We start from the raw sequence: 57671 nt of genomic DNA, 5'->3' as shown, positions 1-57671 counted from the left end.
CAGCCACCTTAGCGACCTGCGCGGTTTCGACAATAAACCGCGTAAGATGCCCCTGCTCACCACCGAATACCGCGCCGACCGATTTACCGCGCCGGTGCAGCGACAGATCACACTGCCGGTTTACGATTATTCAGAACTGGCCCCGGCCCTGCGCGGTGGGCTGGAGAGCGAAGCCGTGGCCGAACGCCGCCGCCGCAACCGCGACATCCGGTTAAGCGTGGATGCGGGCCTGCAGGTGGAGTTGCAGAAAGCCCTGGCCGAATCGAAGTACAACGAACACCGGATCTCGGTAGTGGTGATGGACGCCAAATCGGGCGAGGTACTCACGTCGGCCATGCACCCGCTGCCCAACCTGAACCGCCCCGAAGAGATGCTGCTGGGCGACCGCGAACGGCTGCAGCTCCCCTACCTCGTTACCGAGCGCGATCTGGCCATGACCTACCCTACCGCCCCCGGTTCGACCGCCAAAATCATTACGGCCACGGCGGGCATGAACCGGCTGGGCATCGACGGGGTAAAGACAAAATACGCCATCAGCTGCGGTGAGATCATCCGGCGTGGCGTGGCCGAAAGCGAACCCTGCGGTGGCTATGTAGACATGCGCACGGCCATTGTACGGTCCAGCAACGTGTATTTTATTCGCCTCGCCAACGAACTGGGGCTGGATAACGAACTGGCTGCCCTGTACTTAGCCACCGGCATGAACGTCGACTACGTAGGTGGCTACTCGTTCACCGACCCCCACACCCCCGCCGACCGCAAGGCCATTGTGCAACACTGGCGCGACTCGTCGTTTGTGGTACGGCGAAAACTCTACAAAGATCTGCGCTACCCCCGCCGCTACCGAAGCGAGTTTTCGGGGCTGGCCTGGGGACAGGGGCAGCTATCAGCCACGCCCATGTCGATGGCCCGGATGGCGGGTTCAGTGGCTAACGCCGGGCTGATGCAGCCCTCACGCTACGTGGTGCGGCGGGCGGGCAAACCCGTGCCGCTGGAAAAAGGCGTAGCCGTGGCGAATGATTCGGCCTATGCCAACAAGCTTCGCGATTTCATGATCGAGCAGTCTAACGCAAACGGCCGGTCGAAGATCAGCATCAGCAGGGTGGCGGGCAAAACGGGTACGCCGGAGCGGATTTTGCTGGGCGAAAAAATCAACGACGGCTGGTACGTCTTCTTCGCCCCCACCCCGGATGGTAAATCGAATACGGTCACGTGCGTACGCATCGAAATCACAAAATCGTCGGCCAACGCCGTTGAGCTTGCCAACACCGTCATTGCCCCCATTCTGAAGGCAAGAGGCTACCTGGGAAGTTTTTGATGAACAAACTCAACCTTAACTATGCCCTTCGTTCGTTGTCGCTTGGCTCCAGCCGAGTGACAACGACCAATAACTACCGAAATCAAACCTCATTATGCCCTTCTCTGATAACCTGAAGCGCCTGTTTGGCATGGGTACGCCACCGGCCGAAACACCAACCGAACGGGCGGCGGTACCTGAAAAACCCGTGCCCGTTCCGAGCCAGACAGCTGCGCCTAAACCTCCGCCCGCACCCCGGAAACGGGACGAGCTATTCCGTTTTCTGGTGGAAAAGCTCACGCCCTACGCCAACGAAAAGGAAAATGCACCGCTGGGCCTGCGCCTCTGGGTACGCTGCCCCACACCCGACGATGAGCAACTGATGGGCGTAGTGTTATATGCCCACCAGCCCGGTCAGTTTCAGGCCGAACTGAATCGTCACCTGGCTAATCATTACATTGCCTTGCCGCCCAATTGGCCCTTTGAGTGGCAATTGGTGCCCGATGCCCTCCCCGTAGAATGCACCTACCACCAGGGCGACTACGGTCTTAGCCTGATTTTCAAGCCCGTTGTTGCCACCATGAATCCCGCCCAAATTCAACTGCGGGTGCTGGTGGGGCAAACCGTGCTGGATAGCTATTTCCTCGATTCGACCCAAAAAACAGAGTTTACCATTGGGCGCGGACAAACCGTAGAGACCGCCTCTGGCCGGATCCGTACCAACGACATTGTCTTTCTGGATGGTGACGACGCGGGGTTCGACGAGAAACGGGGCGAAGCAAATCTGGTAGTGAGCCGGCAACATGCCACCATCAAGTACGACAGTGTAAACCGCCGGTTCCGTCTCTACGCCGACCCCGGTGGCCTGCCCGCCAGCGGCAACAAAACCAAGATTCTCCATGCCGACGACACCATCGAACGCGCCGACATGCCCGGCATGGGCTACGCCCTTTCCCCCGGCGATCAGATCGAGTTCGGCGGCGAAGCGAAGCTACTGGTAGAGGGCGTGGCCTAGTGATGCCATCGCTCCAAACGATGGCATCACCAGGATTTTTCAGTGCTGTTAATGGCTGACGTCTAGCTCTGCGCTTGTTGAAGGGCTGGCCGTCAGCCATCTTTGCTTTATACTCTCTATGCACTTCGCCCATGACACGATTCATTACCGCCCTCTTTCTCATTGTCACCGCCGCCGCTTTTGGCCAGTCGAGCCCGGTGAAAGACCTGTACCAGAAATACGAGTACAAAATCCCGATGCGTGACGGGACAAAGCTGCACACCACCGTCTACGTACCCCGCGATGCTTCGGCGACAACAAAATACCCGTTTCTGATGCAGCGCACCTGCTACAGCGTGGCCCCCTATGGCCCCGACGCCTACCCCCGGCAGGTAGGACCGTCGGCTACGGCCATGCGCGACAAATACATTATGGTGTATCAGGACGTGCGGGGCCGGTGGATGAGCGAAGGTACCTGGACCAACATGACACCCACCGTGACAGACGGGGCACCGGTGGTGCCGGCCAAAAGGGGAAAGCGCAGAGCCGTAACGGCCCCGGCCAGTTCTACCCTTGTTGATGAGAGTTCGGATACCTACGACACCATCGAGTGGCTGCTGAAGAACGTACCCAACCACAACGGGCGCGTGGGTATGTGGGGCATCAGCTACCCCGGTTTCTACACGGCCGCCGCCCTGCCCAACGCCCACCCGGCCCTGAAAGCCTCGTCGCCGCAGGCCCCCGTCAGCGATTTCTTCTTCGACGATTTCCACCACAATGGTGCCTTCATTCAGGCGTACATATTCACATTCCCCGTCTTCGGCATTCAGCACCCCGGTCCGGTTTCCACGGCCCGCGAGTGGTATGAAAACAAACTCATCCAGACAGGCACACAGGACGGGTTTCAGTGGCAGTTAGACCTTGGCCCGTTGAAGAATGCGGACAAATACTACAAAGACAATTTCTACTGGCAGGAAACCGTAGCCCACCCCAACTACGACGCCTTTTGGCAGAAGCGAAGCATCCTGCCTCACCTCAAAGGCGTGAAACATGCGGTGATGACCGTGGGTGGCTGGTTCGACGCCGAAGACCTCTACGGCCCGCTCAACATTTACAAAACGCTCGAAAAAAACAACCCCGACATGGCCGCCAATACGCTGGTGATGGGTCCTTTTGGCCACGGACGCTGGTCGCAGGAGACGGGTCATGCGCTGCACAGCAACATCTATTTCGGCGACAGCATTGCCACGTTCTACCAGCGGAATATCGAAGCCAAATTCTTTACTGCCCACCTCAAGGGCGACGGCAAGTCAGGCCTGCCTGAAGCGTATTTGTTCGATACGGGCAAAAAAGCGTGGCGCGAATTTGCCAAATGGCCCGCCGCCGAAGCCCAGACGCAGACCTATTACCTGAACGCCAACGGTAGCCTGAGCCAACAGGCAGGGACAGGCATGTCAGCCTTTGTGAGCGACCCTGCCAAGCCCGTTCCCTACACCGAAGACAACACGACCACGACGGGGTTCACACCGTTTAACTATATGTCAGAAGACCAGCGCTTTGCCGGTCGCCGACCCGACGTGCTGGTGTTCCAGACAGAACCCCTGACCGAAGACCTGACTCTGGGCGGCGAAATCACGGCTAAACTCAATGTAAGTACCACCGGCACCGACGCCGACTGGGTAGTAAAACTCATTGACGTGTACCCACCCAACGAGCCGAATCACCCGTATATGCCCAACAAAAACATTGAACTTGGGGGCTATCAGCAAATGGTACGGTCGGAGGTGATGCGCGGGCGGTTCCGCAACTCATTTGAAAAACCGGAGCCGTTCAAGCCTGGCGAGATCACGCCCGTCACGTTTCGGTTACAGGATGTGCTCCATACGCTCAAAAAAGGCCACCGGCTCATGATTCAGGTGCAGAGCACATGGTTCCCCCTCATCGACCGTAACCCGCAGACGTTCGTACCCAACATCTTCGAGGCTAACCCAGCCGATTTTCAGAAAGCTACGCACAACGTGTATGGCAATTCGGCCATCGAGGTGCAGGTGATGAAGTAAAGTGGCAATGAGTTTGTGGTTTGTCGCTGCACGGTTAACTTGCTGACCAGCCGATTCGTCAAACCACAAACGCACACCCATGCTTTCGCCTGCTCAACTCCGTGCCCTGATTGCGGCCATTTACGCCCTGGTCGCCACCGTTTCGCTCATGTTGGTACTGGTGTTTGCCGTGGCCTGGCTCATGCCGCAGGAAAACAACACGGTAGCGATGGCCTCGTCAGCGGGTCCATCATCGACAGCAGGTGGTAGCGATGTTGTGTCATCGGGCCCAAAACCTATGTCGGCTGATGCGCTGGCGGGGAAGGCAACGTTTACGAGTTTGTGTACCGCCTGCCACAATGCCAACGAAGACCGGCTGGTGGGTCCGGGGCTGAAAGGCGTCCGGCAGCGCACACCGGGCGATGCCTGGTTGGTGAAATGGATTCGTAATTCGTCGGCGGTGGTGGCCAGCGGCGACCCCTACGCTACGAAGATTTTCAACGACTACGGCAAAATCCAGATGTCGTCGTTCACCAACCTCACCGATCTGCAAATCAAGCAGGTACTTGACTACATCGACGCGGCAAACTAGGCGTATCTATCACTTACCCATCTGCGTCTCGTAGCGCCAAAGTCGCTGATCAACGGGCAAGATCATTTGATCGACCACCGCGATCTGATCAAAAGCAGGATGGTCCGGATGTAGTAGCACGTTATACGACAGATCCATGATTACGGATGGCACGGCTAATGCCAGTGAGAACGGGTCGATTAACCAGTCGGCGAAGATCGACTGCGTTTCGTCAGAAGTGCCGGTGCGCCAGTACGGGGGTAGGCGGCTGTGTTCGGTATAGAAAATAAGACCCGGCTCGTCGGGGATCGCAAGGGTGAACAGGTGGAATGTAGGCAATGCTGCGTAGGCCATCATTGGCAGGTGTACCATCACCTCCAGCTTTGTATTCGGCTATAGTACGGCCATCCTGTCGTTTATACACAAGCGGCTGACCGATAGAGAATAGGTAGTCCCGCACTTCCTGAGCGCACTGGCGTTGCTATAGGGCCCGCTCATCATCAGTCATTTGGCAGGGATCTTTAACCATACGACCTCCCTTGTAGCTAATCTCCTGTGTCATAATGCTTTCGATAACCTACGAATTTACAAAAAGTGCTATGTCAATACAGTACCCACGTATCCTTGCCGCCACCACCTTGCGACGAGTTGACGACTAGTGAACCTTTGCGCATGGCGACGCGGGTGAGGCCGCCGGGGATTACGTTGATCTGTTCGCCGTAGAGGATATAGGGGCGCAGGTCTACGTGGCGACCTTCAGCGTGGCCGTCGATGAGGCAGGGTACGCGAGAGAGTGAGATGGTGGGTTGGGCAATGTAGTTGCGGGGGTTCTCCTGAATCTTCTGCCGAAACAGGTCGTGGTCTTTTTTGGTGGCTTTTGGGCCAATCAGCATCCCGTAGCCGCCCGCCTCGTTGGCTTCTTTCACCACCAGGTCACCAATGTTGTCGAGCACGTATTGGCGGTCGTCGGCCTCGCCGCAGATGTAGGTGCGTACGTTCTGGATCAGGGGCTTTTCGTGCAGATAGTACTCGATGATGCGCGGCACATAGGCATACACCACCTTATCGTCGGCCACGCCGGTGCCGGGGGCGTTGGCCAGGGCTACGCGGCCTTTTTTGAACACTTCGAAGATGCCCGGCACCCCAATGAGCGAGTCGGGGTTGAACGTTTTGGGATCAAGAAACGAATCGTCGATCCGGCGGTAGATCACGTCGACAATACGGAAGCCTTTGGTCGTACGCATTTTCACATACCCACCCGACACCACCAGATCCCGCGCGTCGACCAGGTCCACACCCATTTGCTGGGCCAGATAGGAATGCTCAAAATAGGCTGAATTGTAGATGCCCGGCGTGAGCACCACCACCGTGGGGTCGGGGCGGTCGGCAATGTGCTGGAGCATTTGCAGCAGCCGCGTGGGGTAGTCCGAAACAGGCCGCACGCCGGTACTGGCCAGCACTTCGGGGAACGTCTGTTTTGTCAACTCCCTGTTTTCCAGCATATACGATACCCCCGACGGACAGCGCAGGTTATCTTCCAGCACCATGTATTGCCCGTCGTCGCCCCGGATCAGGTCGGTACCGGTGATGTGGCACCAGATGTCTTTGGGCGGATGCACACCCAGGCAAGGCTCCAGAAAACACTTGCTCGACTCGATCAGGTCGCGGGGAACGACGTCGTCTTTGAGGATTTTCTGCTCGTTATAGACATCGTCGATAAACAGGTTCAGCGCCTTGATCCGTTGCACCAGGCCCTGCTCCATCTGATTCCATTCGGCGGCTTCGATAATGCGCGGGATAATGTCGATGGGCATAATCCGCTCGGTCCCCTCCCCTTCCGAATACACGTTGAAGGTGATGCCCATGCTCATGAGCGTACGTTCGGCGGCCTGTTGGCGGCTGAGCATCTCGTCGCGGGTGAGCTGTTCCACGCGCTGCCGAAACGGCGCATACCCCGCCCGCACCTCTCCGTCGGCCCCAAACATCTCATCAAAGAAATTGTCGGACTTGTAGTGGGCAAACGAAAATTTGCGGGAATGCTGGCTTTGAGACTGCTTTTGGCCGTTCTGAGACTGCGACTGCTTCATGCTAACAAGATAGGGGAAGGCGGGTTTAAAGTCTAAAGTCCAGGGTCTAAAGTTGCTTCACATGCGGTGTGTCCGAACGCGAAGCAACTTTAGACCCTGGACTTTAGACTTTGGACTTAATTAAGCCTACCTCGGCCCGCGGTTACCACCGGCGGGTGCAGCCGGGGCGGCGGGTTGCTGACCGCCACCGTTGCCACCACCTTCACCTTCTTTTACGTCGTCATTATTCACCGATTTCTTACGCCGGCCAAAGCCACCGCCGTCGAAGCTCATCTTGCCAAAACGATAGCTAAACGTAGCCCGAACGCCCGCGTTATACAGGTTTTGCACCTGCACCTGCGAGAATACCGGCGAACTTGACTCTGACCGAACCGTAAACGGATGGTTGAAGAAGTTCTCGGCGGCAACACCGAAGCTGCCCCGTTTCTCGGCGAACTCTTTGCGGATACCCAGGCTGTAGAAGGCAAAGCTGCCCTGATAGCCCTGCAACTGAATCTGCTTACCCCGCGCAAAACCGAAACCCTGGATGCCCCAGCCTTTCTTCATCTGGTATGAGGCAAACAGGCGACCCGTTACCACCACACCCGTGTTCCGGGCCTGCAGGGCCGGGTTAGGGCTGTTGTTGCTCAGCACCGCGTAGTACACGTCGCCGCCACCACCAAGTTGCAGTTTCGAAAACAGCGTGGCATTACCAAAGATGTTGACACCGTAGGCGTTCTCCTGCCCAATGTTGGCGTATGATGTCTGAAGCACCCGCTGCAGTACCGGATTGGTTGGATCAAGCGCCAATTGAACCGTGTCGCGCACGGTCGAGATCGAGTTGTTCGTGAGCCGGGCAAACACCGATCCATTGATGTATACCTGTTTGATGTACGTGCTGGTGCTGAACTCAAAGTTGTCGGTCAGTTCGGCGCGGAGCAGCGGGTTACCCACCGTGATGTTTTGCGGATTGGCGGCATTCACGTTCGGGTTTAAGAACTGAATACCTGGACGCTGCAAACGGCGGTTATACGCCAGCTTGATGGTTTTTCCACCCTTCAGGCTCTTCGACACGTTGATGCTGGGCACCAGATTACCATAGCTGGGGATACTAGCCACGTTTGAGGTCAGGGCATCGCCGGTGGCATTCAGAAAACGAGCATCAATGAAGGTATACTCGTAGCGGGCACCGGCTTTCACCGTAAACTTGTTTTTGGTCGAATAGGTATACGACAGGTAGCCCGCCGCCACGTTCTGGTTGTAGTCGAGGCCGTTAGGCTTGCGTGCCGGGTTTGTTGTAAAGGCGGCTGTCTCGCCTGAGGCAATCAGGTACGAGTAATCACTGTTTACCTGCCGGAAAATACCTTTGGCACCCGTCTCCAGCATCTGATTGGTCTTGATCGGCGTCTGGTAGTCTACCTGAAACGTGGTTTCCTGGTTGCGGCTGTTGTTGTCGTTACGTTCGCGGCTCAGAATACTTAGCGCCGACGGGCTGTCGTAGATGCTGGCAATGAAGTTATTAGTCCGGTTATTCTGGCTGAACAGGGTCAGGATGCTTAACTCCTGCTGCGGTTTGTAGGTCTTTGTGAAATCGACGTTGGCGTCGAACGTACCCGACAGGTCTTTCACATCCACATCGCGCACCCCAATCTGGGTAGTAGTGGGCAAAAACGAGGTGGTTGTCAGCTTGTCCTGGTAGTTGTACTGGTTGCGGGCACCATAGCGAATGCTGGTAGTCAGTGACGTGGTCTTGTTGATGTCATAATCCCAGCCTAACTGATACTGACCAAACAACCCATTGTTGCGGGTGTTGGCCCGTTGGGTGGTGAGTACGGTACCGGCCGTCTGGCGATTTTCATAATCACCAACCACGTTATAGTTGGCCCGGCCAAAGCCATTGAGCGAGAAGCCCATTTTGCCGGTCCTGAGGTTACCCTGTACGCCCAGGTTTGCCCCCCGGTTACCCACCCCCGAATCGAGGTTCAGCGTAAGGCCCTGCAGCGTGTTTTTCTTGGTCACAATGTTGATAATCCCCGCTGATCCTTCGGCATCATACTTGGCGGAAGGGCTGGTAATTACTTCTACCGTCTTAATCATGTCGGCGGGAATCTGCTTGAGGGCGTCGGCTACGCTACTGGCCACAATGGTACTTGGCTTATTGTTGATCAGCACGCGCACGTTGCTGCTACCGCGCAGACTTACGTTGCCGTCGAGGTCAACAGAAAGCATAGGCACTTTACGCATTACGTCGGTGGCATCGCCGCCCTTGGCTGTCAGGTCTTTTTCAGCATTGTAAACCAGCCGATCCACTTTTTCTTCCACCATAGCCTGTTGCCCCACCACGGTTACTTCTTTCAGGTTGCGCACTTCGGGGGCCAGCAGAATGGTACCCAGGTTCACGTTACTGCCCCTGGCTTCGACCGTTACGCGGGGCACAATCTGGTTGCGATACCCCACAAAAGAAACCAGCAGCCGGAAAGTGCCGGTCAGCACCCGGTTCATGCTAAACTTACCCTGCGCATCGCAAACGGCCCCGTCTACCGGCCGGCCAGTCTGCGTATTGATGAGGGCTACAGACGCAAACTCAACAGGTTTGTTGGTGAGTGAGTCGAGAATGACGCCGGATATCTTTCCATTGCCCCGCGGAATATCTTCTGCGCCACCAGTAGTCTGATTGGCTGGGGCCGGCTGGCCCTGCCCACTGTTCAGGCCAGGGTTTGCTGGCGAAGCGGGTTGCACACCCGTAGCCGATGCAGCCGGAGTTGGCATCCCAACGGCGGGGGTGGCATTAGCTGGCGATTCGGTTGTGCTGGTCGGGGTGGCTGCCGTTGGCGCTTGTCGGGTGCTGTCTACAACGGTAGTGTCGGCGGCGGGCGGCGGTACCGTTGTGCTGGCTGGTGTTGACGGAACGGGAAGTTGGCTACTGCCCGGAAGAGCTGGCGTTTGTGCCTGTGCGTTCTGGCGTTGGCTGGCAAAAAGACAAATGCCAAGCAGGGCAGCTAGTAATCGCTTTTTCATGAATGTAGGTTGTATCGCTGAGTATGTGCAACAAGCTATTAATCACACAACTACAGAGACGAAGAATCGTCTTAACCGTTGCGTGTAATCTAGCCTAAGTCACAAATGTAAGCAGGACTATTTCAGATAGACAACTAAGTTGACGAACGGGCTTTATTTCCCGATGGAATGGTCACAGCACCCGATAAACGGCTTAAACAGTCAGAAATAGCCAAAACCCGCCGCCGGTTCGATGCCTATGTCTTTAGGAATACGAAATGTTTTCAGCCACGCCCTCATAACGGCGGGGTTAGCCAGCGTTTTCAGGTCGTTTTTCAACGTTTTGATATCCGCCTTCACCGCTTTAATGTCGCCATTAATGGCGTAGTCCAGTCCTACAGCTGTGCTAGAGCCAAACAAGCTACCGCCGCCCGTCATGGCGCGCAATTCATGCTGAATCTGCGCCAACTGCCCGTCTAGTTCGTCGGCCTGCTGCCTGAGGATTTTGTTGTAATAAATCAACTGGCTGTCGGCCAGCTTTTCCAGATGTGCCTGATCGATACGTTCAAACTCCAGTTGCAGCCGGAACAGACCCATGAGGTCGCTTTTTTCATAAGCCTCCGTCACCCGCTGCATAATGCCTGTTTTGCGGGCTTTTTCGGCCTCATCGGGTTCACGATCGGGGTGAAACGCCTTTACCAGATCCATATACAACGCCCGCACGGCCTTGGTCACGTTGAGTGCCTGGGCTTGTTTTTTAGCCTCGCGGGCCTGCTGTTTCTCTGACTTAGGTTTACTGGCCTGTTTTGCCTCGGCCTCCTGCCGTCGTTGCGCGTCGGCTTCGGCTCGCTGGTGCAGTTGTTGGCTAATGTATTCCCTCAGTTTGTCCGGATCGCTGACATCAACCGACGGGTCAAAGTCAATACCGAACATCATTTCGGCCATCATCCGCATCGACGCTACACTTTCTCCCTCTGCTTCGGCCATGGCCGCCTCAAAACCGCCCTCATCGTAGCGGTCGTGGATTTCGGTGAGGTCTTCGTGGCCCTTCTGGATCAGTTCGTACGAGATATCGGTGATCAGATAAGCCAGTTTTTTGCGTTCAGGCTTAGTGAAGGTATGGTGGGTGTTCATGCGGTCGAATAGCCGCACCATGTCAGCCCGCAGGGCATCGAATTGGTTGCGCAACGGCAACAGCTCAACCTGAATTCGCTGGCGGCCTTTGTCAATGGCAGTCCTGAGTTCAGCAATCAGTTTCTCCTGATCGGCAATACGTTTGGTATAGCGGTTGAAGGCTTTCTGCTGTTTCGACAACGGGACGGCCGTGTCCGTGGCAATCCGCACGACCTGTTGCTGGGGCTGTTTGCTCATGTACAAATTTATAAGGAGCAGGAATGGAGGATTTACGATTGACGATGTACGACTTACGATTGGTTGCTTTCGCCAGCGTGTAAGTGTTCTGGCGAAAGCAACCAATCGTAAGTCGTACATCGTCAATCGTAAATCCTCCATCACCTGTGTTTTTCCACCCCTACCTGGGCGCAGTATTGCAACACGGGGCAGGTGGAGCAATGGGGTAATGTACCGGTGCAGATGTGTTTGCCGAAGGGCATCAGCAACCGGTTTATGTTGATCCACTGCGCCACGGGCACTTGTTTTTCCAGCACGGTCAGTGTTTGCTCGGGTGTTTTGGTTTGCACGTAGCCCCAGCGGTTCACCACCCGGTGCACATGAACGTCGACACTGATAGCCGCCTGCCCGGTGGCTACACCCAGCGCCAGGTTGGCACATTTTGGGCCCACCCCTTTCAGTGACGTCAGCACGGTATAGTCTGCCGGTAGCTCACCACCGAAATCGTTCATCACGCGTTGGGCAATGCCGATCATGGTATAGGCTTTCTGATCGGGGTAGGTGGTGCCATAGAGCAGCGGGATCAGTTCATCGGGCGAAAGCGCGGCAAGTTCGGCGGGGGTACGGGCCACATCAAACAGCCGCAGTGAGACCGGAATGGTCGTTTCGTCGAGGGTTCGGATAGAAACGATGCACGAAATAAGCTGTTCAAACAAACTGTTATATCCCCGCTCAGACAAGTCAAACATAGCCGCTTTAGGGTATTGGGCAATAGCCGGTTCAATAGCGGCCAGGACGGTATCGAGGAGGAAGGAGGTCATGAGTCTAAAGTTCAATGTCTAAGGTCTAACGTTGCTCCGCGTACTGAGTACCGTATGTGCGCGGAGCAACGTTAGACCTTAGACATTGAACTTTAGACTTTTGTTATCACCATTTCCACCCGCCGGTTCTCTGGGTGGGGTGTGCCGCGGGTGCTGTTGATGGGGCGCGAGTGACCATAGCCAACGGCTTCCACGCGCGATTCGGCAATGCCTTTACTCATCAGGTAGCGTTTTACGGCAAAAACACGATTGCGCGACAGTTCCAGGTTAGCGTCGAAATCGCCGATAATGTCGGTATGCCCTTCCAGCTTGATGGTCATGGTCGGGTTTTGCCGCATCACCGTCACCAGCCGGTCCAGTTCAGGAAACGACTCCGCCTGCAACTCATATTTTGACTGGGCGAAGTAGATATTTTTTAGCGTGATCTTCGCGCCTGCGACAATGGGCATCAGATCAAAATTGACCGTTTTCTCGGCACGGCTAATGGCAATGGTGTCGCGCTGCCCAAAATAGCCCCGCGCCGTTACTGTTACATCCCAAACGGTAAGCGCCGCACCTGGAATACGGTAGGCACCATCTGCGGCCTGTGCCCGGATAGAATCTGCCGCCTCGCTGCCACCCGATTCGGGGCCTGACAGCAACCGGTAAGTAAGTGTAGCAGGCACCGGTTTGCCGGTTTTGGCATCACGCACGGTGCCTTTGATAGCCAGCACGTCGGCGGGGGGTGTGGGCTTATACTCAGGCTCTGGCGTAGGTTTGGGGGCAGGTGGGGGCGTGGGGCGTGGTTTCACCGGCGGGGTGGTCGGTGGTGGGAATCGCTGTTTCAGCGGGTTGATCACGTGTACGCCCCAGAAGTTGAAACAGGTTTCGCCCGGGCGATTACGGTCTGAACATTCAAACAGATCAAAAACCTCAATGCCGGGGTCGAGGCGTTCAAAGTAAGCGACAAAGTCAACCTGTTCGCCGGGTTGCACTGACCGCCGTTTTTGGGTTGGAATATTGTCGGCTTTGATAAATTTGAACGAGCGCGCCCCACCGTTGGCATAGAGCCGGGCGGTGGGCACAAAGTGAATCGTGCGCCCGCCACCACCAACGCGGTCGGGAATGGGGTAGGGAATGCCCGGAATACGCAACCGACGCGATGGGGCGGGTTGCTCGTCCTGGCCATCCCGAAACCGCATATAGATGATGGTGTATTTGGCAGTCAGGTCGATGCGATTAATCACCACGTCGGGGTCGTTGATGTCATCAATGCGTGGCCTGGGCGTCGAATAGTCGACCGACTGCGCTGCCGCCGAAAGGGCAACGAGCCAACCGAAAAGCAGAGCAATAAAGCGGGTTTGCATATGAACGGAGCCTACGTGAACACCGTAGTCAAAACGTTAGATTGTCCGGCGTAGTTTACGTTTAATCACGATTCATCGCTCCGTTTTATGCGCACCATTGTTCTGCTTTTTTTCTCGAACTTATTCATGACCACGGCCTGGTACTGGCATCTGAAGGCTCGGGAAGAGGCACTCTGGAAGGTTATTCTTATCAGTTGGCTTATTGCTTCGGTGGAGTATTGTCTGGCTGTACCCGCTAACCGCTATGGTTCTTACGTGTTCAGTGCGTTTCAACTCAAGATCATTCAGGAAGTTATCAGCCTACTGGTATTTGTAGGGTTCGCCATTTTGTACCTCAAAGAGCCTCTACGCTGGAACTACCTTGTTGGTTTTGCGCTCATCGTGATGGCGGTTTGGGTTGTTTTCAAGAAATAAAAACGCCCGGCTGGTGGGCCGGGCGTTTTTGACGGGTAAAGAAAGCTGTATTATTTCGGATTCTTGATGGGCGCGCTGCCTGTCACGGCTGGGTTATAAGCCAGTTCATTGTCCGGTACATCCCAGTAGTCCAGGAAGTTATAGGTGATGGTTGCTTTGGTGTTCAGCTTGCCTGCTTTGTCGATAACAACGGCATTGGTACGTCCGTTATTAATGAACTCATAACGGCGGGCGTCATAAAAAGCCAACCCACGGAAAGCCAGCGCCACACGGCGTTCTTTGCGTAACTCTTCCTGCGCCTGCGCCTGCGTAAGACCTGTTCCGGCAACGGCGGTGAGGCCAGCCCCCTGCGATAGACGTACGGCATCAATCGATTTCAGACCGTCTTCTACCTTGCCCGTGTTGATCAGCGCCTCGGCTTTCATCAGCTCGTTTTCTTCGTAAGTACTGGCCAGATACAATTCATGGGCGCCTACGTCCTGGTTGCTGTAAACAATCACGCCGGCCAGTCCTTTGCCTTTGTTTACCAGCTGCCAGCGCGTGTTGAATGAGTTGCCCCGGTCGGTGTTGAACAGCGCGGGGGCGGCTAGTTGCGTAAAGTTATTAGCCAACCGCTTGTCACCCACTGGAAAATCCTGAATCAACCGTTCGCTGATTTTGTAGGTGATTGACGCTGGCGGTCCGGTTGACTTCAAGGCGATGGTACCGTTCAGACGGTTAATAAAATCGCCGTTGTCATTCGACCGGCCTGTAAACACGTTATCAGCCGCACCAACTCCATCGGTTGTCAACGTGAGAATTTGACCCCATTGCGCTGCCGACATGGCCTTCAACGTGGTGTTAGCCAGGATATTCCGCGCTTTCATCGTATTGATATTGCGCTTCCACATAGCCGGCGTCAGAATAACGCCCTTGCCTACCCGGTTAAATTCAGGGATCAGCCCTTTCATTACCTCTGTATAGCTGGCATCGCCAGCACCCAAGGCGGTCAACGCAGTTGTTGCCAGATCAAAGTTTTTGGCAGCCTCTTCAATCAGCTTCTCCTTCGAAACGTAGTTACCATTGGTCACACCCACCTGATCGTTGATCAGCCCGGCGTAATAGATAGACCCCAGCCGCGAATAGGCATACCCTTTCCACCAGTAGGCCCAGGCCTTCAGCGTGTTTAACTTTGCAGCTTGTGCGGTGGCGTCGCCTGAGAACTTAGTAGCTCCTGCAATTTCCAGCACCGAATTCATGCCGTTGTTGAGGTTATACATGTACGCCCACTCGTAATACAGTGGGTTTGATGCACCCTGGGCGTTTACGTTCACGGTACGCAGCAACGCCTTCTGGGTGGGGATCGAACTGGGGTTAGTCACCTTGGTACCATCATCGAGGGTTACCAGGTCTGGCATACCAATCTGGTTGCCAAACTGGTTGGCTGCTTCTTCACCGATTTCGTCACCCATGAGGGCGTGGAAGCCGGTAGCTCCAGTCCAGAAACCACCCGGAACGCCATCGTTGTATTTGATGCCGTTGGTTGAATTGCCCATCCCGTTGATGTAGACGGTACCCTGCGCTAGTGAAATAACCCCAATTTCAGTAGCCGCGCTGGAAGGCGTCGGCTGGTTTGGGTTTTTAACGTCCAGCTGATCTTTGCAGGCAAACAGCATACCCGCTGCCGCCAGAACCAGACCCGATTTTATAAGAAATGTCTTCATTGATTTGATTCGGTAGGTTAATTAAAAACCAAGGTTTAAGCCAATCTGGTATGAACGCAGGTTGGGCATGGTGTTGTGGTCGGTGCCGCGGTCCCAGGCTGAGCTTTCGTTACCCGTGGTCTGACCTGAGCTAACTTCAGGATCCATGCCTGTGTATTTAGTCCAGGTCAGCAGGTTACGACCACTCAATTGCAGTTGCAGGTTACGCACAGGCAGACGGCTGAAAATTTTGTCGAGGTTAACGCTCAGGGCTACGTTACGCAAACGCACAAACGAGGCATCTTCGTAGAAGTAATCTTTTGTACCGTTGTTGGCACCTGCCTGATACACGCCGCGGTAGAAGGCCGTCCAGGCACCCGTTTGACCATTGATGGTGATAGGGTTTGTGTAGTCTGAACTGATGCCATCGCGATACATCCACGACTTGGTTTGGTTGTAGATGTGACTACCCTGCGTCCAGTCGAACTGGAAGTTCAACGACACCATGTTACGGAACGAAACATTGTTGATGAACGACGAGGTAAACGTAGGGTTGGGGTCACCCATGCTGTATTGCTTCGAGCTAAACAGAGGCTGCTTGGTGGTTTTGTTCACCACGTAGCCATTGCTGGCCACTTCATACAGCCCTTTGTTGGCTTCAGCAATGGCCGGTGTGCCGTCGGGCAAAATCTGGTTCAGGTCGCGGATGGCTATGAAACCAAACAACTGACCAATTTTCTCACCAGCACGCAGTACATAGTTGGTGCTACCCGCCGATGAGGTAACGGTGATCTGTGCATTGCCTTTCACCGCCGTAATCTCTGAGGTCTGCCGACCGAAGTTGGTGGTGAAATCCCAGGTGAAGTCACGACCACGGTACAGGGTTGTGTTCAACGAGAATTGTAATCCGCGTGAGGCCAGTGAGAATGAATTGTCTTTCAGCTTACCTATGCCCGATGAGGGTGCCACGTCAACGTTGTAGATGGCGTTGTCGGTGCTACGTTTCCAGTAGCTGAACGAAAAATTAAGTTTGCGCAGCCAGTCGCCGTTCCCCCCCTTTATCGAGAAGTCAGTGCCGATCTCAGTTTCTTTTGACACTTCTACGTTCAGGTCGGGGTTGTTCAGCGTTGAGCCGTAGTAGAATACGTTGTTGGTGCCCAGTGTCTGAGTGCTCAATACAGGGTAGCGGTCAAACGGTTGTGGCTGGATACCCGCTTCGCCATAGGCGGCCCGGAGCTTAAATTCAGGCATGATCTGGCCCAGTGGGCTGTTTTGCCAGAAATTAAACGATGATGGACGGATGTAGGTATTCACTGCAGGGAAGCCAAACGGCGTTGACCCCCGACCAAAAGCCGATGAATAATCACTCCGGTACGAGGCCGTTACGCCACCGAAATCACCATATTCGATGTTTTGGCTTACCAGATACCCGTAGGTCACGAAAGGCGTAACGTTGTCGCGGGTGATGCGGTAGGTACCTGCCTGTGCCGCTGTTACCGGGCTATAAAGGGGTAAACCGGCACCATACGAGAAATATTCGCTAAACACGTTTTTGCGGTAGTCGAAGCCAACCAGGGTAGAGGTACGGATGGGCAGGTTGATCTTGAAATCTTCCTGAAAATCCGTTTTGAAGGTGGCGCTTGCAAACGCATTTTGGAATACCGTCTTATAGTCGTAATTGCTGATTTCGCCTTTTTCGTCCGGTGCGTTGATACCCGTATAGTAGCGGGGGTCAACCTTGATGTTGCGGTTCTGCGACTGGTTACGGAAATAATAGTTATCGTTTTCAGTCTGATAGTTTAAACCGTAACGGGCGTTAAGGTCCAAGAACTTAACGGGCTTATAGTTCAGCGTTAAGCTCTGCAACAGGTCTATTTTGTTGTCGTCGTGCGTCCGGTTCTGCTGGTAGTAGTTAGGATTATAGCCGTTCACACCTGACGCGCTACCATAGTAGGCACCGTAGTTGCCATCGGGATCGATGTAATCGTAATCAGCGAAAGGCCGGGTATTATTCAGCGAGTAAATCAGCGTCCGGTCTGACACTTTCAGCGTGTTTCTGGTATAGGCCAGTTGTGTAACGCTCCGCAACGTCAGGTTCTTAGCCAGCGTTATACCCAGATTGCTTACCAGGTTGGTCCGGTTAAAATCGCCGTTATTCCGGACGTTGCTGCCTTGGAAGTTGTTCGATAGCGTGAAACTGAAGTCTGATTTAGCATTACCACCCGACACGTTTACCGAGTTGTTTATCGTCTGTGATGGGACGAAAAACCTCGAATAATTGTCGTAAAACTTCAGGTTCTGGTCATACGGCTTGTTGGCGTTGCTGTTTACATCCAGCGCATTATACTGCACGTTTTCCGTCCAGTAAGTTGTGGCGGGGTCTAGTGTAATAGGCTTACCCGATGCACCGATGACATTGTTGCTGGCGTCGGTCACGAAGGCATGCTTATCGGCCTGACGAACGTTACCTATATTCAGGTATTCGTTGGTGGCATAGCTGTTGTTGATGTTCACGTGAACAGGACCGTCCTGTCCTTTTTTGGTGAACAACTGGATAACACCATTAGCCCCCTGCGCACCATAGAGCGTTGAAGCCGCTGCGCCCTGCACCACTTCCACCCGGTCAATACTGCTCAGGTCAAGCGTATTCAGGTCGGTAGCACCCACCTGAATACCGTCCATAAGTACAATGGGAGCTGTACCCCGGTTCACGGTGTTGATACCCCGCAGCAGGATGTTGGCTTTGGCACCTGGCGTACCGTTGGCGCTCACGATTTGGGCTCCGGCAATTTTACCCGCCAATGCCTGATCGATAGACGCAGAAGGTGTTGCGGGCAGTTCTTTTGCCGATACCGACTCAACGGCAATACCGAGTTTGGCTTTCGTAGTGGCAATACCCACACCCGTTACTACTACTTCTGTTAGCTGACGGGCATCAGTGGTCATGCTAACGTCAATAACTGAACGGTTACCTACCAATACTTCCTGCGTAACGGTACCTACAAAACTGATTACCAGTTTGTCGGTGGTAGCAGCCTCAATAGCATAACGCCCTTCAGCGTCAGTGGTGGCACCACGGGTAGTTCCTTTCACAACCACCGACACGCCGGGCATGGCGCTTTTGTCGTCGGCAGAGAGCACCCGACCCGTAATTCTCTGCACCTGAGCCAATCCAATGGTCCAGGCAGAGCACACCATTAAGATGCTCAGTAGTAGCAATCTTCTCATGTGAAGTGTTTTTGTTTAAGTAGTAATACAAGATATACGCTACAAACTTATCAAACGGAAAATTACCAATCAACTCTAAATGGAATATTCTTAACTATTTCATTCTACGCCCGCCTAAAATGCAAAATAATATTTTGCCTAACTTACAATTAGCCATATATAATTATACCTAAGTAGATTGATATAGTAGAAAGTAAGCACCAGTATGTTATAAAGGCCACATTTTGCCTATGCAAGTCATACTAAGCGCTTTAGCTTACATTTTGAGTGGTAACACTACGTGAAACGCCTACACCAGGCACAAAGTATAAACCCTTGCCTTACGGAATCAGCCTCAGTAGGCGCTGCAATAAGTTTGCACTAACGCTTACTGAGGCTGATTTCGTAAGGCAAGGGTTTAGTCTAGCTTAATCGGCGCACTGCCTGCGCTGGGTTCGTTGAATTCAATCTCGTTGCCTGGCACATCGAAATAGCTCAGGTAGTTGTAATTGATTGTGGTCTTGGTCTGGAACTCTACCTTGCCTGATTTGCTAAAACTGGCAGGTACCACTACCACGGCATTTTTACGCCCACCGCCTTTGCTTACGTCGTCGATAATACCTAACCGGCGCGCATCGTAGAAAGCCAATCCACGTAAGAACAGGGCAATGCGCCGCTCGGAACGAATCTCTTCAGCCGCTTTATCGACCGTCAGAGAACTCAGCAGGGGGGCCAAACCCGCACCTTGGTAAGTACGAACAGCGTCGATCAGTTTCACACCATCGCTCACTTTACCGCCCCGAATCAGCGCTTCGGCCTGCATGAGCTGGTTTTCTTCATACGAACCAGCCAGGTAGATATCATCTTTGCCATAATCGGCCAGATGAACAAACGTGTTTACGTTGGCCAGACCCGCGCCGCCATCCAGCAACTGCCACCGGGTACCAAAGCCCAAACCACGACCACGCCGGTTTACCTCCGGCGATTCGAGCAGATCGAAGTTCTGCGCCAGCCGCCTGTCGCCCGGGCGGAAGTCCTGAATCAGTCGCTCGCTAATGTAGAAGGTCTGCCCACCGTCGGTAGCGCTGTAGGCGCCCACCCAACCGTAATCTTTATCGATAGCCGATTTATTATTGTCGGTATATGTCTTCATCAGAAAAACTGGATCACCCGACTGAATACCCGCTTTGGTCAAGTCGCTGATGCTTTGCCAGTCTGCGGCGGTCATGTCTTTTACCCGCTTGTTGGCCAGTATATTCCGGGCTTTGTAGGTGTTGATGCTCCGAATCCAGGCTTCGGGCGAAGGCACCACCCCTTTGCCATTTTGCACAAAGCCGGGAATCAGGGCCGTCATTACGTCGGTGTAGGCACCGCCCACTTTCAAATTTTTCAGGATGTCAGCAGCCTTGTCGAAATTTTTGCTGCCTTCGGCTACCACCTGCACGTTACTTAAAAATTTCGAGTTTGTCTCGTTGGGCTTGTCAGTAACGATGCCCGCCGCATACAGGGATCCGATGCGTGAGTAAGCATACCCTTTCCACCAATAAGCCCAGGCTTGCAGCGTTTTGCGCTTAGTGTCGGCGTCACCCGTGAACGTGGTGGTGCTTACCTTGTCCAAAATCACGTTGGTGGCATTATTCAGGAAGTACATATACGTCCATTCCAGCAGCATCGTGTTAGAAGCGCCGTAGCCCCGGCTGTTGCGGGTGCGTAGTTCGTTGGGCTGCGTGGTGCCAATGGGCATGTTCACCACTTTGCCGTCCTCCAGTGTGATTGAGGTGGGGTTGTCGGCAAATTTGAAGCTGAAATTGCCCCAGGGAATGTAGATTACATCGCCCATGGCTTCGTGCATTCCATAGCCATTGGCCAGGAAGTTGCCACCCAGTCCATCGTCTACCGACGAGTAAAGGTTGGCAAAGCCATTCTGATAAACACCCCCTTTGGCCAGTTGCACGATGGCCACTTCGCTCGACAACACGTCGACGCTGGGTTGATTGGTGTTAACGATTTTTTCGAGGTCGGTTTGGCACGCCTGCGACGCCAGCAGCAGGGCATTCACCGCCAGCACGGTATATGATTTTTTCAACATGATTGCTGTTCCGTTAAGAGATGACGATTAGAAGCCGAAGCTGAGACCAATTTGATGGGTTTTCACGTTTGGGAACGACCAGAAATCGAGGCCACGTTGCGCCGCCACCTGACCAGCCGCCGAACCTGTGCCGCCACCCGACACGTTCTGGTTAGCTTCAGGATCAAGGCCCGAGTACTTGGTTAGCGTCAGCAGGTTACGACCCGTATAAGACAACTGGAGCCTGCGCAAAAACTTGAGATCGAACAACTGCGCAAAGTCAACAGCCACGCTGGCGTTCCGTAAGCGTACAAACGACGAGTTTTCGAGGAAATAATCTTTCGTACCATTGCTCTCCGAGGCATCGTAGAAGCTACGATAGTAGGCTACCCAGTTGCCAGACTGCCCTCCAATCGTTACCGGCTTGTCGAAGTCGTTGTGCAAGCCTTCCGAATACATCCATTCTTTGGTTTGGTTGTAGGTCTTCTGCCCAGCCGTCCAGTCGATCTGGAACGACACATCGAGCCAGCGCTTGAGGTTGAACCGGTTTGTAAACGACATGTTGAACTTGGGGGCCGTCACGCCCAGCGAGTACTTGTCGTTGGTGAATTGCACCTGTTTGGTAGCCGTATTGACCACCCGACCGTCAACGAGTTCATACTTGGTGGCATCGCTCGACGGAATATAGCGGTTACCGTCGGGATCGGTCTGATCAACGCTCGTCAGGGCTTTGTAGCCGTAGATGGTGCCAATCTGTTCGCCCGGACGGAGTGTGTAGGTAGCGGCGCTACCCCACGTCAGCGGGATGGCTTTGCCGTCGGCGGTTTGGTCCAGAAATGATTTCTGTGAGCCAAACGTAGTGATCAGGTCCCAGGTCAAATCAGTGCCGTGGAAAACCTGTGCGTCGATGGTTGCCTGGACACCGCTCGAAGACAGACCCACGACGTAGTTGTCGTACTTTGACTGAATACCGGTGGTGGGAGCCTGGGCCGACGGCCATATTACGTCTTTGCCCTGCCGGTTCCAGACGGTTAGGTTAGCGTTGATGAAGGGTAAGAACACGCCGCCTTTGTTGGGCTGAATCCCCAGGTCGAAACCAAACTCAAACTCTTTCGATACCTCTACCTTGAGGGCCGGGTTTGAGGCCACAGCGTTGAGCGACAGATACGATCCATTGTCGTAGTTGCCCGTGCCCAACGTAGTGGTGCGGATGTAATGGTTGGGGAATGAGCCATAGAAACCACCCAATCCTCCAAAGTACGTAACAGGCTGGATACCAGCTTCACCATATGCAGCCCGTACCTTAAACTCCGGAATCAGATCGGCAAGGCTGCCGCTCCAGAAACCTAGCTTAGACAGCCGCAGATACCCATCGCCACGGGGAAACACATTGGCCCCCCTGCCTTCATTGAATACCGATGAATAGTCGGCCCGGAAACCACCGGTCAACCCCAGTATGTCGCCGTATTCAATGCGCTGATTGACCAGGTAGCCATACGTGATAAACTGATCGCGCCAGGTGCTGATGCTGTTCGACTGGGCCTGTGCACCATTGACAGGCTGGTAGCGTGGCAAACCGGTGTAGTTGATGAAGTCACGATTGAAATCATACCGACGCCAGTCGAAGGCTACTTGCGTGGACGTGGTAATGGGGATGTTCAGCCCAAAATCTTTCTGGAAATCGGTACGAATAAACGCCGACACCAGTGAGTTCTGGTTGGTGCGGTTGGTGTTGCGCTGGGCGATACCCCCCGTAAGGCCTTCACCTACGTACCAGTTTTTGGCCACCGACGAGGGGTTGCCCTCCTGATTCTGCGAAAACCGGTCGAAATCAACCCGCGAATGGTTAATACCATATTTATAATCCAGTTCCAGAAACTTCGACAGTTTATAATTCAGGTTCAGGCTCGGAATGACGTCGAGCACTTTAGTCGAGTAGTTCTGGTAGTTGGTCTGGTAGAACGGGTTGCTTGAGTTGGTACCTGCACCGCCATACTTATAGGTAGGGTTGCCATCTTTGTCTTTGTTGTTCAGATCAGCGAACGGCCACGTGTACAACGCCGACGAGAGAAAACCACCTGCATCGGCCCCAAAGCTGCTTGAGTTGGTATAGGCAAACTGTGTGGTGCTGCGCAGCGTTAAATTCTTAACTAGTTCGATGCCGATGTTGGCCGAGAAGTTCGACCGGTTCAGGCTACCATCCGAGTTAATAACGCTCTGCTGGTTGATGTTGGTCATTGTAAATGAATAGTCCGTTTTACCTGCCCCGCCCGAAATGTTCAGTGAATTGTTGAGGTTAGTTGAGGTACGGAACATCTGCGCGAAATGGTCGAAATAGGGCGTGTTACTGTTATACGGCTTGTTGTTCTGCGACGTGGCCTCCCGTTCCCAGGTTACCTGACCCCATAAACCGAGGTCATTTCTGGTCAGGGGTTTCCCGGTGTTGTCGAGGATATTGCCTTGCGCATCCGTAGCGAATGAGTGGTTGAACGGCTTATGAACGTCGCCTACGTTGATATACGAATCCTGGCTTGCCCGCGACGAGAAGTCAATTCGGGTGGCCCCCTGCTTACCACGCTTGGTAAAGATCTGAATAACCCCGTTGGCTCCCTGTGCTCCGTAGATCGTGGCCGAAGCCGCTCCCTGCACTACTTCAACACGCTCTACGTTGCTCAAATCGAGCGCATTAAGCGCTGTTGATGTCACCTCAACCCCGTCAATCAGGATTAGCGGCTGTGTACCCCCACCCAGGGTGTTGATGCCACGAAGCTGAATACTAACCGGCGCACCCGGTGCACCCGACGAGGATGAAATCTGCGCCCCGGCAATTTTACCGACCAGGGCCTGATCAATCGTAGCATTGGAAATGGCCGGTAACCGCGCCGCCGAGATTGACTCTACGCTGATACCCAGCTTTTTCTTGTCGGTAGCTACGCCGGTACCCGTCACGACCACTTCACTCAGCTGGCGCGAATCGGGCCGCAGTTGCACGTTGATTTCCGCTTGATTGCCAATGACAACCTCCTGCGTGGCGATACCCACAAAACTGAACACCAGTTTGCCACCGCTCTCCGGCACCGAAAAAACATAGTTACCGCTACCATCGGTGTTGGTACCACGGGTAGTTCCTTTCAATGCTACCGACACACCCGGCATCACCGATCCATCGTCGCTAAGGGTTACCTTACCCGTAATTGTTCTATTTTGGGCGAATGCGGTCAGGCAACTCAGACCCAGCAGTAGTATTCCTACCCATAGATATTTCCTCATGTCTTTTGTTTAAGTTAAGTCAAGAACAGTTTCTTTACGACAAACTTATCGTTCCGGTTAGACTTAAACAATGACGTACCAAAAAACTATAGCGTAGAATAATCGACTGCTGTAAAGCAAAATAGCAAAATTTTATACGGGGTAATATATTGAGTTATTTGAGTATTTCTACAAAGTATAATAAATACTGTCTCACCATGAATCAGTTAGACTTTTCTGAGTATTGTCAATGTGATACAGTGCGTTGAACATGACACGCACAAAAAACCCGTAGGGCTGGCTACGGGTGGGTACTAAAAGCAACCGGCTGATCAAGAAGATACCAATGCGGTTACTGCGTCGGCAACACGGATGGTGCGGGCAAACCGATACCCTACCTGAAAGATTTCACGCGCATGACGGATGTCTGTCACGCTAAATCGAGCCAGTTCAGGTGGCTCAATCACCAGATTACACTGGGCCAGTTTTTCCCTTGTCTTACTTTGCACAGACAGCACAAGGCTCCGTTCAATGACCCCACGCGCCGTGCGGATAGGCTTATGGGCCGGAAACGGATTGCAGTGCGAACCAATGATGAAGTCAACCTGACCCGCAATGGTTTCGACGGGTAGATTATTCAGAATACCCCCATCCACATATTGTTTCTTATTGATCAGCAGTGGCTCGAAGATACCCGGCAAACAACACGACGCCAGCACGGGTCGGATCAGTTCACCTTTATCGAAAATCACCAGTTGCCCGTCAGTTAGGTTAACAGCGGCCACGTGCAGAGGTATAGACAGAGCCTCGAAACTGTCTTTGGGCATGTATTTTCTATACAGGTCAATGGCCGTATCGATCCGGAGCAGCCCCATCCGGTTCCAGGCCGGACGCAGATGCCGCACAAACGAAGACGATTCAATAATCTTCAACGATTCATCGGGCGTGTAGCCGGTGGCGGTAAGGGCACCCGTGATAGCGCCAGCGCTCGTACCCGCTAGTTGATGCACAGCAATGCCTTGTTCCTGAAGCGCTTTGATCACGCCAAGATGGGCAATGCCACGCGCCCCGCCCCCCGATAAAGCTAATCCAATTTTCATACGTCTTATTGATGTCAATACGTGAGTAACGGCCATGGATAAGCCTAACTACAAAACGGTTTTACCGTTTCTATAGTTTGCCGGGTGATGGATGCTGGACGTTGGACGTACAGGTTTACAAAAAGTCGGCCAGTTTGCCGGTATCTGCCACCCGTATACCGCGGTCGGTTTGCTCAACAATCGCTGCTTCAATAGCTGGGTCGTGCTCAAAAATCAATATCCAGCCTTCAGCCGCAGCCTGTGACAGCAGACGAGCTTTTTCGTCCATGGTGAGTAGGGGCCGCACGTCGTAGCTCATCACGTAGGGCAGCGGCACATGGCCCACTGAAGGAATCAAATCGGCGCAGTAGAGCACAGTTTTGTTACCTACGGTGATTTTAGGCAGGGCCATTTTTTCGGTATGTCCATCTACGTAGACCAGTTCCAGGCCCGGTATACCCAGGTAGTTGTCATCTACGTCGTTACCGAAAAATTTAAGCTGACCACTTTCGCGAATAGGCAGGATATTTTCTTTCAAAAAGGAGGCTTTCTCACGGGGATTGGGATTTAATGCCCAATCCCAATGCGCGGGGTGCGACCAATATATAGCGTTCGGGAAAGTAGGGCGTAGCGCCTCCCCTATCCGCTCAACAGCCCCGCCCACATGGTCGAAGTGCAGGTGCGTGAGCAGCACGTCGGTGATATCGGCGGCAGAATAACCGGCCTGCTTGATAGATGATAGCAGTGTGGCCTCGCCGTGGGGCTGGTAGTAGCTGAAAAACTTTTCGTCCTGCTTGGTGCCCAGCCCGGTATCCACCAGTACCAACCGTCCGGCGGTTTCGATGAGCAAACAACGCATGGCCCAAGTGCACAGGTTGCGGTCGTCGGATGGGTTTAGCCGTTGCCAGATGGATTTGGGCACTACGCCGTACATAGCCCCCCCGTCAAGCTTTAAAAATCCTGTATCAATTGTCTGTATGGTCATGGGCTTGTGTGCTGCCAGATCGAAATGAGGTTATAAACGTACGCGATCCTATAAACAAAGATGCCCCGCAAACTCATCAGCTGCGGGGCATTTTGTGTGGGCCAGCCTGGGCTCGAACCAGGGACTTACTGATTATGAGTCAGTTACTCTAACCAACTGAGTTACAAGCCCTTATCAAAAGTACCGGGCACTTTTGATGCTACAAAAATAGGCAATTCGTCGGAAAGGCCGATCATGTGGCCTAAATTTTCGTTTTTAAAGCGTAAACGACCTGTACCTTTAACCTATGACGAACCGGAAGAAGATTCTCAACGACCCCGTTTACGGCTTTATCAGTATTCCATCGCCGTTGCTCTTCGATCTGGTCGAACATCCTTACTTTCAGCGGCTGCGGCGGATCAAGCAGTTGGGGTTGTCGGAATATGTGTATCCGGGGGCATTGCACACGCGCTTTCACCATGCACTGGGCGCTATGCACCTGATGGGACAGGCCACGGCCACGCTTTGCAGCAAAGGCAACCAACTCTCTGAGGCTGAGTGCGAAGCAGCGCAGATTGCCATTCTGCTTCACGACATTGGCCACGGTCCGTTTTCGCACGTGCTGGAGTGCTGCATCCTGGAAGACGTGCCCCACGAGGCAATCTCGCTTATGCTTATGCGTGATTTGAACGAGCAGTTTGGCGGGGCGCTCACCCTGGCTATCAGCATGTTTGAAGGCACATACCACCGGCCGTTTTTCCACCAGCTCATCTCCAGTCAACTCGACATGGATCGGATGGATTACCTCAACCGTGACTGCTTCTACACGGGCGTGGCGGAGGGCACTATTGGTGCGGAGCGCATCATCAAAATGCTCGACCTGGACAACGATCAGCTGGTGGTAGAGGACAAAGGCATCCTGAGCGTAGAGAATTTTCTGAACGCCCGCCGCATCATGTACTGGCAGGTGTATCTGCACAAGACCTCAATCTGCTGCGAGTCGATGATGACCCAGATTCTGCGCCGGGCGCGGTTTCTGATCCGCAACGCGGATTCCGGTCGCGAACGACTGGATGGTCTTCCTGATTTCCTGCTGTTTCTGCGTGAAAGTATATCGATGGATGATTTTCGGGCCAATCCGGCTTATTTACAGGCATTTACCCGGCTGGATGATTATGATGTCTGGGCCTGCGTAAAAGCCTGGGCTACCCACCCCGACGCCGTTCTGGCTACGCTCTGCCGCATATTGCTAGATCGGCATCTGTATAAAATCATGCTTTCCAACGAGCCATTTGCCCCTGCTCTGGTTGATGAACTCGCCGCGCAGTTGCGGGCAAAGGGCGTGTCGGACGATGAGTTATCGTATTTTTTGGTGGAAGGTCAGGCATCCAACGCCGCCTACATGCCCACGGGTGATTCGATCAGGATCAAATCGAAAACAGGTTACGTTCGCGACATCGCCGATGCCTCGGAACTAGCCAATATCGGGGCTTTGTCAACCATTGTGCGCAGGCACTATATCTGCTGGGCGCGGGAGCTGGACTGGGCCACGGCGAAGTAAGTGAAATGAGTTCAAAGTTCAATGTTTAAGGTTCAAAGTTGCTCTGCCCCGACTGCTGACGCGGAGCAACTTTGAACCTTAAACATTGAACTTTGAACTCATTTCACAATAAGTTGAATTAATTCCCCATTTATACGAATAGTGCAATCTGTTGGCTACCTTAGCCGCCCAAATGTCAGTTAAAATGACGCGAAATATCAGGGCTAACCAACGTTTATGGAGTTCACTGTCAGGCAAATAGCCGTTTTACTCAATGGTCATGTAGATGGCGATGATTCGCTGACTGTCAGCCAGTTATCGAAAATTGAGGAAGCCATGCCCGGTAGCATCTCCTTTCTGGCTAATCCCAAATACGAGCCCTTTTTGTACGAAACACGCGCTTCAGCCGTGATTGTCGACCATTCGTTCACTCCCCGTGAACCCGTTGGGCTGGCACTCATACGCGTGGAAAACGCGTATCTGGCCTTTACCCAATTATTAGAAGAATACTATCGGCTGATGAGCTTCGCCCGGGTTGGCGTAGAGCAACCCTCGTTCATGCACGAGAGCAGCGAGATGGGTGAACAGGCCTACCGCGGGGCTTTTTCCTATATCGGCAAAAACTGCCGCATTGGGCATAATGTAAAGCTCTACCCCCAGGTGTATATTGGTGATAATGTGCGCATTGGTGATAACACGATTGTGCATACGGGAGCCAAGCTCATGGATAACACCGTGGTGGGCAATCATTGCGTCATTCACCCCAACGCCGTCATTGGCGCCGATGGTTTTGGCTTTGCCCCCCAGGCCGACGGCACATACAAAACCATTCCTCAGCTTGGCAATGTGGTGCTGGAAGACCATGTCAACGTTGGCAGCAATACCACCATCGATTGCGCTACGATGGGGTCCACCATTATTCGGACGGGTGCCAAGCTCGACAACCTGATTCAGATTGGCCATAACGTAGACATTGGCCGAAACACGGTTATTGCGGCGCAAACGGGCATTTCAGGATCAACCCGCATTGGTGAAAACTGTGTTATTGCCGGGCAGGTAGGCTTTGCCGGGCACCTGACCATTGCTAACAACACCAAAATTGGCGCGCAGTCGGGTGTGGGTAAGAGCGTTACGGAAGAAGGCACATCGCTGAACGGCTCAACGGCCTTTCTGCTGCGTGACAACATGCGCTCACAGGCCATTTTCCGCCGCCTGCCCGACCTGGAACGGCGTATTAATGAACTTGAAAAGAAAAAGTAGGTCCAACGTTTAAGGTCTAACGTCCAATGTTAGGCTACTGATTGGCGAAGCCACTTTGGACCGGTTCGCCGGTACGATTGACCTTTAGACATTGGACATTGATTAAAATGAACATCAAACAGCAAACCATACAGAAATCCGTGTCGGTATCGGGCGTGGGCCTCCATACAGGCGTAGCGGCAACGATGACGTTTATGCCCGCCCCGGCCAACCACGGCTATAAATTTCAGCGTATCGACTTGCCTGGCCAGCCTACCGTAGATGCCGACGTTGACTTTGTGGTTGACCTTTCGCGCGGCACCACGCTGGAACAAAACGGTGCCCGCATTCATACCGTAGAGCATACGCTGGCAGCACTCGTTGGCCTTCAAATTGATAACGCACTTATTCAGCTCGACGGTCCCGAACCACCCATCATGGACGGTTCGTCGATCAAGTTTGTGGAGGCCCTGGAGTTTGCCGGTATTGAAGAGCAAAATGCTGACAAAAAGTATTTCGAGATCACCGAGTTTGTGCATCACCGCAACCCCGAAAAAGACATCGAGATTGCAGCCCTGCCCCTCAACGACTACCGGCTAACGGTAATGGTTGACTATAACTCGCAGGTGATCAACAGCCAGCATGCGTCGCTGAATGACCTGACGCTGTTTTCCAAAGAGATTGCTTCATGCCGCACATTCGTGTTTTTGCACGAACTGGAAGCTCTTTACAAGCAAAATCTGATCAAAGGCGGCGACTTGAGCAATGCCATCGTGATTGTTGACCGCGACGTGTCAGACAGCGACCTGGATCACCTGGCTGATTTGCTCAACAAACCGAAAGTAGGCGTAAACCGGCAGGCGGGCATCCTCAACAACCTGCAACTGCACTACCCCAACGAGATGGCCCGCCACAAGTTGCTCGACATGATCGGTGATTTGGCGCTCATTGGCCGCCCCATTAAAGCGCAGATTCTGGCCGCTCGCCCCGGCCATGCGGCTAACGTAGCTTTTGCCAAAAAAATCAAGGGCCTGATTCAAAAGAACGCCCAGAATCAGGTGCCGCAGTATGATCCCAGACAACCACCCATTCTGGACATCAACCGCATTACGCAGTTGCTGCCCCACCGCTACCCGTTCCAGATGATCGACAAGATCGTGGCCCTGGACGAAAGCAGCGTGGTGGGTATCAAAAACGTGACCATGAATGAGCCGTATTTTCCGGGACACTTTCCCGGCAATCCGGTTATGCCTGGTGTGTTGCAACTGGAGGCGATGGCACAAACGGGTGGCATTCTGGTACTTAGCACCGTACCCGATCCCGAAAACTACTGGCCTTTTCTGGTTGGCATCGAGAACTGCCGGTTCCGTCGCAACGTATTGCCCGGCGATACCGTAATCTTCAGATGCGAGTTTACGTCGCCCATGAAGCGCGGTATTGTGAAAATGCAGGGCCGCGGTTACGTGAATAACCTCCTCGTTTGCGAAGCCGATATGATAGCCAGTTTAGTCAAGAAAAAATGATTCAACCATTAGCCTACGTCCATCCCGAAGCGAAGATTGCCCAGAACGTGGTGATCGAGCCGTTTGCCATCATTCACAAGGACGTTGAGATTAAAGAAGGCACCTGGATCGGCTCCCATGCGGTGATCAATTCCGGTGCCCGCATTGGCCGCAACTGTAAAATCTATTCGGGGGCCGTCATTGCCGGTGTGCCGCAGGACCTCAAATTCAACGGCGAGGTGACGCAGGCCATTATCGGCGATAACACCACCATTCGGGAATACGCCACCATCAGCCGGGGTACGGAAGAACACTGGCGCACGGAGATCGGGGCCAACTGCCTTATCATGGCTTATGCCCACGTGGCGCACGACTGCCGCATCGGCGATCATTGCATCATAGTCAACAACGTGCAGATGGGCGGCCACGTCCACATGGGCGAATGGGCCATCATCGGCGGGTCAAGTTCAGTCCATCAGTTCGTAAAAATCGGTCCCCACGCCATGGTGTCGGGGGGATCGTTGGTGCGGAAAGACGTGCCGCCGTTTACCAAAGCGGCTCGTGAACCCCTCTCCTACGCGGGCATCAACTCCATTGGCCTCCGCCGCCGGGGATTCACCAACGAGCAGATCAACGAGATCCAGGAGATCTACCGCTACATTTTCCTGCGCGGCTTTAACAACGCCGAAGCCCTCAACCGCATCGAACTGGAACTGCCCTCAACAGCCGACCGCGACGAGGTGCTCAACTTCATCCGCAACTCAGAACGCGGCATCATGAAAGGACCCGGAGGCGGAAGTAGTGAATAAGCAAATCATAAGTCGGGAAAGTTGTTATAAAGCGTCCTGTCAGTCCGGAAAGTCAGTCATGCATAATAAGACTTTCCGGACTGACAGGACGCTTTATAACGACTTTGCCGACTTTAACTTTTATGATCATAAAAGCTGACCAGATCGGGAAAAAGTACCGCCGCGAGTGGATATTCCGGGGGGTTGACCTGACCCTTTCGGCGGGGAACAGCTACACCTTTGTGGGGCCAAACGGCAGTGGTAAATCCACACTGCTACAGGTGCTGGCGGGTATGCAGCCGGCTTCGGCGGGGAAGTTGACCTACAATCTCCCCGACGGACAACTGCTTGACGACGAAGACTGGTACCGGCACATAGTCTTAGCCGCCCCTTATCTGGAATTGATTGAAGAGCTGACACTGAGCGAATTGCTCTATTTTCATGTCCAGTTCAAACCCTTCCGCCCCGGCCTCGACGCTACAACGCTGATGGATCGGATGCAGTTGAGCCACGCCCGTAACAAGGAAATTCGATTTTTCTCATCAGGTATGAAGCAGCGGGTGAAACTGGGCCTTGCTCTCTTCTCGGAAGCCCGCCTTGTGCTCCTCGACGAGCCCACCGCCAACCTTGACCGTCAGGGAGCCACCTGGTACCGCAACGCCGTAGAGGAACTACTTACCCGCCCCGACTGTCTGCTCCTGCTAGGCTCGAACCAACCCGACGAATACGATTTTTGCTCCAACGTGCTGGATGTGACCCAGTGGAAGTAGCCCTTTTCACGAGGCAGACAGGCTGTATCAGGAACAATTTTTGTAGCTTGTAGTACGCTACTTCCTGACCCAATCTGTAATGCGCTGTCTGCTACTTGTCTTCTTCATAACCACATTATCGGCCTGGGCATTTGCCAAACAACCCGGGCTTGTCTTCGTGGAAAACAAAGGCCAATGGCCCGACGACATACGGTATCGGGCCGACCTGCCGGGTGGGTTTTTGTTTCTGAAAACATCGGGTTTCCACTACGCCTTTTATGACGCCCGAGAAACGGCCCGCCGCCATGCCGCCGCCCCGACGGCTGAGCCTGTTTTGCCCACTATCCGGGCGCATGGCGTAGGGGTGACCTTTGCGGGGGCCAACACGCAGCCGGAGCTGGAAGCCCGGAATGCAGTGGCAACTACCTACAGCTATTTTTTGGGCAATGACCCTGCGCGCTGGGCGGGGGGTGTGGCGGGCTATTCGGAAGTGGTGTATCATAATCTCTACCCCGGTATCGACCTGCGCGTGTTTGCGTATTACCAGACACTTAAATACGAATTCGTTATTCAGCCGGGGGCTGATCCTGACCAGATAAAGCTGGCTTATGAGGGTGCCGATCAGCTCTCACTAGCCGACAGCCGATTGCGGATCCAGACGTCGGTGAATGAGTTTCGGGAGAATGCGCCCTACAGTTTTGTGAGCCGACCGGAAGCAAACGGGCAAAGCACGGCGGTGGAGGTAGCCACGCGCTGGGCACTGGATGGCAACACCGCCCGCTTCACCTTCCCCAATGGCTACGACAAAACTCTGTCCCTGACCGTTGACCCAGAGCTGGTTTTTGTAACGTTTACCGGCTCCGTCGCCGACAATTTCGGCCATACCGCCACCTACGATGCCGACGGCAACACCTACGTGGCGGGGTCGGTGTGGGGCGAAAATTTCCCCGTCACGCGTGGGGCATTCCAGGTCAGTTTTGCGGGTAAGACGAGCATCGGTATCATGAAATTTTCGCCCGATGGTTCCACGATATTGTTTTCGGCGACTCTCGGCGGCGGTGAGGCTGACCTGCCCCACAGTATCATCGTGAACAGCAAAGGCGAACTAATTGTATTGGGCAGCACCGCCTCGACCGACTACCCCACTACTGCCGGGGCTTACCAACGAAAACTCACAGCACAACCGGGCGAAAACATCGCCGTATACGGCACCTATCTACCTTACCGAAATGCTGCCGACATGTTTATTACACGCCTCCGAGGTGATGGTAAAGCCCTGGTTGGCAGCACGTTACTGGGCGGATCGTATAACGACGGGCTGAACCTTTATACGGCCAATGCGGCGGCGATACGGAATTATGCCGACGAATTCAGGAGCGAAGTGATCGTTGGTCCAGATGATGATATTTATATAGCCAGCACTACCCAGTCGCCCGATTTTCCTGTGACGGATGGCTCTGTAAAAGCGGGTTATTCAGACGGCGTTGTTTGCCGACTGTCAGCCGACTTAAGCCAGTTGCGCTGGGCCGCCCGAATCAAAGGCGATCAGGCCGACGAAGCCTATAGCCTGCGCCTGGCGTCGGACGGCTCATTGTATGTCTGCGGCAGCACGTTTAGCAGCAACCTGGGCACAGCAGGCGCTCTTCAACCCGAACTGGCGGGCGTGAATGACGGGTTTATTGCCCACCTCAAAGAAGATAAAATTCTGGCCGTTAGCTATCTAGGAACGCAAAACTCAGACGTAGCCAGCCTGCTCGACATTGGCCCCGGTGATGTGCCGCACGTATTGGGCATAACGAAGGGCCTCTATCCGGTGTCGGTGGGCGTATACAGCAATCCACGCAGTGGGCAGTTTATCCATGCCCTCTCGCCTGACCTGTCGAAGACCTTATTTTCAACCACCTTCGGCTCAGCGCGGGACCTGGCCAGCCGCACCACTATTCAGGGACCAGACATTGCGCCAACGGCTTTTCTGGTAAACACCTGTGGCAACATATACATAGCAGGCTGGGGGGGCATCGTCAACGCCAGCAAGGGATATAACACCTTCAGTTCTACGTATGGTCTGCCTGTTACGCCCGACGCCTATCAACTCACCACAAACGGCAGCAATTTCTGGGTTGGAGTGCTGGAACGGGGTGCCAAATCACTACTCTACGGCACGTTTATGGGCGACGTGCGCCCGCTGGCTCCCGAGGATGGTGATCATGTAGACGGCGGCACCAGCCGGTTCGACAAAAACGGGGTCATCTACCACGCTACGTGTAGCTGTCGGTCCAACAATTTTCCGGCTACGGCCACGGCTGCCGCGCAGCAGCGGGGCAATGCCAACTGTAATAACGTGGCCTTTAAGTTCGATACCGACAAGCTGAAAGCGGCATTTGATACGTATGAGGGCACCCGCAAGAACGTGGTGAAGGGCTGCACGCCGCTGGCCCTGACCTTCAAAAACACCAGCGTTGGCGGGCGACGGTACGAGTGGCTGATCGGCGGCAAGATTATCGCCACCTCATCTACGAGTGCTACGCAAACGTTCACCAGTCCGGGTAGCTACACGGTGGTGCTGCGGGCCTATAACCCATTGAACTGCCTACTGATTGATTCGACCAATCAGGTGATTGACGTCGGTGCTGCCGATTTCCGTATCAGCAAAGACACGACGCTCTGCCCCGAAAAGCCGGTTTCCCTAACGGCGTCGGGAGCAGATCGCTATAGCTGGACGGGTAGTACTACGGTGGTAAACCCCACGTCGAGCAGTATTTCGGTAATGAGCAGTGGCAGTGCCCTGACCTACCAGGTTTCCATGACCAACGCGGCGGGCTGCACGGCCACAAAGAGCGTCACCGTGCGTGCTGATGGTTCTTTCCGACCAAAAATCGCGGCTGAATCGGCGCCCGACTGCAACCAGCCTACCCGCCTGGCATTTACCAACCAAACGCCGGGTGCCGACCGCTATGTATGGGCTATGGGCAACGGCGACACCCTGCGAACGCCCCTGCCTGATCAATATCGCTACGCTCATTCCGGCTCGTATACGGTGGTGGTGACGGCCTACAAAGCGGGCTGTTCGCTGAGTCAGAAACTGCCCATCGATTATGAGGACCTCTCGCGACTGCCCAACGCCATCACCGCCAACAACGACGGCAAAAACGACCTCTTCGACCTCGGCATCAAGGGTGCTAAGCTGGAGATTTACAACCGCTGGGGCCGCGAGCTGTTCCGGTCTGAGAACTACGCCAATGACTGGGGCCACAACGTAGCGCATGGCGTTTATTTTTATCTGCTCACCACCGCCTCCGGCCGGCAATGCAAAGGCTGGATTGAGGTGCTGGAATGATCAAACCTATAAGGTTTCCAAAACCTTATAGGTTTACTTTGCATAATCAAACACACATACGTATGAAGCTCATAATCACCGCCGCCCTGCTGCTGGGCCTTACTTACGGAGCCACAGCTCAGGATTCGTTTCACGGCAAAAAGATTACCGAACAGGGTGCCGTACCCGTTTCACAACTGGTAGCCAAAATGGGTACCAAAACCGAGATGCCCGCCAAAGTGGAAGGCACCGTAGAGTCGGTGTGTAAGGTAAAAGGTTGCTGGATGCAGGTCCGCACCGCCGACAATCAGACCATGCGGGTAAGCTTTAAAGATTACGGTTTCTTTGTACCAAAAGACATTGAGGGCAAAAAAGTGGTGATGGAAGGCCTCGCCAAGCAAACCACCACGCCCGTGTCTGAACTGCGCCACTATGCCGAAGACGCAGGCAAGAGCAAAGCCGAGATTGCCAAAATCACCGAACCCGAAAAAGCCCTCACCTTCGTAGCCGACGGCGTCATCGTGAAAAAGTAGCGGGAGCAATTCCAACGGGCCGAGCATGACGAGGGTCAGTAAAGCGTTGTTTGTGCAGCCAGGAGCGGTGCAAACAACGCTTTCTTTGTTTCATCAAGTCACTTATCATATGCACTACTCACATAATCTATCCGTGGCATTATTCATTGCGGCTCTTCCCCTGGCCTATGCTTGCAAATCGTCGGAAGTGGCCCCTACAAACCGCGTAACATTGGAAGCCTATCAGTCAGCCCGCCTACAGAATGACGTCACGGTGCGCGTCGATTCGTTGTTGGACAGTCGTTGCCCGCAAGGCGTAGCCTGCATTTGGGAAGGCAACGTTGTCGTGAAGGCTACGTTATCAAAATCCGCTGACAAGCAGCAGGTTAGACTTGTATTAGGGACCGACTTTTCCAACGGAGCCGGTAAAAAGCCAGACTCAACGGGCGTAGTCTTGTCGGGGGCTACGTATTCAGTGTTATTGCGCGACGTAACGCCTTACCCTGATGTCAATAAGCCTTCGCAGATACCCAAGGCAGTCATTGACGTGTCGTTGCGGTAGGCGTTGGCGGAGCGGTTTACAGCAACTTTTTCTATGTTGTCCTTGCTTAACCAAACCACCACGTATTACTCGTGTTTTTAGAAGAACATTCGAGCACCCTGATCAACGAGTAACGGTGCATGATCAACAGATCAAAATCCTGTCGAAAGGCTTAGCTGACCTGACAACCGATATTAGGGCCATCAGGCATGACCAGACCGTCAGATCAGATGCAGGCATTGATTGTGAAGCTGCTGACAGACCGAGTTTAATCTCCAGGTTCTCCGCCGCTTTGTCCTTTTCCGTATTTTCAGGCCGCAGCCAGTTGGTTGCGGTTTTTTTGTACTCACCCGATTCTCCCCTCATGCGCAAACTGTACTTCCCGCTATTGCTCAGTGCCTGCCTGATTACGTCACCCCTGCTGGCCCAAACGCTTCAACGCACCCTGCTTCACTGCGGGAATCTCTTCGCCGGAACGGGTAACGACCTGCAACCACAGATGACCGTTGTGGTGGAAGGCAATAAGATCACCGCCATACAAAAAGGCTACACCACGCCCGCCGGTACCGACCGCGTGGTGGACCTTAAAAACAAGACCGTGCTGCCCGGCCTGATCGACATGCACGTACACCTGGAAACCGAAACCCGGCGCGGCGGGGCCGGTGACCGCTTCACGCAAAACGTGCCCGACGTGACGTTTCAGGCCGCCAAATATGCCAAAACAACGCTGCTGGCAGGGTTTACCACCGTGCGCGACCTCGGCGGCAGCGGCATCAACGTGGCCCTGCGCAACGCCGTCAACCGGGGCATTGCCGACGGACCACGCATTATGACCGTGGGCAAATCAATTGCCACCACCGGGGGCCATGCCGACCCTACCAACGGCTATCGCCGCGACCTGATGGGTGATCCCGGTCCGCTGGAAGGTGTCATCAACGGTCCCGACGAAGCCCGCAAAGCCGTACGGCAACGCTATAAGGAGGGCTCAGACCTGATCAAAATTACGGCTACGGGCGGGGTGCTGAGCAACGCCAAAGACGGGCAGGGTCCGCAGTTCACAGATGAAGAACTGAAGGCCATTGTGGAGACCGCCAGAGATTACGGTTTTGCCGTAGCGGCCCACGCCCACGGAGCCGAGGGCATCAAACGGGCTATCCGGGCGGGAGTGCAGACCATTGAACACGGCACCTTCATGGACGACGAGGCCATCGAGCTGTTTAAAAAACACGGCACCTACTACGTACCCACGATCATCGCGGGAAAAACCGTAGCCGACTCCGCCCGGATGTTTGGGTATTATCCGGCCCTAGTAACGCCCAAAGCACTGGCCGTGGGGCCAAAGATTCAGGCTACGTTTGCCCGGGCCTATAAAGCAGGCGTTAAAATTGCCTTTGGCACCGACGCGGGCGTATACATCCACGGCTATAACGCCAAGGAGTTTGAGTACATGGTAGAGGCGGGTATGCCGCCCGTGGAAGCTATCCGGTCGGCGCTGATGACCAACGCAAAACTGCTGGGCATGGACACTCAGATTGGCTCGATTGAACCCGGAAAATTTGCCGACATCATTGCCGTGGATGATAACCCGATTCAGAATATCAGGACCCTGCAATGGGTGAGGTTCGTGATGAAAGACGGCAGGCAGTATAAATAGAATCCAATAACCAACCCTGACGGGGTTGGCTCGTGAACGTTGAACTTTAAACATTAAACGTTGAACCTTGAACCCCGTTACCCCCACCCCCTTGCAGCCCGACGAGCAGGAAAAACTTCGGGAGCTGACCACCCAAAGCTGGAACCTCGAACTGGCAATTTCGGGGGTGGCTATGTTTGCCATCCTGCAACTGCCCGACCTGCTCGATTCGGCCTTTGCCAACCTGCAATACAATCATTCGATCAATACGAAGGGGTTCGCCGGTCTACTACCGCCGCTGGCCTACAGCATGATCCGAACGGCCCTCAACATTCTGTTTGTGGCGTTTTTGGCCAACTTCGTGATGCGGGCGTTTTGGGTAGGGCTGGTGGGGTTGCTGGCCGTGTATCCGTCGGGCATTCACTACGACCGTATGCCGTTTTCGACTCCCCAGATCCAGCAACGCATGGCCGAGGAGTTGGGGCCGCTCGACCGCTATATTCTCTGGCTCGATAAGCGGTGCAACATCGTGTTTGCCCTGGCGTTTCAGTTTGTTTTTTTCCTGATCCTGGTTAGCCTGCTCTACGTACTGAGCCTGGCATTTTATCTGCTTGTGCAGCCCAACGTACCGGCAGCGGTTTGGACGAACATCAAGATTGGGGTTGGCGTGCTGGTGGGTATATTCTACGTTGCCATCATTGTGCTAAGCCTGAAAAAGGTAAAAGAGACCCCAACGGGTGCCCAATGGCACTACCGATTCACAAGAGGCACCCAACTTGCCATGAAAATCATCATGCTGGGTATGTACCGGCACTCGTCCTACGTCACCAACACCTTCTACAGCCACATCCCGCAGCAACGCTTTGCCCGCACAGCCCTGATCTTCATATCGGTATTTTTTGTGGCGTTCTTCATCGAATACATCAACGACCAGACCCGCAACGACCGGCGTGTCAGCTTTTTCAACAGCCGTCACCTCTACAGCTCCCGCGTCGACAGCCTGTTTGTGGATCCCGCCGCCTATGACAATCAACGACCTGAGGGTGAGTATGTTAGTGTGGCGTCTATTCAGGCCGACGTGATCCGGGAGCCCTATCTCCGGCTGTTTATTGCCTACCCCAAAGCCCTCGACACACTGCTGACACGCCTGGCCCCGGAACCAGTCTGGCTCGATACGTTGTCGAGGCCGGAACGGCGACGCCCACGCGGTATCTGGAGCAGCCAGCAGATCAATCAACTCATCCGGCTCACGGTCAACGATTCGATCATGGCCCGGCCCGAACTGCTGTTTACACGGGCCGGTACGTTGCAGCAACGCGGCTGGCAAACGGTGCTGGTGCCGGGCAACCTCGTCACGGGCCGTAACCTGCTTCGGGTAGGCATCAACCGCCCCGGACAGCCAACACCCGACGAACTTATCGCCATTCCGTTCTGGTACGTACCCGAACCGTAGGGGCGGCCCATAGCGGCCGCCCGCCTTGCGTCAGCAACACTCTGCCAGACAGCCCGCTCCGAACGCCTATTTTGTCGGCATTCGGGGCGGGCTGTGTTCGTTAACATTACGGTTAATAAATAGGCTAACCCGTTTGTTAGAATCCACACAGCATTCTCATATACAACCATTTACATTCATCATAGCATACTATACTACCCTCCTTCCTAAACCACCCCCGCCATGGCCCGGCTCGACCCCGAACTGCGCTACCTGCTTGATCAGTTCTCGGCGGCTCCAACCGCAGTAGCAGCCCCCAACGCCACCACGCCGATCCGGGTAATGCTTACCTACGCCAACGACCTGCAACCACTGATTGACCTTGGTTTCACCGTCGATAGCTACCACGAAGAGCGGGTTGCCGGTTACATCACGCTCCCCGGCCTTGCCGCCCTCGCCAACCACCCCAACACCATCCAACTAGCGAAATCAGGTACGTATTACCCAACGCTAAACGACAGTATACCCAACATACGAGCCAATGAGGTATGGCAGGTAAACGCGGGCAATGGCACATTTACCGGCAACACGGGGCGGGGTGTCATCGTGGGCATTGTTGATACGGGTATCGACTACCGCCATAAAGCGTTCCGGAATGGTACCGATTCACGCATTCTGCGTATTTGGGATCAGTCCGTACCCTTCGCGACGGAGACTTCATCCGGCAAACAGGCCCCCACCGTACCTACCACCATCACCAGCCCTAAAGGCGTTGAATACGTTCAGGAGAAAATTACAGATGCCATCGCTGCGGCCAATCCGCTGAGCATTGTAGGGCAGATGGATATTGACGGACACGGAACGCACGTGGCCGGAACGGCGGCCGGTAATGGGTCGCAATCGGGGGGATGCCACGGTGGTTTTCACTACGTTGGCGTGGCACCGCAGGCCGACCTGATTGTGGTGAAACTAGATCATTTCGGGAGGCAGCCCGACGGGAAAAGCCTGGGTGCCGGCGATGCCGATATCCTCAATGGGGTCAGGTACGTCATTTTTCACGCTATCCTGCTGGGTAAGCGGGCAGTAATCAACCTCAGCCTTGGGGGGCAGGTGGGGTCACACGATGGCATGGGCACTCTGGAGCAAGACCTGAACATTCTTCAGCGGGTGAACACCGACGTAGCCTGCATTGTCATTTCGGCTGGCAACGAAGGCAACGATAACTTCCACGCCCAGACCGACGTGCCTGCCAATGGAGCTGTGGAGCTGACCATGACGGTCCAGACGTTTGTGGAAGAGCCGCACGACGAAACCATTGAGATCTGGTACGACCCGGCCTTATCGCTTACCTGTGCCGTTCAACCCGACGGAGGAGCCTTTACCGCGGCTGTCAATAAAACAAGTGCTCAGACATTTGTGGGTATCAACAACGGCGGCGACGTGCGCATCGACGGAGATGCCGGCTTCGGTAATTCGCTGGACGAATCGTTTGCCATTCGACTTATTCCACCCGCCAACGGGAAAAGTAAGGCAGGCACCTGGCGCATCAGGCTAACCAATCCCGGTGCCGCGCCCGTGCCCATTCACGCCTGGCTAACCTCCTTCGGCAAAACGGGATCGTCGCTCACCAACTTTGTCAATAACCGTTGCACCCTGTCTGAACCCGGCTCTGCCGAAGAAGTTATCACCGTAGGAAGCCACCGACTGGGTACGTTCCTTGGTATTAACGACGGAAATATATCCGATTTTTCCAGTCGGGGACCGACCCGCACCGGCCTCTTCAACAAGCCCGATCTCACCGCCCCCGGCGAAAATATCACGGCACCAGGCATTACCAAGGACCGAACAGAAGTAACTGATTACCTGTGCTTTAAGTGTTGCTGTGACTGTTGCGCCGATTTCTATGTCGATATGCAGGGCACCAGCATGGCCGCTCCCCATGTAACGGGTGCGGTAGCACTGATGCTGAAAAAAGACCGGACGTTGAACCACCGGGCCGTAAAAGCCCTGTTGATAGCCAACGTATTAATCGATGCTCAAACCGGCAGCATCATTCCAAATCCTGACTGGGGGTTTGGCAAGATAAACGTGGCAAAGGCCGTAGATGCCGTTACAGAGACACCGTCGGCAGCACCGGCTACGCCAGCCCCCATTCCGGCACCAACGCCCATGACGGCCCTGCCCCACCGGCAGCTGATCGACTTGCAGGAGCGCTTTCTACGCACTACCCGCGGGGCCGAATGGCGGGGGCTGATACGCACCTACGCGCAGGAGATTAACCAGCTCATCAACAGCAACAAACGCGTGGCTACGGTCTGGCATCGCAGCGGCGGCCCGGCCTGGGTGCGGGTGGCGTTTCAGATGGCAGCTACCCCCACCATGCCCCTGCCCGACGTTGCCAACGGCTACAACCTGCAAGCGGGCATCGACAGGATGCTGACGATTCTTAAACGCTACGGCTCGGCTCCGCTGGTGCAGTTGCTGGGTCAGTATGAATCCGATTTGGCCCTCGTACAACCGGGCCGGAGCCTGCTACAACTGCTCGATAGCCTCGACGAACCCGTTCACGCCGTTTAACCCCACCCGCCATGCCCGCCACCACCGGAACCGTTGAACGCATTGCCCTTGAACTGGGTACGCTGCTGTCGCCGCTGAAAGACCTGCTCGGCCCCGCCATCTTCGACCAGCTGGGTGTGCAACTGCCCGCGGTGGTGGCGGGCAATGCCGGCGTGCAGACCAGGCTAACCGAGGCGGCCACCAAAGCAGGTGAGTTGCCCCCACGGGTGCAGGCCCTCGCCACGGCTATTGGTGGGGGCGACACAACGGCTATTCTGGCGGCGGCAGTGCCGTTACTGGCTACGGTAGGGCAGTTGATCGACAAAATAAAGGCCGCCGGCGATGCCGTTTCGGCGCTGGCCGTAGCCCTCCCCCCCGCCGACCGTGACCGGCTGAAACCACTGGCCGACAGCCTTCCCAAACGCGTTGTCGACTACATGCTGGTGGGCTACATGGAGCAGAAAGTACCCTCGCTCACCACAGTGCTGACGGTATTGGGTATGGTCGAGCGCGAAACCAAACTGGCCTCACCCCTGCAAGTCCGCAACTCGCCGCGCGACTTTGTGCCCCGCGGCGTTCATTTCGACCGGTTAGCTACCTTGTTTCAACACCCCGACCAGTACCTGCGCGATCAACTTGGCCTGGGTAGCCCCACCTTCGACGGGCAGGTGCTGTTTCGGAAGCTACAGGCACTGCTTGAGCGTTTCGGCCTGCCTGCGGCCATCTACACCCCTCCGGGGCAAACCCTGACACTCGATGCATCTATTTTCCACCTCCAACTCGATACATCGGTTAGTCCGCCGGGGCTGAAATGGGGGCTACACCTGCCCGGCGAATTGACCCGGACGGTGACCGTCCCCTTTTCGCCACTCTGGAAGGGCACCGTTGCGGTAGATGCGCATTTCCTGGCGGGAATCGACGGCACGCTCCGGCTGCCCTTTGCGCTCACGGCCAAACCGCCCAGCGGCACCATTGCGCTGGATGTACTGGCCGGTGTGAAGGCCGAAAAAACGGGCGACGAACGAATCATCCTGATAGGGGCCACGGGCGGTACGCGCCTGCAGGCCAAGTCTATTGGTGGCAGCGTAGGCGTAAATGCCAACATCAGCACGGGCGGGGGGAGCGTGGTACCTGCCATCCAGTTTCGGTTCGACGAGGGCAAGCTCATCATTGACTTTTCGCAGGGCGACGGCTTCATCCAGAAGATCCTGTCGGGCATCCGGTTCGAGGCTGACTTCGCCCTGCTGGGCAACTGGGACCCGCAGCAGGGCCTGCGGTTGCAGGGCAGCGGCGGTGTGGAAATCTTTATTCCGCTGCACCTCGACCTGGCCATTATCAAAGTGCAGGGCCTCTATATCTCTATCGGCTTTTCTACCGACGCCCCGCTGAAGCTGGGCGTGGCGGCGCAGTTCAGCACCAATCTGGGGCCGCTGAAGGCCGTTTTAGACCATATCGGCACCACTATTCCGATCACCTTTCCGGCCGACGGCAAGGGTAATCTGGGCTTTGCCAACATCGCGTTTGGGTTTGCCCCGCCCAACGGCATCGGCCTGTCGCTCGACGGGGGTGGGTTCAAGGGTGGTGGCTTCCTGAAAATTTTCCCCGAAAAAGGCGAGTACGCCGGGGTGCTGGAACTGGAGTTTCAATCCCTGTTTTCGGTGAAAGCGATTGGCATTCTGAACACCAAAATGCCCGATGGGTCGCCGGGGTTTTCGCTCATCATTCTCATCACCGCCGAATTCCCGCCCATTCAACTGGGCTTCGGGTTTACGCTGCTGGGCGTGGGCGGGCTGCTGGGCCTGAACCGGACCATGGTGGTAGACAAACTGGCGGCGGGTGTCAAAGATGGGTCGCTCAACAACATCCTGTTTCCCACCGACGTAGTCGCTAACGCACCCGCCATCATTGCGTCTATCGGGGGTGTTTTCCCGCCCAAAAACGGGCAGTTTGTGTTTGGGCCAATGGGCAAACTAGGCTGGGGAACGCCCACGCTCATTACGGTGGAACTGGGCCTGATTATCGAAGTAGCCAACCCGGTGCGCATTGCCATTCTGGGCGTGATCCGGTGCCTGCTGCCCGAAGAACACCTGCCCCTGATCAAAATTCAGGTCAACTTCATCGGCGTACTCGATTTCGAGAAGGAGGAGCTAAAATTCTACGCTTCCATCTACGATTCGCGGCTGCTGGCGTTCACGCTGGCGGGCGACATGGTGCTGCTCATCAACTGGGGACAAAACAGCAATTTCGTCTTGTCGGTAGGAGGCTTCCACCCCGCTTTTTCGCCCCCGCCGCTGGGTGTGCCCGCGCTCACGCGACTGACCATTGCCCTGCTGGATGGCGATAATCCCCGGCTGCGGCTGGAGGCATATTTCGCTATTACGTCCAATACGGTGCAGTTTGGGGCCAAACTGGAACTGTACGCGTCGGTGGCTATTGCCAGCATCGAGGGTTTTCTGGCGTTCGACGTACTCATTCAGTTTTCGCCGTTTCACTTCATCGCCCGGATTCAGGCGGCCCTGTCGGCGAAGATTGCAGGCATCACGCTCTTTGCCGTGGGCCTCGATTTCACGCTGGAAGGCCCGGCCCTCTGGCGGGCCTACGGGTCGGCGCGGGTGTCGGTGTCGTTTTTCTTCTTCAGCGTCTCGGCCACGATCAAGTTCGACGTCAGTTGGGGCGACCCCGCCGATACCAAACTGGACCCCGTCACGGTACTCCCCAAACTGGTGGCGGCCCTCGGCGACCGGCGCAACTGGCGGGCGCTCATCCCACCCGATGCCCATCAGCAGGTAAGCCTCCGCGAGCCTCCCGCCGACGCCGCGGGCAACAACCCCGACGCCGACAAGCTGATCGTCCATCCGTTCGGCATCCTGACGGTGAGCCAGAAACTGGTGCCGCTGAACCTGGAGGTACAACTACTTGGCAATCAGGCAGTAGACGATGCCATAAAGACGTTCCACATTGAACGGGTGCAGGACAAAAACGGCAACGCCTTCGCTACGGAAGCCGTGAAGGAGCAGTTTGCGGTGGCGCAGTTTGTGAAAATGGACGATGCCCAGAAGCTGAGCCGCAAGGCATTTGAGCAACTCGACAGTGGCATTCGGCTGGCGGGGTCGGCGCGGTTTGCGGTGGGAGCCGTAGCCATTCGCACCATCCGCTACGACTTCAAGTACCTGGTTAAGAAAAAGTTGATCCGCACCATGGGCAGCCTGCGTTTGCTGCGCGCCGAACTCTTCGCCACGCTTCTCGGCGGCAGCGCGGTCACGAAATCACCCCTGTCTGCGGCGGTCCGGGCCTCGTCGGCACTCGCCCCGGCGGCGATGGCCCTGACCCCCGAACGTTACGTGGTGAGCTTTGCCGACACCCTGCAACCGGCCCGTGCTGATTTGCATTTCGCCGATGAAGCCTCGGCATATAGCGCCATGAATCAGCTACTAAGAGACAAGCCTGAGCATAGGGGCAATGTACAAGTGGTGGCGGGATATGCATTAGAATCTTAGGTGGCTTCGTGTGCGGCACTACCCCACCCCCGACCCCTCCCCTGAAACCAGGGGAGGGGAGACGAGCTAAAGAAGCCATCAATTGAAAACAAACTTGATTATGAAAGTCAACTCAACTCTGGTAAGTCTCCCCTCCCCTGGTTTCAGGGGAGGGGCCGGGGGTGGGGTAGCGCCGCACGCGAAGCCACTTGAGAATGCCACTACTAACTGCTAATTGAGAAATGAGCACCACCAACCAATACACGTTTCTGTCCTGGGCACGGAAAGGCCTGGTCAACAACATCTCGCCGGCAGCGGCGGGGGGTGTGCGGGCGGCGGTGGAATTAAGCGTCGTCGTAAACGGCCAAACCGTCTCGCAGAAGGCCGAAGTGCTTGGCCCACAAGATGTTATTGGCATCAGCCCCGACATGGTCATCCGCACGGAGCCGCGCCACTGGATCACCGATTTCGAGCCGAACTTCCTGTCGTTTGTCGAATTTTACGAGGAAGATTTTCCCTGGCGCTACACGCCCCAACTGCCCGACGGCACCAAACTGCCCCCCTGGCTCACGCTCATTGCCCTCCACCCCGACGAATTCGAGGCCGACGACCGTACCCACCCGCTGCCGTCGATCAAGATTCTGACCGATGCCGCGAAGCTCTTTCCCCCCGCCGATCAGCTTTGGGCCTGGGCGCACGTCCACGTTAACGGGGCAATCAACAACGCGGCGGATTTAGACGCGGTGGTGGGCCAAAACCCCGACAGGGCGTATTCAAGGCTGTTTTGCGCCCGGAAACTCAAGCCCGAACAGCCCTACCATATGTTTGTGGTGCCCACCTATGAACTGGGTCGGCTGGCCGGGTTGGGGCTACCCGTAACCGATGCGTCGCTGTTTGGCAGAATCGCCGCCGAGGGCAAAGGCGCGGGCACGGCCTTCCCGTACTATTACAGCTGGTATTTCCACACGGGTAAAACCGGCGACTTCGAATACCTGCTCACGCTGCTGGAACCCTATACCGCCGACAAGGACATTGGGCGGCGCGAGATGGACGTGTCGAACCCCGATTTTGGCACCGAATGGACCGAACCCGACAAGACGCTGGGACTGGAAGGTGCCCTGAAGTCGCCCAAGATGGTGTCGGACAAATGGCCCTTGTCACCCACGCCATTACCCGATTTTCAGACGGGTTTACAGCGGCTGATCAACCTGCCCGAAAAGCTCGTGACGCTGGGTGATCCTACGCCCGTGGTGACGGTGCCGTTTTATGGTGCGAAGCATATTCTGGAGAAGGAAATTGCCATCACCAATAACCCCGCGCAGGATTTCTGGCTCACCGAACTCAACCGCGACCCGCGCAACCGCACGGCGGCGGGCTTCGGTACGAAGGTGATCCAGACCCATCAGGAATCATATATGCGCACGGCCTGGGAACAGGTAAAGCAGGTCAACGACATCAACCAGCGTATCCGGCTGGTGCAGATGGCTATGCAGGCGGGGCAGCGGCTGTTTGTAAAGCACTTCGCGGCACTGAATCCGGCCAAAGCCCTGGTTATCACGCAGTTGATGCACACCAAAGTCACCAACAGCCCTACTACCATTCGCCATGCCATCAGCCAGAGTCAACTGCCGCTGGCGGCGGTGAGTGCTACGTTTCGGCGCATCACCCGGCCCGGTGGCACGCTCATCAGGCGGTTTGGCGGGGCCGTGCAAACCGCCGACCTGGTGGAAGGGCTGAACAACGGTACGCTCACTACCGCCCCGCCGCAACCTAAACTCGGCGACACCAACACCGTGGGCGAGGTCGTGACCCAACCCCCCAACACCGACTGGATGCCCGACGGGCTACGTCGGTTTCTGGCCAGACTCAACGAGTGGCTGGTGCTGCTGATTGGGTTGTTGATTGGGGTTATGCTGCTGGCTGTGGGCCTGCTGGTACTCAGTCTGGTCGTGGCGGCACTCGCCGTACTGGGGTTCGTGCTGATCCGGTATGCCAAGCAGAAACAACAGGTGCAGGACGTACTCAATGCCGAAAACCTCACACCCGACCTGGTCGATAAACTGCCCGCACGACCTGGATTCAAGGTTTTCGACGCCGATGCCCCCGAACAGCCCGTTATAAACACCAACATCATCACCGGCCTCTTCGCCGACTTTGGTCCCGACAGTAATGACGCCGCCCGGTTCAAAACGGCGATGCGCGATCTGTTTGTCTTTACCGGCAGCGTTCCGCCCCGCCCGCCCGTGCGGCGCCCCCTGGATCTGGCGCAGGTGCAATCGCGGCTATTCGCCGTGATCGAACCCCGCGCGGCCATTGCCCGTCGGTTTGCGGGCACGGTGTTTATGCCCGACTGGCTCACCCTGCCCCCTGCCCAACTGCACGACGTCATTGTGCCGGTGATGGCTTACCCCGACTTCAAAAATCCCATGTATCGCCCCCTGCGCGACCTGGGCAACGACAACATCTGCCCCGGCATTGGGCGCATTCCGACAAACAAAATTACGCTCCTGCTCACCAATTCGCCATTTGTGGAGTCGTACATGGTGGGGCTTAACCACGAAATGGGCCGCGAACTGCTCTGGCGCGAATACCCCACCGACCAGCGCGGATCGTATTTCCGCACGTTTTGGGAGAAAAGCGGGTTTGCCGTACCCCCGCCCGGCCAAACCGCCGAGCAACAGGCCGAAGCCGAAAAAGACATACCCAGGCTGCACACCTGGGGCAAGCGTACGCAGCTGGGTGCCCACCCCAACCCCGCCCCGGCGTCGGGCGTAAAGCCGCCCGAAAAAGTGGTGCTCACCGTGCGCAGTGACCTCTTCAAACGGTACCCTAATACGGTGGTGTTTGCCCAACGGGCGAAGTGGCTGGGGCAACCCGGCGGCGAGCGCGAAATGGACGAGACGCTGGAAGTGACGCCCGGCATGGACTACAACACCGACATCATCAAGACGCCGCGCTTCGGGGCCGAGTTTATCCCCGACGTGAAATGCTTCGGCTTCGACCTCACGCTGGAACAGGCAAGGGGCGACGCCACCGACCCCGGCTGGTATTTCGTGATCATGGAACGTCCCGGCGAACCCCGCTTTGGCATGGACGAACCAGACCCCGCTTTTAATTACGCCACGCCAACGCCCATCAAGCTCTGGAACGACCTGACCTGGGGCCACCTCACCCCCACCAAAGTGGCCTACGACCAACTGGACGTACTGAAACTAAACGAGTTCCGCACGCCAACGCTAAACGGACCCGTCCCCAGCGATCCCGACGACAAAGCCCAGCGAAACGAAGACAACGGCCACAGTTGGCAAACCGAAGCCGCCAGTATGGCCTATATTCTCTACCAGGCTCCCGTCAAAGTAGCCGTCCACGCGACGGAAATGCTGGATGGGGTTAATGAATGATACCCATGCAACCATTTGATAACGACCGATTTAACCTCCGGCAGGTGCGCGACGAGAAAAACCAGCTCTCGGCGACACTGGCGCAGCTACAGCGTGAACAGGAACAACTCGACAAGGCGGCGGAGGCGGCAGCGCGGGCGGGGAATCAGGACGAACTGGGGCAGTTGGGGCAACAGCGCGAACGGCTGCGCGGGCAGGTAAAAGCAACCGAAGCAGGGTACATGGGGGCCAAACAGAAGGCGTTTGAAGGGCTGGGGCAGTTGGTGGAGCGCTACAAGTCGCCGCAGGAGTACATCGGCTTTTGGGACGATCACCTGCCCATCCTGCTTTTTCCGGTGCGGGTGGAAACGCGCTTTGCTCCCACCGTGCAAGGCAACGCGCCCGAACTTTGGGTGCGCATTTACCCCGACGATGCTACGGTGGTGCAGCACAACCCCGACCTCACCGCCGCCGAACTGGACGCCGCCAAAACGTTCTGGTTCGAGACCTGGAAAGCCGACACCGACGCCCAAAAACTCGGTGCCTGGGCCACGCTGGTACAAGTGGGGGGATCACGCCGCGCCGCCTGGATTGCCCGCACCACCCAGCCCGCCAACATCGACCAGACCGATGCAGCTGTATTTGATTTTCCAGCCGACAACGTACTGCTAGCCAACGGTTTATTGCCCAACGAAATCAAACCGGGCAAGGTCTACTGGCGCAGTCTGTGGTTCGGAACGGACCCTGCCGAAGCACAAACGACGCTGGAAACCGCCGTAGGAACGGGCCGTGCAGACGCCGTAAAGCTGGCGACCAAACCCGCCAACTGGGCTGCGTTGTCCGGCAAAACACCCACCGACGAATTTGACCGGGTAGTCATCCTGGGTGGCCCCCCCGAAGGTACGCCCGCCACGGGTCAGCCCGCGAGTTATGCCGAGGTGCTGCCCGATCAATTTGTGGTGATCGGCTACCGCAATGAGCGCAAGGTATTTGAGGTAGTTGGCAAGCCCGTACCCGACCGTATCTGGCTGTCGCCCAACGTCAGCCCGCTCGACGGGGGCATCAGCCGGGCGGCGGATGGAACGCTGGAATTTACCGGCGACCTGGCCTGGATGAAGGATTTCGATGCCGCCGTAGACATGGGTCTGGGGCTGCGCATTAACCTTCAACAGGCTATCAACCAAACCGTTGTTACGGAACAACAAGGCACGCAGGCGGTGGCCGACGGGCTATTGCGTGAGGTGCTGACGCTGGGCATTACAAAACTGCTGGTGGTGGGTATCAACGCCGTCGATGGGTCGGAGAATGGGCCGGTTTTGCTCGAAAAGCTGTTCGATAATCACCATTACGGCCAAACGGGGCTGGGCTTTATTCCGCAGGGAACGCCCACCAACAACACCGAAGGCGACAACGCCGGGCACCGCGGCGAACCCGATGCCGCCGACAGCTACGCCCTCGAACGTCAGGGGCCGCTTTTCACCGATCAGGCCAACGTGCCGTTCCACCAGAAAGTAAACGGGCAGCGCACCGCCGAGTATCTGGGTATTCAATCGACTGTTTTTCAACACATTGCCCACAGTCCCGATACCGAACTGGCCGAGGCACAGGCCATGAACGTGGCCCTTTACAACGCCACGCTGGCCTATTACCTCGACGAGATGCTGGACCCGCTGGTATCCCGCGCCGATCAACACCGGGTATTCAGGTTTTTCACCAGCTACGTCAGTGCGCGGGGCAGTTTGCCCGCCCTGCGCGTGGGCAAACAACCCTACGGCATCCTGCCCGCCACGGCCCTCGACCGCTGGCAGTGGACCAACCCCGAAATGGTGGAGGGCCGCTTTTTTGTGGTGCCGTTTTACCAGAAAATGCTGAACCTGCTTCGTTTTTTCAACAGCCAATGGGCTGGTTTGCAGCAGTTTGCGTCGCATGCCGGGCAGAGCGGCGGGGCGTTGACCAGCAACCAGCAGTTTCTCGATTTGCTGGGCCTGCAACCCACCTCGGTGACGTTTGCGCAGCGGTGGCTCTACGGCAAGCAGTTCATCCGCAACTTCACCTACATCCTGCTGGGCCGCGACGCCACGCGCGAGGCGGTGGCGCAGTGGAAGGCGCGCGCGGCAGCACTGCTGGCCCAGTTGGGCATCACCACCGAACCAGCCATCGCGGGCAAATTTTTCAACCACCCGGCCCTGTCGCTCAAGTCCGTGCCGCCCATTGACACCTTGCCCCTGTCGGAAACAGACACCGTTCAACCCCTGTTCAACCATACCGACGGCACCGCCGGACCAAACTATATCGAGTGGATCAGGCAAAGCAAACAAGCTGACATTCAGTCGAATAACATACTGAACGACGAGAACAAACGGATCGATGCGCCGAAAACGCTGCTCTATGCCCTGCTGCAACACGCCACCCAGAATGCCTACTGGGACACGGCCATGAAGCTGTTTGAAGACTACAAAATCGTGGACCGCGCGGCACGTCGAGAGGTAGAAATGCGGCATATCGCCACGCCACGGGAAGGCAATCAGCAGGTGCGGCAGTGGTCGCGGGCCGATTATTTGCAGGCCGACGTAAGCAATATTCCGGCGTTGGGCGTGGCTAATCAGACAATGGGCGCGTACCTGAGTCAGCGGGTGTCGCTACCCATCTTGCCCGACTCCAACCTGCATCTGGTACAAGAGGCCCTTACTAAACTTGAAAAACTGCCCACCGCCCGCCTGGAACGCCTGTTGGCCGAACACCTCGACCTGTGCAGCTACCGCCTCGACGGCTGGCTGAACGGCATCCTGCAAAAACGCCTCGATTACCTCCGCTACGAGTTCCAGCCGCCCAATCAGGAGGGCAACGGCAGACCGCGCCGGGGTACATACCTGGGCGCATTTGGCTGGCTCGAAAACATCCGCCCCGCCCACGCCCGGCCCGTGGTAGAAATAAAACTGCCACCCGAACTAAAGGCGCGGGGCATTGTACTCGAAGCCGCCCATGAGGGGTCGTTTATTCATGCCCCCTCCCTGCCGCAGGCCGTTACGGCAGCCCTGTTGCGCAGTGGCTACCTGGCCCACGCCAGCCGAACCGAAAGTGAGCGTAACCGACTGGCCATCAATCTATCGTCGGCACGGGTGCGGCGGGCCATGTGGTTTATTGACGGCATCCGAAAAGGGCAGGAGCTGGCCGCGCTGCTGGGCTATCAGTTCGAGCGGAGCCTGCACGACACCAACCTCGACGTGCATATTTATCCCTTCCGCGAGCGGTTTCCGTTCAAGATAAAAGAGGCCGATGTGCCCGCTGGTGGGTCTATTGAGGCGGTTTCGGCGCGGAACGTGGTAGACGGTTATGCACTGGGCAACGAAACCACCGCCTATCCCTTTGGCCGGACGGATTTGCCCCTCGCCACATCGACGGAGGGTAAGGGCATTCTGGCTGCGATTGCTGACTTACGCAACGCGATGGATGCCGTAGCCGACCTGCTGCTGGCCGAGAGCGTGCATCAGTTTGTGCAGGGCAACCACCTCACGGCGGGGGCCACGCTGAAGACCGTTCAGGAAGGACATAACCCCGCCATTCCCGACCTGGTGCAGACACCCCGCAACGGCCACGCGATCACGAACCGGGTGTTTCTGGCCCTCGACTCCACCGCCGCCACACCCGCCAACGCCACCCCCCGCGTGCTGGCCGACCCCGCCCTGAATAAGTGGCTCACCGATTTGCTCACGCCGTCGCTGGTGCAAACGCGGTTTATCGTCGAAAAAACACGCGCCAATGGCACCACCGAACAGGCCGAGATTAAGCTGGCTGACCTGAAGCTATTTCCCGCCGATTTGATTAACCTCGTCGACAATCAACAGGTTGATCTCTTCAAACGCGTGTTGTACGAATACCGACGCACGCATACCGTTGGGGCTGGCGAAACCATCCGGGTGCTGCCCGACGCACCGTTGATCACCGTCGGGGCCACGTCGTTTGGCGTAGCGCTTCCCCTGCTGCGACACGTGCAGCAACTGATTCGGAAGGGCCGCGCCCTGACGGCAATGGATTTCCGCGTGCCCGGCGAGAGTAAACCCGGTGACAAAACCAACATCGGCAATGTGGCTATCGGCGAATTAACGGGGCGGGTGACGAGCCTGAAAAATGCGCTCCAGACGCTGCAAACGGCCTTCGGTGCGGCCCTGACTACAGCGGGCGACATCATCAAAAACGACCCTGCCACCGACAAGCTACCCAACCTGCGCGACCTGATCGTGGCGAACCACCCGGCCTGGGAAACCCTGTTGAAAAACGCCGCCGACTTCGACGTTCCCGAAGCCTTCCCCGAACAGCCCGTTGCGTTCACCAACGCCACCGTCGACGCCGATTTTGGCTATTCCGACGCGGTAAAAGACCTGGCCAAACTGTTCGACAATCAGCTTTATGGCAGTCCCAACAACCGCCCCGCGTTCCTGTTTTTGACCCAGTTGCTGGTGGTGCGCAACAAGCTGACGCAGAAGGTTGCGGTGATGACCAAAGCCCTGACCGACGCCGCCAAGCCTGGTCTGAGCATCGACGCGCAACTGCCCCTGCTGGCCGAGGCCGTCACCGCAGGCTTGGGTACCGCGCTGGTGCTGCCCCGCTTCTCGCTCGAAAACGCAGCCGAGGTGCAAATTGCGTTTCAAAATCAGGCTAAAGCCTTGACCTTCAAGCGCGAACAATTACTGGCTGACCTACCCACGCTGAGCACACCGGCGGCCAATTTGCTCATTATGGAGGAATGGCTACAGGGCGTAAGCCGCGTTCGACCACAGATGGGGCAGTTGGAACGTCTGAAACTCGCCGCCGAGCTAGGCACCGACACGCCCGGCACGGCCCTGTCGGTGCTGCAACTGCCTTACCTCGCGCAGCCGTATTGGGTGGGCTTAGACCTGCCCGAAACCATGCCCGACCCCAGCGACGCGACCAAGACCGTCCCGCTCGTGCTCGACCGCGACTATCTGTCGATCATTACCGTTGGCCAGGGCGCGGCTCCGGTCTTCGGCAACCCGCAGTGTGGCCTGTTGCTAGACGAATCGACAGAGGTGATTCCCACGAAATCGACTACGACGGGCCTGGCGGTGAACTACAACCAACCCAATGCCGAGTCGCCGCAGTGTATGCTGCTGGCGGTGTCGCCCACGCTGCTCGGCAACTGGACGTGGGACAACCTCGTGGCGATCCTGAACAGCACCCTCGAACAGGCCAAACGCCGCGCCGTAGAACCCGACCACCTCGCCCTGCACTCAAACCTCGGACAGCTTCTCCCCGCCACCATCACCGCGCAGGGGTCGGTTCCCGATGCCAGTATATCGCTGAATTACAGCAGATTGTATGAAAAAGTGTTCAAAGTCTAACGTTCAAGGTTTAAAGTTAGCTGGCGCGGGTGGCTAGGTGCTTTGGCTTCTTCAACAGGCTGTTTTTGTCATCCCGACGGCAGGAGGGATCCACTTTCCTAATTCTCAATTGTGTCTGTAGGAAAGTAGATCCCTCCTACCGTCGGGATGACAAAAGACCAACCGCGTAGCCACCCGCGCCAGCCAACTTTAAACCTTAAACATTAAACTCACCTCACCCCATGCCCATTCCTCCCCTACTTTTTTCCGATGCGGCCCGGTGGGCGGTGGTGCCCAGCATCACGGCCTGGAACCGGCTGGAAGGTCGCCCGCGCGAACAGGACTTTTCGCGGAGCCTGCGGGCCGAAGTGCGCGACCCGCTCTGGTTTTTATGCCGACAGTGGCAGATGGGCGAGTTCGAGGGCGAAGACGCCGGTACCGCCGTAGAAGCCCGGTTCGTGACCGACTCGTCGCGGTTTGAGCAGTACGTTGGCGGTAGTGGCACGCCCGTACCGTATACCGATGCCGTGCCGCTGGAGGTGCAGGTGGAGCAGGAAACCATTCATTTCGACCTGTTTACGCAACTGCAGGTGGGCAAAACGTGGGTGCGGTTGCTGCAGGCCGAGGGGCTGGAAAGCACCATCGCCACGATCTACGTGCCCCGCTGCCCGTTCGTTGCCCCCACTGATCAACTCGAAAAAGACTACCGCGCCAGTCAGCCCGATACCGAGGCATGGCTGAGCCTGACCGAAGGACGCATTCCCAACGGCGAAACCCTGCTCACGGCCATCCGCGACGGCTCGCACGCATCGTGGCTGGGGGTGTTGTCGGGTCCCGACCGGTCGGCGCTGACCGTGCTGGGCAAGCAGCTGGCCAAGCTTTTCGACCGGGTATACAGTCAGCCAGACCCCGTGGCGGGCGATGCATGGTTACCGGAACACCTTGAATACCAGTTCGGTGTGACGCTTAACGAACCTGATGCCCGCGTTTCGCTCGACGCCCGTCAGTATTACGAAGGCCACCTGGACTGGTACTCGTTCGACCGGGGTAACACCCAGTTCAATGGTCTCGCGCCCGCCACCGAACGCACCGTGCTGTCGTACATTCCCACGCCGATTCAGTACTACGGCATGCCCAACCGCCGCTGGTGGACGTTTGAAGACGGGGTTACGAACCTGGGCAACCTCAACACCCAAACCTCAGACCTGGCCACGCTGCTCTTCGCCGAATTTGCCCTGCTGTTCAGCAACGACTGGCACCTGCTCCCCTGCGAACTGCCCGTGGGCACGTTCACCAACCTGGAAGGCATCCTGGTGACGGATGTGTTTGGCGTACAGACGTGGGTCCGTCCGGCGGGGCGCGGCCTGGACGACGACTGGCAGCGATGGTCGATGTTCAACCTCACCACGCTGGCCCCCGACGATACCGCCGACACCCGGTTGCTATTGCCCCCGTCGACCATAAAAACGCAGGACGGCGAGCCGCTGGAAGAACTGCGCTTCATCCGCGACGAGATGGCCAACCTGGTCTGGGGCATCGAAAAGACCGTTTCTACGGACATGGCGCAGGGCGAAGACGGCTACGAGTCCTCGACCCGACTGCTGGCTTACCTCCAACGCATCGGGGCTATCCCCGCCGACGTAATCAAGCCCGCCCCCCCCGACGACCAACCACCCGCGCCGCTGCTGACATACGAGCTAGGCACCACCGTACCGCGCAACTGGATACCGTTTATTCCCGTCAACATCAGTTCAGGCTCACCCCAAATTCGGTTGCAGAAAGCCGCCATGCCCGAGTTCGTTGCCACGCGCTACGGCGACACGGTACCCTCGCGTACGTCGCTACTCGTACCCAGAATTAGCGATAAGCCGCTGTTTATCAATGAAGAAGAAGTACCCCGCGCGGGAACTGTGGTAACGCGGCAGTTTAACCGCACGCGCTGGTATCATGGCAAAACCTTCACCTGGATCGCCAAACGCAAGGAAGCCGGTCGCGGCGAAGGCAGCAGCGGCCTGCAGTTCGATCAGGTTGGGAGTTAGTGTTGCAGGTTTAACGTTGAACGTTAGACGTTAAACCTGCAACTTTCCCTTAAGTAAAGCCCCTGCCCCGTTGCCTTTATCAGCCATGAATTCGAGTTCTCCCAGCACTATGCGCTGGCGCATTGTGGCTCTGTTGTTTATTGCTACCACCATCAATTACATCGACCGGCAGGTGCTGTCATTCACAATGACCGACGAGCTGTTCCGGAAAGAAATGCTCGGACTTTCGGTGACGGACGTGCTTACGCAGGAACGGATTGACCAGTTTCGGGTGGAGTACAGCAAAGTCGATTCAGCGTTTAAGTTTGCCTACGCCATCGGGTTCCTGTTTCTCGGCTGGCTCATCGACCGCATCGGAACAAGGCGGGGGTTTTCGCTGGGTATTCTGGTCTGGAGTGTTGCCGCCGTGGGCACCACCTTTGTGCGTAACCTGACCGGCCTGACCTGGATGCGCGTCATGCTGGGCCTGGGCGAAGCGGCCAACTTTCCGGCGGCCATCAAAAGCATCTCCGAGTGGTTTCCGCGCCGAGAACGGTCGTTTGCCAATGGCCTGTTCAACGCGGGTACCAACGTGGGCATCATCCTCACGGCCCTGGTGGTGCCTCACCTGATCCTGCATTTCGGCTGGCGAAGTTCCTTTTTCATAACGGGTATACTGGGTTTTGCGCTGCTCATTGTCTGGTGGTTTACCTACAGCAAGCCCGAACGCAACCGCCTTGTGTCGCCAAATGAACTGGCCTACATCCGTAGCGACAACGCGCAGGAGCCACCGCTACGGGTGTCGTGGCTCAAGCTGTTATCCTACAAACAAACCTGGGCCTACGCCATAGGCAAGTTCCTTACCGACCCGATCTGGTGGTTCTACATGGCCTGGCTACCCGACTTTTTCAACTCCAACGAGGCCCTCGACCAAAAGCTCGACCTGAAATCGTTCGGCATTCCGTTTCTCATTATCTACGTCGTTTCCGACGCGGGCAGCATCTTCTTTGGCTGGCTTAGCACCCAACTTATGCAGCGCGGCTGGTCGGCCAACCGCGCCCGGAAAACAACCATGCTTATTTGCGCTCTCTGCGTGGTGCCTATTATGTATGCGGCCAAAACCAATAGCCTCACCGTAGCCATCGCACTTATTTCGCTGGCTACGGCAGCGCATCAGGGCTGGTCGGCCAACATCTACACCTTTGCTTCTGACCTGTTTCCCAAGACCGTCACCGCCTCCATCACCAGTATTGGCGGCATGTTTGGGGCCGTGGGGGGCATTTTACTGGCCCGCTACTCCGGCGACATCATCAACGCGACGGGCTATTTTCCGCTGTTTGTCATCGCCGCCTGCGCTTATGGGCTGGCCCTGCTGCTGATTCACGTTGTACTGCCCAAACTTGAGCCCGTCACCCTCGACGAACTAAGTTAAAGCGAACTGCCAACGTAGTAGTAAAGGGGCTTTTTGTCGTCTTGACTAAACCACTCCCTATTTATCCAACCGGG

General features: G+C 55.9%; 33 protein-coding genes and 1 tRNA gene (1 of these 34 only partly in view). 21 read left to right on the top strand and 13 right to left on the bottom strand.

Annotated features, from left to right (window positions below):
* The 4 genes from J2I47_RS02195 to J2I47_RS02180 form a co-directional block, all read left to right on the top strand.
* Positions 1-1318, top strand: partial view of an FtsW/RodA/SpoVE family cell cycle protein gene (locus J2I47_RS02195; protein WP_207362907.1) — the end only. It extends 2696 nt beyond the left edge of the window; 1318 of the gene's 4014 nt are visible here — the last part of the coding sequence; the start codon falls outside the window, past its left edge; it ends in the stop codon at positions 1316-1318.
* 94 nt (positions 1319-1412) lie between these two features.
* A complete protein-coding gene (locus tag J2I47_RS02190) occupies positions 1413-2312 on the top strand; it encodes an FHA domain-containing protein (RefSeq protein ID WP_207362906.1) in 900 nt (299 codons plus the stop codon).
* 131 nt (positions 2313-2443) lie between these two features.
* Entirely contained in the window at positions 2444-4351 is a 1908-nt protein-coding gene (locus tag J2I47_RS02185) for a CocE/NonD family hydrolase (RefSeq protein ID WP_207362905.1), read from the top strand.
* A gap of 79 nt (positions 4352-4430) precedes the next feature.
* Positions 4431-4922 (top strand): c-type cytochrome, encoded by a 492-nt coding sequence (locus J2I47_RS02180; RefSeq protein WP_229374207.1) that lies wholly within the window; start codon positions 4431-4433, stop codon positions 4920-4922.
* A gap of 9 nt (positions 4923-4931) precedes the next feature.
* Here J2I47_RS02180 and J2I47_RS02175 read toward each other — a convergent pair whose 3' ends face one another.
* The 6 genes from J2I47_RS02175 to J2I47_RS02150 all read right to left on the bottom strand — a co-directional run bounded on the left by J2I47_RS02175 (position 4932) and on the right by J2I47_RS02150 (position 13481).
* Positions 4932-5273, bottom strand: a complete 342-nt coding sequence (locus J2I47_RS02175; protein WP_207362904.1) for an RES family NAD+ phosphorylase — start codon at positions 5271-5273, stop codon at positions 4932-4934.
* Positions 5274-5503: 230 nt separating this feature from the next.
* Positions 5504-6988 (bottom strand): circularly permuted type 2 ATP-grasp protein, encoded by a 1485-nt coding sequence (locus J2I47_RS02170; protein WP_207362903.1) that lies wholly within the window; start codon positions 6986-6988, stop codon positions 5504-5506.
* A 126-nt stretch (positions 6989-7114) separates the two neighbouring features.
* Positions 7115-9985: a TonB-dependent receptor gene (locus J2I47_RS02165; protein ID WP_207362902.1), complete on the bottom strand. Its 2871-nt coding sequence runs from the start codon at positions 9983-9985 to the stop codon at positions 7115-7117.
* 201 nt (positions 9986-10186) lie between these two features.
* Entirely contained in the window at positions 10187-11335 is a 1149-nt protein-coding gene (locus tag J2I47_RS02160) for a hypothetical protein (protein ID WP_207362901.1), read from the bottom strand.
* Positions 11336-11475: 140 nt separating this feature from the next.
* A complete protein-coding gene (locus J2I47_RS02155; RefSeq protein WP_207362900.1) occupies positions 11476-12135 on the bottom strand; it encodes an endonuclease III domain-containing protein in 660 nt (219 codons plus the stop codon).
* 92 nt (positions 12136-12227) lie between these two features.
* A complete protein-coding gene (locus J2I47_RS02150; protein WP_207362899.1) occupies positions 12228-13481 on the bottom strand; it encodes an OmpA family protein in 1254 nt (417 codons plus the stop codon).
* An 87-nt stretch (positions 13482-13568) separates the two neighbouring features.
* Between J2I47_RS02150 and J2I47_RS02145 the strand changes: the two genes are divergently transcribed.
* Positions 13569-13895 (top strand): DMT family protein, encoded by a 327-nt coding sequence (locus J2I47_RS02145; RefSeq protein ID WP_207362898.1) that lies wholly within the window; start codon positions 13569-13571, stop codon positions 13893-13895.
* Between the two features lie 50 nt (positions 13896-13945).
* Here J2I47_RS02145 and J2I47_RS02140 read toward each other — a convergent pair whose 3' ends face one another.
* From J2I47_RS02140 to J2I47_RS02110, 7 genes are all read right to left on the bottom strand, one after another.
* Complete coding sequence (locus J2I47_RS02140) at positions 13946-15598, bottom strand: RagB/SusD family nutrient uptake outer membrane protein (RefSeq protein ID WP_207362897.1); 1653 nt, start codon at positions 15596-15598, stop codon at positions 13946-13948.
* A gap of 21 nt (positions 15599-15619) precedes the next feature.
* Positions 15620-18805: a SusC/RagA family TonB-linked outer membrane protein gene (locus tag J2I47_RS02135; protein ID WP_207362896.1), complete on the bottom strand. Its 3186-nt coding sequence runs from the start codon at positions 18803-18805 to the stop codon at positions 15620-15622.
* A 397-nt stretch (positions 18806-19202) separates the two neighbouring features.
* Positions 19203-20873, bottom strand: a complete 1671-nt coding sequence (locus tag J2I47_RS02130; RefSeq protein ID WP_207362895.1) for a RagB/SusD family nutrient uptake outer membrane protein — start codon at positions 20871-20873, stop codon at positions 19203-19205.
* Between the two features lie 27 nt (positions 20874-20900).
* A complete protein-coding gene (locus J2I47_RS02125) occupies positions 20901-24122 on the bottom strand; it encodes a SusC/RagA family TonB-linked outer membrane protein (protein ID WP_207362894.1) in 3222 nt (1073 codons plus the stop codon).
* A 311-nt stretch (positions 24123-24433) separates the two neighbouring features.
* Positions 24434-25201, bottom strand: coding sequence for a patatin-like phospholipase family protein (locus J2I47_RS02120; protein ID WP_207362893.1), 768 nt, complete (start codon positions 25199-25201; stop codon positions 24434-24436).
* Positions 25202-25316: 115 nt separating this feature from the next.
* Complete coding sequence (locus tag J2I47_RS02115) at positions 25317-26165, bottom strand: MBL fold metallo-hydrolase (RefSeq protein ID WP_207362892.1); 849 nt, start codon at positions 26163-26165, stop codon at positions 25317-25319.
* Positions 26166-26262: 97 nt separating this feature from the next.
* Positions 26263-26336 (bottom strand) — tRNA-Ile (locus tag J2I47_RS02110).
* Between the two features lie 115 nt (positions 26337-26451).
* Here J2I47_RS02110 and J2I47_RS02105 point away from each other — a divergent pair.
* From J2I47_RS02105 to J2I47_RS02030, 16 genes are all read left to right on the top strand, one after another.
* A complete protein-coding gene (locus J2I47_RS02105; RefSeq protein ID WP_207362891.1) occupies positions 26452-27705 on the top strand; it encodes an HD domain-containing protein in 1254 nt (417 codons plus the stop codon).
* A gap of 216 nt (positions 27706-27921) precedes the next feature.
* Positions 27922-28944 carry a UDP-3-O-(3-hydroxymyristoyl)glucosamine N-acyltransferase gene (lpxD, locus tag J2I47_RS02100; protein WP_207362890.1) on the top strand — a complete coding sequence of 341 codons (1023 nt, stop codon included), beginning with the start codon at positions 27922-27924 and terminating at the stop codon, positions 28942-28944.
* A 107-nt stretch (positions 28945-29051) separates the two neighbouring features.
* Positions 29052-30446 (top strand): bifunctional UDP-3-O-[3-hydroxymyristoyl] N-acetylglucosamine deacetylase/3-hydroxyacyl-ACP dehydratase, encoded by a 1395-nt coding sequence (locus tag J2I47_RS02095; RefSeq protein WP_207362889.1) that lies wholly within the window; start codon positions 29052-29054, stop codon positions 30444-30446.
* Positions 30443-31234, top strand: a complete 792-nt coding sequence (gene lpxA / locus J2I47_RS02090; RefSeq protein WP_207362888.1) for an acyl-ACP--UDP-N-acetylglucosamine O-acyltransferase — start codon at positions 30443-30445, stop codon at positions 31232-31234. The genes J2I47_RS02095 and lpxA overlap by 4 nt, the downstream gene beginning before the upstream one ends.
* 122 nt (positions 31235-31356) lie before the next feature.
* Positions 31357-31983: an ABC transporter ATP-binding protein gene (locus J2I47_RS02085; RefSeq protein ID WP_207362887.1), complete on the top strand. Its 627-nt coding sequence runs from the start codon at positions 31357-31359 to the stop codon at positions 31981-31983.
* Positions 31984-32062: 79 nt separating this feature from the next.
* Entirely contained in the window at positions 32063-35299 is a 3237-nt protein-coding gene (locus tag J2I47_RS02080) for a DUF7948 domain-containing protein (protein ID WP_207362886.1), read from the top strand.
* Between the two features lie 62 nt (positions 35300-35361).
* Complete coding sequence (locus J2I47_RS02075; RefSeq protein WP_207362885.1) at positions 35362-35811, top strand: DUF4920 domain-containing protein; 450 nt, start codon at positions 35362-35364, stop codon at positions 35809-35811.
* Between the two features lie 109 nt (positions 35812-35920).
* A complete protein-coding gene (locus tag J2I47_RS02070; RefSeq protein ID WP_207362884.1) occupies positions 35921-36352 on the top strand; it encodes a hypothetical protein in 432 nt (143 codons plus the stop codon).
* A 343-nt stretch (positions 36353-36695) separates the two neighbouring features.
* Positions 36696-37985 (top strand): metal-dependent hydrolase family protein, encoded by a 1290-nt coding sequence (locus J2I47_RS02065; protein WP_207362883.1) that lies wholly within the window; start codon positions 36696-36698, stop codon positions 37983-37985.
* Positions 37986-38052: 67 nt separating this feature from the next.
* Entirely contained in the window at positions 38053-39417 is a 1365-nt protein-coding gene (locus J2I47_RS02060; protein WP_207362882.1) for a hypothetical protein, read from the top strand.
* Positions 39418-39639: 222 nt separating this feature from the next.
* On the top strand, positions 39640-41973 hold the full coding sequence (locus J2I47_RS02055) for a S8 family peptidase (protein ID WP_207362881.1): 2334 nt from the start codon (positions 39640-39642) through the stop codon (positions 41971-41973).
* Between the two features lie 11 nt (positions 41974-41984).
* Positions 41985-45449: a DUF6603 domain-containing protein gene (locus J2I47_RS02050; protein WP_207362880.1), complete on the top strand. Its 3465-nt coding sequence runs from the start codon at positions 41985-41987 to the stop codon at positions 45447-45449.
* A 221-nt stretch (positions 45450-45670) separates the two neighbouring features.
* Positions 45671-48829 (top strand): hypothetical protein, encoded by a 3159-nt coding sequence (locus tag J2I47_RS02045; RefSeq protein WP_207362879.1) that lies wholly within the window; start codon positions 45671-45673, stop codon positions 48827-48829.
* A gap of 5 nt (positions 48830-48834) precedes the next feature.
* Positions 48835-54168, top strand: coding sequence for a hypothetical protein (locus tag J2I47_RS02040; protein ID WP_207362878.1), 5334 nt, complete (start codon positions 48835-48837; stop codon positions 54166-54168).
* A gap of 221 nt (positions 54169-54389) precedes the next feature.
* A complete protein-coding gene (locus J2I47_RS02035; protein WP_207362877.1) occupies positions 54390-56186 on the top strand; it encodes a hypothetical protein in 1797 nt (598 codons plus the stop codon).
* 85 nt (positions 56187-56271) lie between these two features.
* Entirely contained in the window at positions 56272-57597 is a 1326-nt protein-coding gene (locus J2I47_RS02030) for an MFS transporter (protein ID WP_207362876.1), read from the top strand.
* Positions 57598-57671: the final 74 nt, after the last annotated feature.

It is taken from the genome of Fibrella rubiginis, from assembly GCF_017353185.1.
Taxonomy (GTDB): domain Bacteria; phylum Bacteroidota; class Bacteroidia; order Cytophagales; family Spirosomataceae; genus Fibrella; species Fibrella rubiginis.
The sequence above is the reverse complement of the archived record's forward strand: the minus strand, read 5'-3'. Positions and strand labels throughout refer to the sequence as shown.

Excerpts from the sequence above, each read along its gene's own strand:
- J2I47_RS02190 (WP_207362906.1), top strand. The coding sequence starts at position 1,413 with ATGCCCTTCTCTGATAACCTGAAGCGCCTGTTTGGCATGGGTACGCCA.
- J2I47_RS02185 (WP_207362905.1), top strand. The coding sequence starts at position 2,444 with ATGACACGATTCATTACCGCCCTCTTTCTCATTGTCACCGCCGCCGCT.
- J2I47_RS02180 (WP_229374207.1), top strand. The coding sequence starts at position 4,431 with ATGCTTTCGCCTGCTCAACTCCGTGCCCTGATTGCGGCCATTTACGCC.
- J2I47_RS02175 (WP_207362904.1), bottom strand. The coding sequence starts at position 5,273 with ATGGTACACCTGCCAATGATGGCCTACGCAGCATTGCCTACATTCCAC.
- J2I47_RS02170 (WP_207362903.1), bottom strand. The coding sequence starts at position 6,988 with ATGAAGCAGTCGCAGTCTCAGAACGGCCAAAAGCAGTCTCAAAGCCAG.
- J2I47_RS02165 (WP_207362902.1), bottom strand. The coding sequence starts at position 9,985 with ATGAAAAAGCGATTACTAGCTGCCCTGCTTGGCATTTGTCTTTTTGCC.
- J2I47_RS02160 (WP_207362901.1), bottom strand. The coding sequence starts at position 11,335 with ATGAGCAAACAGCCCCAGCAACAGGTCGTGCGGATTGCCACGGACACG.
- J2I47_RS02155 (WP_207362900.1), bottom strand. The coding sequence starts at position 12,135 with ATGACCTCCTTCCTCCTCGATACCGTCCTGGCCGCTATTGAACCGGCT.
- J2I47_RS02150 (WP_207362899.1), bottom strand. The coding sequence starts at position 13,481 with ATGCAAACCCGCTTTATTGCTCTGCTTTTCGGTTGGCTCGTTGCCCTT.
- J2I47_RS02145 (WP_207362898.1), top strand. The coding sequence starts at position 13,569 with ATGCGCACCATTGTTCTGCTTTTTTTCTCGAACTTATTCATGACCACG.
- J2I47_RS02140 (WP_207362897.1), bottom strand. The coding sequence starts at position 15,598 with ATGAAGACATTTCTTATAAAATCGGGTCTGGTTCTGGCGGCAGCGGGT.
- J2I47_RS02135 (WP_207362896.1), bottom strand. The coding sequence starts at position 18,805 with ATGAGAAGATTGCTACTACTGAGCATCTTAATGGTGTGCTCTGCCTGG.
- J2I47_RS02130 (WP_207362895.1), bottom strand. The coding sequence starts at position 20,873 with ATGTTGAAAAAATCATATACCGTGCTGGCGGTGAATGCCCTGCTGCTG.
- J2I47_RS02125 (WP_207362894.1), bottom strand. The coding sequence starts at position 24,122 with ATGAGGAAATATCTATGGGTAGGAATACTACTGCTGGGTCTGAGTTGC.
- J2I47_RS02120 (WP_207362893.1), bottom strand. The coding sequence starts at position 25,201 with ATGAAAATTGGATTAGCTTTATCGGGGGGCGGGGCGCGTGGCATTGCC.
- J2I47_RS02115 (WP_207362892.1), bottom strand. The coding sequence starts at position 26,165 with ATGACCATACAGACAATTGATACAGGATTTTTAAAGCTTGACGGGGGG.
- J2I47_RS02105 (WP_207362891.1), top strand. The coding sequence starts at position 26,452 with ATGACGAACCGGAAGAAGATTCTCAACGACCCCGTTTACGGCTTTATC.
- lpxD (WP_207362890.1), top strand. The coding sequence starts at position 27,922 with ATGGAGTTCACTGTCAGGCAAATAGCCGTTTTACTCAATGGTCATGTA.
- J2I47_RS02095 (WP_207362889.1), top strand. The coding sequence starts at position 29,052 with ATGAACATCAAACAGCAAACCATACAGAAATCCGTGTCGGTATCGGGC.
- lpxA (WP_207362888.1), top strand. The coding sequence starts at position 30,443 with ATGATTCAACCATTAGCCTACGTCCATCCCGAAGCGAAGATTGCCCAG.
- J2I47_RS02085 (WP_207362887.1), top strand. The coding sequence starts at position 31,357 with ATGATCATAAAAGCTGACCAGATCGGGAAAAAGTACCGCCGCGAGTGG.
- J2I47_RS02080 (WP_207362886.1), top strand. The coding sequence starts at position 32,063 with ATGCGCTGTCTGCTACTTGTCTTCTTCATAACCACATTATCGGCCTGG.
- J2I47_RS02075 (WP_207362885.1), top strand. The coding sequence starts at position 35,362 with ATGAAGCTCATAATCACCGCCGCCCTGCTGCTGGGCCTTACTTACGGA.
- J2I47_RS02070 (WP_207362884.1), top strand. The coding sequence starts at position 35,921 with ATGCACTACTCACATAATCTATCCGTGGCATTATTCATTGCGGCTCTT.
- J2I47_RS02065 (WP_207362883.1), top strand. The coding sequence starts at position 36,696 with ATGCGCAAACTGTACTTCCCGCTATTGCTCAGTGCCTGCCTGATTACG.
- J2I47_RS02055 (WP_207362881.1), top strand. The coding sequence starts at position 39,640 with ATGGCCCGGCTCGACCCCGAACTGCGCTACCTGCTTGATCAGTTCTCG.
- J2I47_RS02050 (WP_207362880.1), top strand. The coding sequence starts at position 41,985 with ATGCCCGCCACCACCGGAACCGTTGAACGCATTGCCCTTGAACTGGGT.
- J2I47_RS02045 (WP_207362879.1), top strand. The coding sequence starts at position 45,671 with ATGAGCACCACCAACCAATACACGTTTCTGTCCTGGGCACGGAAAGGC.
- J2I47_RS02040 (WP_207362878.1), top strand. The coding sequence starts at position 48,835 with ATGCAACCATTTGATAACGACCGATTTAACCTCCGGCAGGTGCGCGAC.
- J2I47_RS02035 (WP_207362877.1), top strand. The coding sequence starts at position 54,390 with ATGCCCATTCCTCCCCTACTTTTTTCCGATGCGGCCCGGTGGGCGGTG.
- J2I47_RS02030 (WP_207362876.1), top strand. The coding sequence starts at position 56,272 with ATGAATTCGAGTTCTCCCAGCACTATGCGCTGGCGCATTGTGGCTCTG.